Raw genomic sequence first — 57,671 nt, forward strand, 5'->3', positions numbered from 1 at the left:
GCGGCAAGGTCCGCAGTGGCATTTTTCAGGGCGGTGAAGCCGGTGGTGGAGCCGTGGGCCGCGACTTCCACCTCGACCCGGCGGCCCTGCGTGGTTTCGCCGACGACGCGCAGCTCGTTGGCGGTGTCCGGGGCTTCGCTGTGGACTTTGAGCAAGCCTTGCTCGCGCATCAAACCCTCGACCAGCGCCGGGCCCAATGCCGCGCCAATGGTGTTGGAACCCTGGATGCGCAAAACCGGGCCCTGTTTGGGCGTCGGCAAGTCAGCGGCCGACGCGGTGACTGGCAGCCCGGCGCACAGCATTGACAGGAATAGAACGCGCAGCGTCATGCCGGTACCTTTAAAGAACAAAGAAAGTGCCGGGAGATTAAGTCAGTAAGGTTTCCGAAAGATGACAGTTACTAAGTAAGGGAGCGAGCCTTTGTGGCGAGGGAGCTTGCTCCCGCTGGGTTGCGAAGCGACCCTGAAAAATGGGCCTGCTGCGCAGTCCAGCGGGAGCAAGCTCCCTCGCCACAAAGGGCGCGCTCCCACAGTAGTTTGTCGCTAATGCTCGGCGGATCAGCTCAACTCAAGCCAGATCGGCGCATGATCCGAAGGCTTTTCCATGCCGCGCAGTTCGTAATCCACGCCGGCATCCTTCACCCGCGGCAACAACCCGTGGGACGCCATGATCACGTCAATCCGCAGCCCGCGCTTGGGTTCATCTTCAAAGCCGCGGCTGCGGTAGTCGAACCAGCTGAAACGGTCGGACACGTCCGGGTTCAGGTGACGGAAGCTGTCCACCAGGCCCCAGTTCTTCAGTCGGGCCATCCACTCGCGCTCTTCCGGCAGGAAGCTGCATTTACCGGTTTTCAGCCAGCGTTTCATGTTGTCCGGGCCGATGCCGATGTCGCAATCTTCCGGGGAAATGTTCACATCGCCCATCACCACCAGCGGCTGTTCGTTGTGGAACTGGCTTTCCAGCAAGTGCTGCAGATCGTTGTAGAAACGCTCCTTGGCCGGGAATTTGGTCGGATGGTCGCGGCTTTCGCCCTGTGGGAAATAGCCGTTCATGATGGTCACCGGCACGCCATTGGCATCGGCGAAAGTGCCCCAGATAAAGCGGCGCTGAGCGTCTTCTTCATCGGTGACGAAACCTTTGTGCAGCGCCAGCGGTTCCTGGCGCGAGAGCAGGGCGACGCCGTAGTGACCCTTTTGCCCATGGAAATACACGTGATAGCCCAGCGCCTGAACCTCGGCCAGCGGGAACTGGTCGTCATGGACTTTGGTTTCCTGCAGGCCGATCACGTCGGGTTGATGCTTTTCGATCAGCGCCGCCAGCTGATGGGGGCGAGCGCGCAGCCCGTTGATGTTGAAGGAGACGATCTTCATGGTCGGCAGTCCTGGCAAAAGGGCGATGCTAGCTGACCTGTGGGATTGGGGCTAGGGTGGGGTGGGGCGAATTACTGTGTTCTGTCAGATCTTTATTGGCAGTACTGGCCTCTTCGCGAGCAAGTCGAATCGTCGCAGCGCTGCTCTCACATAGATCGGTGTCACCTCCCGATTATCGAGACTGGTCTATACCTTGTGGGAGCGAGCCTGCTCGCGATGACGACTTATGCACCCGCACTGATTCCAGATCAGCAAGGAACTGTATGGGCGCAGACAAACTCGTACCAATAAGAGCGCAGCCACCCGAGCTGTGCCGGGGAGATCTACCGCTATGCCCGAAACCTCGACCGCCATCGCCGATATCCACATGCTCGACAGCGGCTACTCCCGCGAAGCCCGCTCCCTGCTCTATCAGGCCTACCGGCACGAACCGACCTACGGCTACCTCTTCGAAGCCGAGCGCCCCGGTTATGAACAGCGGGTCCGCGCCACCGTGCGCGAACTGGTCAAACAGCACTTTCTTCAGGATTTGCCGGCCATCGGCCTGCTGGTCAACGATCGCTTGATCGGCATCGCCCTGATCGCGCCGCCGCAACGTCGCCTGGGCATTACCGAAAGCTGGGCGTGGCGCCTGCGGATGGTGCTCAGCACCGGGTTTCGCTGCACGCGCCGCTACCTCGAGTACCACGATGCAGTGATGGCGTGCGTGCCGTCCGACTCGGTGCACTTGCTGCCGTTGCTGGGGATTCATCCGCAATTCCAGGGCAAGCACTTCGGCGAGCAGCTGTTGCAGGCGGTGCACAACTGGTGCGCGGTCGATGAACACTCCGAAGGTGTGGTGCTCGATACCGGGAATCCGCGTTATCTGGAGTTCTACAAGCGTCAGGGTTATGAAGAAATCGGCGAGGTCGCCGTAGGACCGGTCCGCGAACATGTGTTTTTCCATGCCAATCCGCAAGTGTTGCAAACCGCTTCGGCATAAACGGTAGAACTTTCGCGGGACGCGAGGCTCTATCACGCTCCCAAGCTCGTGATAGCATCCGCGCCTATGAAGTTTCCAGGAAGAATTACCAGTGGCGTGCTGATGCTGATCACCAGCTGCGCGGCGCTGGCGCAAAGTGAATTGGATGTGCGGATCAAACCGTCCAACGACGAACTGAAGGCCAATATAGAAGGCTATATCGGCAGCCTCGGCGATCGTGACGAAGAAGCCTTGTTGCGCTTCAGTCGTGGCGCCGAAGAGCAGGCGCGCAAGGCTGCCCAGGCCCTGGGTTATTACCAGCCGCAAATCGACACGGACGTGAAGGGCGGCAACACGCCGCGCCTGGTCATGAATGTCGATCCGGGCGAGCCGGTGCATTTGCGCAATGTCACTATTCGCATCGACGGCCCTGCCGCTTCCCTCAAATCCTTTCGTGTACCGAAAAGCGACGCGCTGAAAACCGGTGCGGTGCTCAATCATGGCCGCTACGAAGACGCCAAGCGGCTGATCCAGAACCAGGCTTCGCGTTTCGGTTTTTTCAGTGGCTACTTCACTCGGCAGAAGCTGTCGGTCGACCCGCGAGCGGGCGTTGCCGACATCGAACTGATCTACGAAAGCGGCCCACGTTATGCCCTCGGCAAAGTCAGTTTCGAGGGGGATACGCCATTCGACGAAGAACTGCTGCAACGCATGGTGCCGTTCAAGGCGGGAGCGCCGTATGACTCCGAACTGATCGCCGAACTGAACCAGAATCTGCAATCGAGCGGCTATTTCGAAGGCGTGCGCGTCGATGCCGCGCCCACGGCGTCCAGGAACGACGTGATCCCGGTGGACGTCAAACTCGAAACCCGCAAGCCACGAACAATGGGCCTCGGCCTGGGTTTTTCCACCGACGTCGGCCCACGGGTCAAGGCCAACTGGACCCGACACTGGGTCAACCCGCAAGGGCACAGCTATGGCTGGGAAACCGAAGTCTCGGCGCCACGCCAAAACGTCGGGCTGTTCTACGACATTCCACTCGACCCGCCGCTGACCGACAAACTGCGCTTCGCCGGTGGTTATCAAAGTGAAGAAATTGCCGACAAGGACAGCCTGAGCAAGTTGCTGACCCTCGGTCCCGAGTGGCACAGCAAGTTGCCCAGCGGCTGGCAGCGGGTGGTGTCGCTGAAATGGCAGCGCGAAGAGTATCGGCTCGGCGACGACTCGGGGCTGAGCACCTTGTTGATGCCCGGCGTCAGCTATTCGTACCTGAAAAGCGACAACCGCATCGATCCGCACAACGGCTATCGCCTGCAATTTGAAACCAAAGTGGCCAAGGAAGGATTGGCTTCCGACACCAACCTGCTGTACGGCACGGCGCTGGTGAAAGGCTTGACCACGGTGTTCGATAAACACCGTTTTCTCGGTCGGGTGCAGGTGGGCGGCAGCGCCACCAACGGCTACAAATCGGTGCCGCCGTCGCTGCGCTTCTTTGCCGGTGGCGATCAGAGCGTGCGCGGGTACGACTACCAGAGCCTGTCCCCGGAAAACTCCGACGGCGACCGCATCGGTGGCCGCTACATGATTGCCGGCAGCGTCGAGTATCAATATTCCATCGCCGAAAAATGGCGGGTTGCGACCTTCATTGATCAGGGCAACTCCTTCAACAAACTCGAACTGCCCGACCTCAAGACCGGCGTCGGTATCGGCGTGCGCTGGGTATCACCGGTGGGGCCGATTCGCCTCGACCTGGCCCACGCGATGGACGACGACGGCGGTATTCGACTGCACTTTTCCATGGGGCCTGAGCTGTGAAGCGTGGTTTGAAAGTAACGCTGCTGGCGATTCTGGCACTGCTGATGCTGGTACTGCTGACCGTGACCACCGTGCTGGGCACGGCGACCGGCAGCCGCTGGGCACTCGGGTTTGTGCCGGGTCTGACCGTCGAGAATTTCCAGGGTCGACTGGGCGGGCAGTGGAGCGCCGACCATCTGGTCTGGCAGCAGGACACCAGTCGGGTTGAGCTGGATAAAGTGATTTTCGCCTGGTCGCCGTTGTGCCTGACGCGCATGACCCTGTGCATCGAGCAACTGAAGGCTGATCAGGTCAGCCTGCAATTCCCGCCGGGCCCCGACGAAGAAAACAGCGGACCGATCACGCTGCCGGACCTGAAATTGCCATTGGCCATTCAACTGGGCGATGTGCAGATCGGCAGCCTGCGGTTCAATGGCAGCGAAGAACTCAAAGGCCTGCAACTGGCGGCGCACTGGACCGAACAGGGGTTACAGATCGACTCCGTGCAACTGCAACGTGACGAGTTGAGCCTGAACCTGTCCGGTCTGCTGCAGCCCACCGGCAACTGGCCAATCAAGGCCGAAGGCAAACTGACCCTGCCAGCCCCTGAACCCTGGGCGCTGGCCCTGAAGGTTGACGGCGACCTGCTGAAAACCCTGAACCTGAAAGCCGACAGCAGCGGTTACCTGAACGGCCAACTGACCGGCGAGTTGCAGCCGCTGGTGGACAATCTGCCGGCTACGGTGCGGATCACCGCCGACGGCTTTAAACCCAGCGCCGATCTGCCGGACACGCTGCAACTCAATCAAGTGGAGCTCACCGGCGACGGTGACCTGAAAAACGGCTACCAGTTGCGCGGTAACGCGTCGCTGCCCGCCGAGCAGGGCCCGGTCGCGTTGTCGCTGCAAGGCAAGGTCGACGCCAACGGCGCGCAGATCGCCGCACTGGACCTGACCGCCAACGACAAGCAAAGCCTCAAGCTCACTGGCGTTGTGGACTGGAGCAAAGGCCTGAACGCCACGGCGAAAATCGACTGGCTGGATTTCCCCTGGCACCGGCTTTATCCGCTGATCGATGAGCCGGAAGTGGCCCTGCGCAGCTTCAACGGTGAGGTCTCTTACACCGACGGCAACTACCTCGGCAACTTCAAAGCGGCGCTGGATGGCCCGGCCGGAGCGTTCAGCCTGAGCAGCCCGTTCGCCGGTGACCTGACGAAAATCTACCTGCAACAAATCCAGCTCGAAGCCGGGCAGGGCAAGGCCGAAGGGCACCTGAACCTGCAATTTGCCGATGGCATTGCCTGGGACACCGCGCTCGACCTCTCGGCGATCAACCCGGCGTATTGGGTTGCGGAGTTGCCGGGCACCCTGGCCGGACCGTTGCGCAGCAAAGGCGAGATGAAGAATGAAAAGCTCAGCCTGAATGCAGACCTCGATCTGAAGGGCAAACTGCGTGGCCAACCGGCCGTTCTGCAAGCCAAGGCCGATGGCGCCGGTGAGCTATGGAACCTCAGCGCGCTGCAAATCCGTCTGGGTGATAACAGCATCACCGGCAAGGGCAGCCTGCAACAGAAGCTCGCCGGACAGATCGACATCAAGCTGTCGCGCCTGGCCCAGCTCTGGCCGCAATTGCGTGGTCAGCTCAATGGCCGCGTCGATGTCGCCGGCACGCTCAAGGCGCCGCAAGGCAAGCTCGGGCTGCAAGGCACGCAGCTGGCGTTCCAGGACAATCGCCTGCAAAGCCTGAACCTTGACGCCACCCTCGACAGCGCGCAACGGGCGAAAATCGACCTCAAGGGCAGCGGCATCCAGGCGGGCGACACCTCGCTGGGCACGCTGACCGCCAGCGGTCAGGGCGATATCAAGAATCAGAAACTGGCGCTCGATCTGCAAGGCCCGCAGCTGAAGTTGGCCCTTGGCTTCGACGGCAATCTGGACAAAGGAAACTGGCGCGGACGTCTGGCCAGTGGCGATATACAGGCCGGCGGTCAGGACTGGAAACTGCAAGGTCCGGCGAAACTTGAACGGCTGGCGGACGGCAAAATCAACTTCGGTGCCCATTGCTGGATGTCCGGGCCGGCCAGTCTGTGCGGTGAAGATCAGCGCCTGATGCCTGAGCCGAAGCTGCGATATCACCTCAAGCAATTCCCGATCGACAGCCTGGCGCAGTGGTTGCCGAAGGATTTCGCCTGGAAGGGCCGGCTCAACGCCGACCTGCAACTGGACCTGCCCGCCAGCGGCCCGGACGGCCAGATCAGCCTCGACGCCAGCGGTGGCACCTTGCGCATCAAGGACAAGGATCAGTGGCTGGATTTCCCGTACCAGACCCTGAGACTCACCAGCAAACTCACGCCCAAACGCATCGACACCGACCTCAGCTTCGTCGGCGGCAAGCTTGGCGAATTGAGTGTGCAGGCGCAGATCAATCCGCTGCCGAAGAACAAGCCGCTGAGTGGCTCTTTCCGTCTCAATGGCCTCGATTTGTCCGTGGCGCGACCGTTTGTGCCGATGGTCGAGAAACTGACCGGACGGCTGAATGGCAGCGGCACGATCGCAGGCACGCTGATGGCGCCTCTGGTAAACGGCAATCTGTTACTGAGCGACGGTGAAATCTCCGGGCCTGAGCTGCCGATGGACCTTGAAGCCTTGCAGCTTCAAGCGCTGATCGCCGGTGAAACGGTGCAATTGAACGGCGGCTGGAAAAGCGGCAAGAGCGGGCAGGGCAGCTTGACCGGCAGTATCGCCTGGGGTCAGGCGCTGGTGGTCGATCTGGCGCTCAAAGGCTCGCAGTTGCCGGTCACGGTCGAACCGTACGCCAAGCTCGAAGTCGCACCGGACCTGAAGATCTCGATGAAGGGCGACGAGCTGGCCATTGCCGGCAAAGTGTTGGTGCCGCGGGGTGAAATCACCGTGCGCGAGCTACCGCCATCGACGGTCAAGGTCTCCGATGACACGGTGATCATCGGTCAGCAAACCGAAGAGGGCACACCGCCACTGGCGATGAAAATGGACATCGATGTGGCAGTTGGCGAGGACAAACTGAGCTTCGCCGGATTTGGCCTCACCGCCAACCTGCAAGGGCACGTGCACATCGGCGACAACATGGACACCCGCGGCGAGCTGTGGCTCAACGACGGGCGCTATCGCGCCTATGGCCAGCGGCTGACGGTGCGTAGGGCGCGCTTGCTGTTTGCCGGCCCGATCGATCAGCCGTATCTGGACATCGAGGCGATTCGCCAGACCGACGACGTCATCGCCGGCATTCGCCTGAGCGGCAGCGCCGAGCAGCCGACCACGCAGATTTTCTCCGAACCGGCGATGAGTCAGGAACAGGCCTTGTCGTATCTGGTGCTGGGGCGTCCGCTGAGTACGACCGGTGAAGACAACAACATGCTGGCGCAGGCCGCACTCGGCCTGGGTTTGATGGGCAGTTCCGGGGTCACCGGCAAACTGGCCAGCGACCTGGGAATTCAGGATTTCCAGCTCGATACCGAAGGCAGCGGCAATACGACGAGCGTGGTGGCCAGCGGCAATATTTCCGAGAAACTCAGCCTGCGTTATGGCGTTGGTGTGTTCGAACCGGCCAACACCATTGCCTTGCGTTACAAGCTGAGCAAGAAGGTTTACCTCGAAGCGGCGGGTGGCGTGGCCAGTTCGCTGGATATCTTCTACAAGCGGGATTTCTAGACCCCTCAAAATCAAGAGATCGCAGCCATCGGCAACTCCTACAGGGTTTTGTGTACACCTGTAGGCGCTGTCGAAGGCTGCGATCTTTTTGTTTTTCCAATCCGCCATTTATCCGCTAAATACAAAGCAACCTAACTATTACGTTGACATTCGCTGCCTAGGCAGTAACATCTCGACATACATTCTCTGCCTAGGCAGCTAATTGGTGGTCAGATGAAGCATTTCACCCCGGACGAATTCCACACGTGTCATCTCGGCCTCTTGCTCGGGCGCGCTGCGCTGCTCAAAGACCGGATCATCGACACGCACATGGAGCCCCACGGCATCACCGCCGCGCAGTTCAAAGTGCTGATCATCATGGCGCAGTTCGGCGTCGACACCCCGGCCGAGCTGTGCCGTCACCTGTCGCTGGACAGCGGTTCGATGACCCGCATGCTCGATCGTCTGGAACAGAAAGGTTTCCTCGCCCGCCAGCGTTCCGAGGCGGATCGCCGTCAGGTGCAGCTTGTGTTAACTGAGCAAGGCCAACGCTTGACCGACCGTCTGCCGGAAATCGGTGCCGACGCCATGAACGAACTGGCCGGCGCGATCACTCCGGACGAGCTGAAAACCCTGGAACAGATCCTGAAGAAAATTCTGGTGGCAGCCGGTGACTCGATCACGCTGCTGCGGGTAGGTGACCAATGAGCGGCAAAACCTTGCGTGCCGGCCTGAGCCTGGTGCTGGCGGCCATGACCCTGGCCGGTTGCGCCAGCTACAGCGGCCTGACCACCGAAGGCAAAAGCCTCGATGCGAAAACCCTCAAGGCCGGGCAATCCCTCAGCGGCGTGACCCTGTCGCCCGCGGCCTGGCCGAAAAGCGACTGGTGGAAAAGCCTCGGCGACCCGCAGCTCGACGGTCTGATCCGCGAAGCGCTGCACGACAGCCCGGACATGCAGATCGCCGACGCCCGCGCCCATCAGGCCAGCGCTGCTGCGTACGCTGCCGACGCGGCGCGGATGCCAACCCTCGATGCCAGCGCCGGCGTCAGCCGTTCGCGTCTGGCGCGGGATCAAGACCCGCGAGGCGAGGGCGATGCGTACTCCACCGTGCGTAATATCGGCGCCAGTTTCAATTACAACTTCGACCTTTGGGGCGGTCAGCGTGACGCCTGGGAAGCGGCGTTGGGCCAGGCCCGCGCTGCCGAAGTCGATCAGCAAGCGGCGCAACTGACGTTGTCCGCCGACGTTGCCCGCGCCTATAGCGATCTGGGGCAGGCGCATATCGTTCACGACCTGGCCCAGGAAGACCTCAAGCGCACCAGACAAATGCTCGACCTGAGCCAGCGTCGCCTGAGTTCCGGGATCGACAGTCAGTACCAGTTCCAGCAAACCGAAAGTCTCGAGGCCACGTCCGAAGCCAGTCTGATCGACGCTGAGAAACGCCTGCAAAGCGCGAAAATCGCCCTGGCGGTGTTGCTCGGCAAAGGCCCGGACCGCGGCAACGACATCGCCCGGCCGAAGATCCTTCAGGCCAGCGCCGTCGCGTTGCCATCGGTCCTGCCCGCCGAGTTGCTCGGTCGTCGTCCGGATCTGGTCGCCGCACGTTGGCGCGTCGAGGCGGCGAGCAAGAACATCGATGCCGGAAAAACCCGGTTCTATCCCAATCTCAACCTGAGCGCCGCGGCCGGTGCCGAATCGTTGTTGGGTGATGCGATGTTTGGTTCGGCCAGTCGTTTCTTCAACATCGCGCCGACGATCTCGGTGCCGATTTTCGACGGTGGCCGCTTGCGCGCCGACCTCGATGCCCGGGACGCCGATTACGACCTCGCGGTGGCGCAGTACAACAAAAGCCTGGTGCGAGCGCTGGGTGATGTCAGCGACACCATCAATAAGTTGCGCGATATCGGCCGGCAAATCGGTGCTCAGCAGCACGCCACCGACATTGCCCAGGATTCTTACAACACCGTGGTCCAGCGTTACGGTTCCGGCATCGGAAACTACCTGGACGTGCTCAGCATCGAGCAGCAGTTGCTCCAGGCCCAGCGTCAGCTGGCCAACCTGAATGCGGAGCGGATCGACCTGTCGATCCAACTGATGCAAGCGCTGGGCGGCGGTTTTCAGGGCGACACCCTGACCGCGGCCAACGCAACCCCAGCCACGCAGCACAACTAATTCAAGGTGATGGTCATGGCCACTGCAGAAAACACCCCAACCCCTGACAACGCGCAAGACTCCAGCAACCCGCGCAAACGCAAGGTCATGCTGGTCGTTCTCGCCATCGTGGTGATCCTCGCCGGTGTCGGCGTCTGGGGTTATCACGAATTCTACGGGCGCTGGAACGAGAGCACTGACGACGCCTATGTGAACGGCAACGTGGTGGAAATCACCCCGCTGGTCACCGGCACCGTGGTCAGCATTGGTGCCGACGATGGCGACCTGGTCCATGAAGGCCAGGTGCTGATCAACTTCGACCCGAACGACGCACAGGTCGGTCTGCAAAGTGCCCAGGCCAATCTGGCTCGCACCGTGCGTCAGGTTCGTGGTTTGTACAGCAACGTCGACGGCATGAAAGCCCAGGTCAATGCTCAGCAGGCGGAAGTGCAAAAGGCCCAGGACAACTTCAACCGGCGGAAAAATCTCGCGGCAGGCGGGGCGATTTCCCAGGAAGAACTGTCCCACGCTCGTGACGACCTGATCTCGGCACAAAACGCCCTGGCCAATGCGAAGCAGCAACTGAAAACCACCAGCGCCCTGGTGGATGACACCGTGGTGTCGTCGCACCCTGACGTGATGTCGGCCGCCGCGCAATTGCGCCAGGCGTACCTGAACAATTCCCGCAGCACCTTGATTGCACCGGTGACCGGTTATGTCGCCAAGCGCTCTGTGCAACTCGGTCAACGGGTCCAGCCGGGCACCGCGTTGATGGCGGTGATTCCGCTGGATCAGCTGTGGATCGACGCCAACTTCAAGGAAACCCAGCTGCGCGACATGCGCATCGGCCAGCCGGTCGATATCCAGGCCGACCTCTACGGCAGCGACGTGAAGTTCAGCGGCACCATCGACAGCCTCGGCGCCGGCACCGGCAGCGCGTTTGCCCTGCTGCCGGCACAGAACGCCACCGGTAACTGGATCAAGATCGTGCAGCGTGTGCCGGTGCGGATTCACATCAACGCCGAAGAATTGGCCAAACACCCTTTGCGCGTTGGCCTGTCGACTCAGGTCGATGTGAACCTGCGCGACCAGAGCGGTCCGGTGCTGGCGCAACAGACGCCGCAAAAGGCTTCGTTCAGCACCAACGTCTATGACCGACAGTTGGCAGAGGCCGACGCCATGATCACGCAGTTGATCCACGACAACAGCGCGGCGGTCAGCAAAACCGCTCAGCGCTGACACTGAACCTGTGTGGGTGAAGCTTGCTCCCGCTCGGCTGCGAAGCAGTCGCACAGCTTTTGGGGCCGCTTCGCAACCCGGCGGGAGCAAGCTCCCTCGCCACAAAAAGCTGGCTTGCCACAAAAGCTGTTCCACCAAAGCTCTCTCACCACAGAGGCTCCCGTGCCACAAAAGCTCGCTCCCACACGGTCAGCTGTGTCTGTAACAGGCGCAGCGCCCATCAGGTTTCAAAGGACTCGCGATGAGCAATAACGCGTCTTTCACGCCGCCCAGCCTGCTGCTCAGCACCATTGGCCTGTCGCTGGCGACCTTCATGCAAGTGCTCGACACCACCATCGCCAACGTGGCGTTGCCAACCATTTCCGGCAACCTGGGCGTGAGTTCGGAGCAGGGCACGTGGGTGATCACCTCGTTTGCGGTGAGCAACGCCATCGCTCTGCCGCTGACTGGTTGGCTGAGCCGGCGATTTGGTGAGGTGAAGCTGTTTCTCTGGGCGACCATTCTGTTTGTGCTGGCCTCGTTTCTCTGCGGCATTTCCACCTCGATGCCGGAGCTGATCGGTTTTCGGGTGCTGCAAGGCCTGGTGGCCGGGCCGTTGTACCCGATGACCCAGACGCTGCTGATCGCGGTCTACCCGCCTGCCAGGCGTGGCATGGCCCTGGCGTTGCTGGCGATGGTTACGGTGGTCGCGCCGATTGCCGGGCCGATTCTTGGCGGCTGGATCACCGACAGCTACAGCTGGCCGTGGATCTTCTTTATCAACGTACCGATCGGGGTTTTCGCGGTCATGGTCGTGCGTTCGCAGCTCAAGGCGCGGCCGGTGGTGACCAGTTATCAGCCGATGGATTACGTCGGTCTGATCACGCTGATCATCGGTGTCGGCGCGTTGCAGGTGATCCTCGACAAGGGTAACGACCTCGACTGGTTCGAGTCGAATTTCATCCTCATCGGCGCGGCCATTTCCGCGATTGCGCTGGCGGTGTTCGTGATCTGGGAAATGACCGACCAGCACCCGGTGGTCAACCTGCGGTTGTTTGCGTATCGCAACTTCCGTATCGGCACGATTGTGCTGGTGTTGGGTTACGCCGGGTTCTTCGGGATCAACCTGATCCTGCCGCAATGGCTGCAAACCCAGATGGGCTACACGGCAACGTGGGCCGGGCTGGCGGTGGCGCCGATCGGGATTTTGCCGGTGTTGATGTCGCCATTTGTCGGCAAGTACGCGCACAAGTTCGACCTGCGGTTATTGGCAGGCCTGGCGTTCCTGGCCATTGGCCTGAGCTGTTTCATGCGCGCCGGGTTCACCAACGAAGTGGATTTCCAGCACATCGCCCTGGTGCAACTGTTCATGGGCATTGGCGTGGCGCTGTTCTTCATGCCGACCTTGAGCATTTTGATGTCGGACCTGCCACCGAGCCAGATCGCCGACGGCGCGGGCCTCGCGACCTTCCTGCGGACCCTGGGCGGCAGTTTTGCGGCGTCATTGACGACCTGGATCTGGATTCGCCGGGCGGATCAGCATCATGCCTACATGAGCGAAAGCATCAGCACTTATGAGCCCGCAACTCGGGAGGCGTTGAACAGCCTGGGCGGTGCGAGCAACCCGGCGTACGCGCAGCTCGATCATGTACTGACGAGTCAGGCGTATATGCTTTCCACCGTGGATTACTTCACGTTGCTGGGGTGGGCGTTCATGGGGTTGATCGTGATCGTGTGGCTGGCGAAACCGCCGTTTGCGGCGAAGGCCGGGCCTGCGGCGACAGGGCATTGATTTAGCTGCGATCTTTTGATCTTAAGGGGTAGCGAAATCAAATGGCGCCAGTGCAAACCCGTGCTCATCCACCTGTAACGCCCAGCCCTGACGATCCCAGTCCCCCAACACAATGCGTTTGGCCGCTTGCTCGCCAATCTGCAACTTGTGGATGGCGGGGCGATGGGTATGGCCATGAATCAATGTCTTCACGCCATATTCCTGCATGATCCGCGGCACTTCTTCCGGCGTGACATCCACGATGTCATTGGCCTTCATCCGCGTCTGCGTCCGGCTTTCGCTGCGCAGTTTGCGCGCCAGTTTATGGCGAGTGCGCAGGGGCAGGTGGCGCAGGATGAACAGGGTAATCGGGTTGCGCAGGTAGCGACGCAGCTTCATATAAGCCTCGTCGCGGGTACAGAGGCTGTCGCCGTGCATCAACAGCACCGGCTCGCCGTTGAACTGCACGACACTCGGGTCCTTCAGCAACGTACAGCCGGCCTGTTTGCAGAAGGCCTGGCCCAGCATGAAGTCGCGATTGCCGTGCATCAGAAAAATGGCCGTGCCGCTGTCGCTGAGGTCGCGCAGGGCCTGGCAGATGGAACGCTGAAAGGGCGTCATGGCATCGTCGCCAATCCACGCCTCGAAAAAGTCGCCCAGGATGTACAACGCACTCGCCGAACGGGCGCGTCCGGCGAGCAAATCCAGAAACGCCCGGGTGATGTCCGGGCGCTCCTCTTCCAGATGCAAGTCTGAAATCAGCAGTATCACGCTTCGATGATCTCGGCTTTCTCGATGATCACGTCGTCTGCTGGCACGTCCTGGTGGCCGGCCTTGGAGGTGGTGGAAACACCTTTGATCTTGTCGACAACATCGGTGCCGGCAACGACTTTGGCGAACACCGCGTAGCCCCAGCCCTGGGTGGTCTTGGCGCTGTGGTTCAGGAAGCTGTTGTCAGCGACGTTGATGAAAAACTGGGCGGACGCCGAATGCGGCTCCATGGTACGAGCCATGGCCACGCTGTACTTCTCGTTCGGCAGACCGTTGTCGGCTTCGTTCTGGATGCTTGGGCGCTTGTCTTTCTTTTCTTTCATGCCTGGCTCGAAACCGCCGCCCTGGATCATGAAGTTACCGATGACGCGGTGGAAAACGGTGTTTTCGTAGTGACCGGCTTTGACGTACTCGATGAAGTTGGCCACGGTGATCGGGGCTTTCTCGGCATTCAGTTCCAGGACGATGTCGCCATGGTTGGTGGTCAGTTTGACTTGGGTCATGATCGGGGACTCTTTTTAGGTAATGCGTTTTCTGGGAATTCGTGGGTTTCGGGGCTATTGAGCCCTCAACCGGTCCGGCCGGTGTCGGCCAAGGTGCGCAGTTTAGCGTGCCGGGCGCGAATTTCGAGGCTGTTTTTCATTTGCATCCGATTAAATGCAGCCGTTTTCGGGCCTGTACTGTCAGCGACTTGACGGCATCGGCTATGATAAGCCCCTTTGTTTTAACCGCCGCTTTGATTTGGCCAACTGGCCGCGCACTTGTACGTTCAAGGATCCTATGAGCAAGCCCACTGTCGACCCTACCTCGAATTCCAAGACCGGCCCTGCCGTGCCGGTCAATTTCCTGCGCCCGATCATCCAGGCGGACCTGGACTCGGGTAAGCACACGCAGATCGTCACCCGTTTCCCGCCTGAACCCAACGGTTACCTGCACATCGGTCACGCCAAGTCGATCTGTGTGAACTTCGGTCTGGCCCAGGAGTTTGGCGGCGTCACCCACCTGCGTTTCGACGACACCAACCCGGCCAAGGAAGACCAGGAGTACATCGACGCGATCGAAAGCGACGTCAAATGGCTGGGCTTCGAATGGTCCGGCGAAGTGCGCTACGCCTCGCAGTATTTCGATCAGCTGCACGATTGGGCCGTTGAACTGATCAAGGCCGGCAAAGCCTACGTCGACGACCTGAGCCCGGAGCAAGCCAAGGAATACCGTGGCAGCCTGACCGAGCCGGGCAAGAACAGCCCGTTCCGTGATCGCAGCGTCGAAGAGAACCTCGACTGGTTCGCCCGCATGCGCGCCGGCGAATTCCCGGACGGCGCACGCGTACTGCGGGCCAAGATCGACATGGCCTCGCCGAACATGAACCTGCGCGACCCGATCATGTACCGCATCCGTCACGCGCATCACCACCAGACCGGCGACAAGTGGTGCATCTACCCGAACTACGACTTCACCCACGGTCAGTCGGACGCCATCGAAGGCATCACCCACTCGATCTGCACCCTGGAGTTCGAAAGCCACCGTCCGCTGTACGAATGGTTCCTCGAGAACCTGCCCGTGCCGGCGAAACCGCGTCAGTACGAGTTCAGCCGCCTGAACCTGAACTACACCATCACCAGCAAGCGCAAGCTCAAGCAACTGGTCGATGAAAAGCACGTTTTCGGTTGGGACGATCCGCGCATGTCCACGTTGTCCGGTTTCCGCCGCCGTGGCTACACGCCGGCGTCGATCCGCAACTTCTGCGACATGGTCGGCACCAACCGTTCCGACGGCGTGGTCGACTTCGGCATGCTTGAATTCAGCATTCGTCAGGATCTGGACCAGAACGCTCCGCGCGCCATGTGCGTGCTGCGTCCGCTGAAGGTCGTGATTACCAACTACCCGGAAGACAAGGTCGATCACCTCGAACTGCCGCGTCATCCGCAAAAAGAAGAACTGGGTGTACGCAAGCTTCCGTTCTCCCGTGAAATCTACATCGACCGCGATGACTTCATGGAAGAGCCACCAAAGGGCTACAAGCGCCTGGAGCCGAACGGCGAAGTGCGTCTGCGCGGCAGCTACGTGATCCGTGCCGACGAAGCGATCAAGGACGCCGACGGCAACATCGTTGAGCTGCGTTGCTCCTACGACCCGGAAACATTGGGCAAGAACCCTGAAGGCCGCAAGGTCAAAGGCGTGGTTCACTGGGTACCGGCCGCGGCCAGCGTCGAGTGCGAAGTGCGTCTGTACGATCGCCTGTTCCGCTCGCCGAACCCTGAGAAGGCCGAAGACAGCGCCAGTTTCCTGGACAACATCAACCCTGACTCGCTGCAAGTGCTGACCGGTTGTCGTGCTGAGCCTTCGCTGGGCAATGCACAGCCGGAAGACCGTTTCCAGTTCGAGCGCGAAGGTTACTTCTGCGCGGATATCAAGGACTCGAAACCCGGTCATCCGGTGTTCAACCGTACCGTGACCTTGCGTGATTCGTGGGGCCAGTGATTCAAGGAACCTCTAACGTGCTTTCGATCTACAACACGCTCACCAAGAGCAAAGAAGTCTTCAAGCCGCTGGATGGCAACAATGTGCGCATGTACGTCTGCGGGATGACCGTGTACGACTACTGCCACATTGGCCATGGCCGCAGCATGGTCGCGTTCGACCTGGTGACCCGCTGGTTGCGGTTCAGCGGGTATAACCTGACGTATGTGCGCAACATCACCGACATTGAAGACAAGATCATCAACCGGGCCAGGGAGAACGGCGAACCGTTCGACGTGCTGACCGAACGCATGATCACCGCGATGCATGAGGACGAGGCGCGCCTCAATATCCTCAAGCCGGACATGGAGCCGCGGGCCACCGATCACATCGCTGGCATGCAGACCATGATCCAGACCCTGATCGACAAGGGTTACGCCTACGCACCGGGCAATGGCGACGTGTACTACCGCGTCGCCAAGTTCATGGGCTACGGCAAGCTGTCGCGCAAGAAAATCGAAGACCTGCGCATCGGCGCGCGGATCGAAGTCGACGAGTCGAAGCAGGACCCGCTGGACTTCGTGCTGTGGAAAGGCGCCAAGCCGGGCGAGCCGAGCTGGCCGTCACCGTGGGGCGACGGGCGTCCGGGCTGGCACATCGAATGCTCGGTGATGTCGACCTGCTGCCTGGGCGAGACCTTCGACATTCATGGCGGCGGCAGCGACCTCGAATTCCCGCACCACGAAAACGAAATCGCCCAGAGCGAAGCGGCGACCGGCAAGACCTACGCCAACACGTGGATGCATTGCGGCATGATTCGCATCAATGGCGAGAAGATGTCCAAGTCCTTGAACAACTTCTTCACCATCCGCGATGTGCTGGAAAAGTACCACCCGGAAGTCGTGCGTTACCTGCTGGTGTCGAGCCACTACCGCAGTGCTATCAACTATTCGGAAGACAACCTCAAGGACGCCAAAGGCGCACTCGAGCGTTTCTACCATGCGTTGAAAGGCCTGCCGAGCGTGGCGCCGGCTGGCGGCGAAGCCTTTGTCGAGCGCTTCACCCAGGTGATGAACGACGACTTCGGCACGCCGGAAGCCTGCGCGGTGCTGTTCGAGATGGTTCGCGAGATCAACCGTTTGCGCGAGAGCGATCTCGACGCGGCGGCGGGCCTGGCGGCGCGCTTGAAGGAACTGGCCAGTGTGTTGGGTGTGTTGCAGCTGGAGGCGGATGACTTCCTGCAGGCCGGTGCTGAAGGGCGGGTCGATGCGGCTGAGGTTGATGCGCTGATTGCGGCGCGCCTGGCGGCTCGTGCGGCTAAAGACTGGGCTGAATCCGACCGGATCCGCGACCAGCTCACCGCCATGGGCGTGGTGCTGGAAGATGGCAAGGGCGGCACGACCTGGCGTCTGGCTGACTGATTGCTGTGATTGCTGCAAAACAAAACCCGCCTTGTGCGGGTTTTTGTTTTTGGGTCGGAGCAAGTGCAGCGGTGCCCAGGCTGGCGTCATCGCGAGCAGGCTCGCTCCCACATTGGATCTTAGCTATGTTTGAGTGCTGTGCGCGGCACAGATTCCCTGTGGGAGCGAGCCTGCTCGCGATGGTCTCCAGTCGAACACAAACAGTGTGGGCGGCTGGTCATTCAGCCTGGCGCAACCGCTTGTATAAGGTGTTGCGGCTGACTCCGAGACGTCGCGCCAAATGCGAAATATTCCCCCCAGCCGCCTGCAACTGCCGATTCAAATCCTCGGCATCATTCAAATCCACCGCCAGGGTTTCCGGCGAATCCACCGGCTCCATCTCCAGATCGACAAAAAAATCATCCGGCAAATGCTCCGGCCGCACCGGTTGTTCTTCGGCCATGGCCAGCGCCACCTGCATCACGCTGCTGACCTGACGTAGATTTCCCGGCCACGGATGACGGCCGAACAGTTCGAGCACTTCTCGACTCAACCCGGCCCATTGCGACGGCTCGCGGTGTTGCTCCCACAAGCGCTTGAACAGTGCCTGCTTGTCACTGCGTTCCCGTAGCGGTGGCAATTCGAGGGTCAAACCGCCGATCCGGTAATAAAGATCTTCCCGAAAACGGCCCAACTGAACCTGCTCGCGCAATGAGCGGTTGGTGGCCGAAATGATGCGGATATCCACCGGGTACAACTCGCTGCTGCCCACCGGTTGAACACAGCGTTCCTGCAAAACCCTTAACAGTCGCGCCTGCGTCGGCAGCGGCATGTCGCCAATCTCATCGAGGAACAGCGTGCCTTTGTCAGCCTTGCGGATCAGCCCGATGCTGCCTTTCTGATTTGCGCCGGTGAACGCACCTTTCTCGTAGCCGAACAGCTCGGATTCCACCAGTTCGGCGGGGATCGCTGCACAGTTAACGGCAATGAACGGCTGTTTGCTGCGAGAGCTGGCCTGATGCAGTGCCTTGACGAACACTTCCTTGCCGACGCCGGTTTCGCCGTGAATCAGCAGCGGAATGTCTTTTTCCAGCAAGCGCTCGGCCTGGCGCACGGCTTTTTCCACGCGACTGTCGCCAAAGTGCAGCGTATTGAGGCTGATCGCGGCGGGCGCGTTTGCGGCAGGTTCGGCGCTCTTTGTTTCAGAAAATAGCCGCGCCTGAATCGGTGCCTGTTTCGGGCGTTTCAACAGGCACTGGAAGCGGTTACGCCCGGAGGCCTGGAGGGAGAAGGGCAAGCCGTCCGGCTGATTCAGCAGTTCCAGCAGCGACACCTTGAACAGGCTCTCGATACTGACCCGCGACAGACTGATACCGAGCAAATTGTCGGCCCGGCGGTTGGCGGACAGTACTTGGCCGCTCTCATCGAAAATAAGCAAACCCGCCCATTGGCTGTCGAGGTTGTTCAACCCGGTGTTGAATGTCAGTTGAAAATGCTGGCCATGGAACAGGTTGAGGATCAGCCGGTTTTCCACGGTCTGGCTCATCATCTTGACCATGCCGAGGGTGTGGGACGGCGGCAGGTAGCTGTCGCTGGACACGTCCAGCACCGCGATCACCTTGCGTTCGGCATCGAAAATCGGCGCGGCGGAACCGGTCATGAAGCGGTTGGCCTTGAGGAAATGTTCATCGTGCTCGATGTGCACTGCCTGCTCGCAGGCCAGCGCGGTGCCGATCGCATTGGTGCCGCTACAACGCTCCATCCAACTGGCGCCGGCGCTGAAGCCACGGGTCAGGCTCGGCTCGATGAAGCGCTGAGTGCCCCAAGAGGTCAGCACCTGGCCCTGGTTGTCGGCGAGCATGATCAGGCAATTGGAATTGCTCAGGATGTTCTCGTAGTAGGGCAGGACTTCCTGGTGGGTGGTCTGCACCAGTGAATGCTGGCTTTCCAGCAACTGCGCGATGCCCTCGGCCGGCAATTGGTCGAATGCCGGAGCGCTTTGGTGATCGAGACCGAACGCGCGGCAACGGGACCAGGAGTCCTGGATGATGGCGTCGTGGGAGAGCGGCGAGGCGGGTGCGGCCATGGCAGTCGATCTCTGAGCAAGCTTTTATTGTTTTTATGGTTTTTTTGCACATCACGTTGAATGTCGCACGTGATGGTTCTGGCACACCACGACTTTGTGGGGCCGTAAACAGTCCGTAGAGTGTTGTTCACTATTGTTCATTGTCAACCGTTGAACTGTTCAATTGTTCAGTCGCGGTTGTTCATTTCTGTTCAGCAACGAACCCTGTTTTTTCGCTTGTTGAAGGATTTTCAAGCCAGATCAACAGCTTGCAATTTCTGGCACGAAAGTCGCTCTGTAGCTCCGGTCGCTTGACTCCAATAATAAAAAGGCCGAGCCATGTCACTCACTCTGGAGCACGTCAGCCGCACCGTCGAGGGCCAGACCTGGATCGACGATGCGTGCCTTAGTTTCGAACCCGGTTCCTTCAACGTTTTGCTCGGCCGCACGCTGTCCGGCAAAACCAGCCTCATGCGCCTGATGGCCGGTCTGGACAAGCCCGACAGCGGCCGCATCCTGATGAACGGCGTCGACGTCACCCAACGCCCGGTGCGCTTGCGCAACGTGTCGATGGTCTATCAGCAGTTCATCAATTACCCGACCATGACGGTGTTCGAGAACATCGCATCGCCGTTGCGCCAGGGCGGCGTTTCCAACGAGCTGATCCAGAGCAAGGTGCTGGAAACGGCGAAGATGCTGCGCATCGAGAAGTTTCTCCAGCGCTATCCGCTGGAACTCTCCGGTGGCCAGCAACAGCGCACGGCCATGGCCCGGGCGCTGGTGAAGGACGCCGAACTGATCCTGTTCGATGAGCCGCTGGTCAACCTCGACTACAAACTGCGCGAAGAGCTGCGTCAGGAAATGCGCGAGTTGTTCAAGGCGCGCCACACCATCGCCATCTACGCCACCACCGAACCCAACGAAGCGCTGGCGCTCGGTGGCACCACGACCATTCTTCACGAAGGCCGGGTGATCCAGAGCGGCAAGGCGGCGGAGGTCTATCACCAGCCGCAAACCGTGCTGGCGGCAGAATTGTTCTCCGAGCCGCCAATCAACCTGATGCCCGGACGGATTGCCGGTAATGAAGTCAGCTTCGCCAACTTCGTGCACTTCCCGTTGAACGTGGATTTGCGCCCGGTGGGCGAGGGCGAGTTCCGCTTCGGCGTGCGCCCCAGCCATATCTCGCTGGTGCCGAGCAACGACGATGACCTCGAACTGGCGGTGACCGTCGAGGTCGCCGAGATCAGCGGTTCGGAAACCTTCCTGCACGTGCGCAACGAGCATTTCCTGCTGGTGCTGCATTTGCCCGGGGTTCACGAATACGACGTCGATGCGCCGATCCGCATCTATATTCCGACCCATAAACTGTTTGTGTTCGATGCGCAGGGACGACTGGTCCAGGCGCCCGGCCGCCGTATCGCGAGGGTTGCCTGATGGCCGAAATCCGTTTGCAGAACCTCGCCCACAGTTACACCCGTACGCCGAGCGGTCCCGAGGATTACGCGATCCGCGAGATGGACCACGTCTGGGAGCAGGGCGGTGCCTATGCCTTGCTCGGGCCTTCGGGCTGCGGCAAGTCGACCTTGCTCAATATCATTTCCGGGTTGCTCAGTCCGTCCCAGGGCCATGTCCTGTTCGACGGTAAAGCGGTCAACGACCTGACCCCGGAGAAGCGCAACATTGCCCAGGTTTTTCAGTTTCCCGTGGTTTACGACACCATGACGGTGTTCGACAACCTGGCCTTCCCACTGCGCAATCAGGGCATGGCCGAAGCGAAAATTCACAGCAAGGTGCAGGAAATTGCCGAGGTCCTCGACCTCCAGGCGCTGCTGAGCAAGAAGGCGCGCAACCTCACCGCCGACGAAAAACAGAAAGTTTCCATGGGCCGCGGATTGGTGCGTGATGACGTCTCGGCGATTCTGTTCGATGAACCGCTGACGGTGATCGACCCGCACCTGAAGTGGAAGCTGCGGCGCAAGCTCAAGCAGATCCACGAGCAGTTCAACATCACCATGGTCTACGTCACCCACGATCAGCTCGAAGCCTCGACCTTCGCGGACAAGATTGCGGTGATGTACGGCGGGCAGATTGTGCAATTCGGTACGCCGCGAGAATTGTTCGAACGGCCGAGCCACACCTTTGTCGGCTACTTCATCGGCAGCCCGGGGATGAACCTGATCGAAGTGCAGCCACAACCCGGTGGCGTCGGATTCGCCTCGACGCACTTGCCCTTGTCTGACGCGCAATTGCAACGCATCGCCGAGTCCGAGTGGAAAACCCTGAAAGTCGGCATCCGTCCGGAGTTCGTGCATGTGTGGGACGAGCCGTTTGATGACGCGATGCAGGCACAGGTCGTACACGTTGAAGACCTGGGCACCTACAAGATCATGACCCTGAACCTCGACGGCGCGCCGTTGAAAGTGCGCCTGGCCGAAGACAAACCGGTGCCGGAAGGCACGGCGTACATCAGCTTCCCGGCGCAGTGGTTGATGGTCTATGCCGACGATTACCTGCTGGAGGTGCAGCCATGAACAAGGTGCAGAACAACAAGGCCTGGTGGCTGGTCCTGCCGGTGTTTTTGCTGGTGGCGTTCAGTGCGGTGATCCCGATGATGACCGTGGTCAACTATTCGGTGCAGGACATCTTCGACCAGTCCAGCCGCTACTTCGTCGGTGCCGACTGGTACAAGCAGGTGCTGCTCGATCCACGGCTGCACGACTCGCTGCTCCGTCAGTTCATCTATTCCGGCTGCGTATTGCTGATCGAAATCCCGCTGGGCATCGCCATCGCCCTGACCATGCCGACCAAGGGCCGCTGGTCGTCGCTGGTGCTGATCATCCTGGCGATTCCACTGCTGATTCCGTGGAACGTGGTCGGAACGATCTGGCAGATTTTCGGCCGGGCCGACATTGGTTTGCTTGGTTCGAGCCTCAATGCGATGGGCATCAACTATAACTATGCGGCCAACACCATGGACGCTTGGGTCACAGTGCTGGTGATGGACGTCTGGCACTGGACGTCGTTGGTGGCGCTGTTGTGTTTCTCAGGCCTGCGGGCGATTCCGGACGTGTACTACCAGGCGGCGCGGATTGATCGGGCATCGGCCTGGGCGGTGTTCCGACACATCCAGTTGCCCAAGCTCAAGAGCGTGCTGTTGATCGCGGTGATGCTGCGGTTCATGGACAGTTTCATGATCTACACCGAGCCGTTCGTGCTCACCGGCGGCGGGCCGGGGAATGCCACGACCTTCCTCAGCCAGACCCTGACGCAGATGGCCATCGGACAGTTCGACCTCGGCCCGGCGGCAGCTTTCTCGCTGGTGTACTTCCTGATCATCCTGTTGGTGTCCTGGCTGTTCTACACCGCCATGACTCACTCTGACGCCAACCGCTGAGGTCTGCCATGAGTAAAAGAAAGCTCATTCCGCTGCTGATCTACATCCTGTTCCTGCTGGTGCCGATCTACTGGCTGCTGAACATGTCGTTCAAGAGCAACACCGAAATCCTCAGCGGCCTGACCCTGTTTCCGCAGGATTTCACCTTCGCCAACTACAAGGTGATCTTCACTGATCCTGCCTGGTACACCGGTTACCTCAACTCGCTGTATTACGTGAGCCTGAACACGGTGATCTCTCTGAGCGTGGCGCTGCCGGCAGCGTACGCGTTCTCGCGGTATCGCTTCCTGGGCGACAAGCACCTGTTCTTCTGGCTGCTGACCAACCGCATGGCGCCGCCGGCGGTGTTTCTGTTGCCGTTCTTCCAGCTGTATTCCTCGATCGGTCTGTTCGACACGCACATCGCGGTAGCACTGGCGCATTGCCTGTTCAACGTGCCGTTGGCGGTGTGGATTCTCGAGGGCTTCATGTCTGGCGTTCCGAAAGAAATCGACGAAACCGCCTACATTGATGGCTACAGTTTTCCCAAGTTCTTCGTGAAGATTTTTGTGCCGCTGATTGGCTCGGGGATCGGTGTGACGGCGTTTTTCTGCTTCATGTTTTCCTGGGTCGAGTTGCTGCTGGCGCGGACGCTGACGTCGGTGAATGCCAAGCCGATTGCGGCGGTCATGACGCGCACCGTCTCGGCATCCGGTATCGATTGGGGTGTGCTGGCGGCGGCAGGGGTGTTGACCATCCTGCCGGGCATGCTGGTGATCTGGTTTGTCCGTAACCACGTGGCCAAGGGCTTTGCCCTGGGCCGGGTATGAGGAACTGATGATGGAATGGATGAGCTGGACCGTCCCGACGGCAACGTTTTTCTGTGTCATTGCCTTGATCCTGGTCGGCATGACGACCTGGGAATTGCGTTCGCCGAGCATTCTTCGGCGTGGTTTCTTGCCGATTGCCACCACCCGTGGCGATCGGCTGTTTATCGGTCTTCTCGGCAGCGCCTACCTGCATTTGCTGGTAATCGGCGTCACCGACTGGAGCATCTGGGTAGCGTCCGCGTTGTCCCTGGTGTGGCTGTTGGCTGTGATGCGTTGGGGCTAGTCGAATCGCTCGGCAATGTTGCTCCGAAACCCAATAAGGAGGTCTCTATGTTCGACAAAAACAATAAGCTGCGACATAGCATTTCATTGGCAGCCATGCTGGCACTCAGCGGTTTGAGCGCTTCGGCCTGGGCCGATGCCTATGAAGACGCCGCGAAGAAATGGATAGGCAGTGAGTTCAAGCCGTCCACCCTGACGGCAGATCAGCAGCTCGCGGAACTGAAGTGGTTCATCAAGGCCGCCGAGCCGTTTCGCGGGATGGACATCAAGGTTGTCTCGGAAACCCTGACCACTCACGAATATGAGTCCAAGGTGCTGGCCAAGGCCTTTACCGAGATCACCGGGATCAAGGTGACCCACGACCTGCTGCAAGAAGGCGACGTGGTGGAAAAGCTGCAGACCGTGATGCAGTCAGACAAGAGCATCTATGACGGCTGGGTCAATGACTCGGACCTGATCGGTACGCACTTCCGCTACGGCAAGACGGAATCGATCACCGACCTGATGGCCAATGAAGGCAAGAACTTCACTTCGCCGACCCTGGACCTCAAGGATTTCATCGGCCTTTCCTTCACCACCGCTCCCGACGGCAAGCTCTATCAACTGCCCGACCAACAGTTCGCCAACCTCTATTGGTTCCGCGCCGACTGGTTCGAGCGTGCGGACCTTAAAGCCAAATTCAAGGAAAAGTACGGTTACGAACTGGGCGTGCCGGTGAACTGGTCAGCCTATGAAGACATCGCCAAGTTCTTCAGCGAAGACGTCAAGGAAATCGACGGCAAGCGGGTCTACGGGCACATGGACTACGGCAAGAAAGACCCGTCACTGGGCTGGCGTTTCACCGATGCCTGGTTCTCCATGGCGGGTGGCGGCGACAAGGGATTGCCTAACGGTTTGCCGGTGGACGAATGGGGTATCCGCGTCGAGGATTGCCACCCGGTCGGTTCCAGCGTGACGCGCGGTGGCGACACCAATGGCCCGGCGGCGGTCTTTGCAACCACCAAATACGTCGACTGGCTCAAGGCCTACGCGCCACCGGAAGCGGCTGGCATGACCTTCTCCGAGTCCGGCCCGGTGCCGTCCCAAGGCAACATTGCCCAGCAGATCTTCTGGTACACCGCATTCACGGCTGACATGACCAAACCGGGTCTGCCGGTGGTGAACGCCGATGGCACACCGAAATGGCGCATGGCACCTTCGCCACGGGGTCCGTATTGGGAGGAGGGCATGAAGCTGGGGTATCAGGACGTGGGTTCCTGGACGTTCATGAAATCCACGCCTGAGAAGCAGAAACTGGCGGCCTGGCTCTATGCGCAGTTCGTGACGTCGAAAACCGTGTCGCTGAAGAAAACCATTGTCGGCCTGACACCGATTCGCGAGTCGGACATCAACTCCCAAGCGATGACCGATCTGGCGCCGAAACTTGGTGGCCTGGTCGAGTTCTACCGCAGCCCGGCCCGCGTGCAATGGACCCCGACCGGGACCAACGTGCCGGACTATCCGCGTTTGGCGCAATTGTGGTGGAGCCACATCGCCGAAGCCGCCAGCGGCGACAAAACCCCGCAACAGGCGCTCGACGGTCTGGCCAAGGACCAGGACGCAATCATGTCCCGTCTGGAACGCTCCAAGGCCCAAGCCACCTGCGCCCCGAAAATGAACCCCGAGCGCGATGCGCAATACTGGTTCGATCAACCGGGTGCACCGAAACCGAAACTGGCGAACGAGAAGCCGAAGGGCGAAACCGTGAGCTACAACGAACTGCTGAAGTCGTGGGCGGACGCACGTAAGTAAACCGCAGAACCGAGAAAGGCGAACGGCACCGAAAGGTGCCGTTTTTATTAGTGCCTGTTCCGCCGCTGTCGCGAGCAGCCTGCTCGCGATGAGGGCATTAGAGGCAGCGCATTAATTAGAGTGGAGCGATCAGACCAAAACAGCCATATCCGTGTACTGAGCAACAACTGAGTCAGCGGTAAGGAGTTTCATGGGTTCAGTAAGGGCCGTTGCAACAATCAGGCGATCGAATGGATCTCGATGGTGATGTTCCAGGTCTTTTACTGCAATGGCATGCTCCGAAGTTACCGGTAACTCGATGAACCCGCTTTCGAGACAGTATTGGCGGATTTCATCCAGATCAACGTTAAGTTTCCCAAGCCCGACCTTGATCGCCATTTCCCAGAAGGTCGCCGCACTGATGTAAATGTCGGCGGCGCTTTCGATGAGCTTTCTGGCTTTACCAGATAGCTTGGGATCATCGCTAAGGGTCCAGAGCAGAACATGGGTATCAAGCAGAACCCTCATTCGTGAGTTCCTTCAAAGGCATCCAGCATTTCGTCGGGCAGTGGAGCATCAAAGTCTTGAGGAAGTATAAGTTTGCCCTTCATAGCTCCAATGCGCTGTCCGTAGGTTTTCCCGACGGGAACCAGTCGAGCAAGGGCGCGACCATGTTTGGAAATCGTGATGGTCTGGCCGGCTGCCGCGTCGTCGACAAGTTTGGACAAGTTATTTTTTGCTTCGGCTAACGGAACGACGATCATGGTTCCTTCCTCCTCAGATTCTGGACAAATATAGCCAGAATTTTTGCAGGCGGTAAAGATGCGTCGTTCCAACTGCTCAATGTTGGATGTAGGAAGAGGCCGGTAATACGGCGAGAGCTTTCGGGGATTGTCGGGAGAGGGCAGGGCAACGGAAACAAATCCCACAAACGCAAAAACGGCACCCGAAGGTGCCGTTTCTGTTTTCTACCGGGTATCGCTAGGCGATCAACCCGCCAACCCCGATTGTTGCACCAGGACCAGCAACGGCTGCGGATACAGACCAAGGAAGAACGCCAGTGCGGCGATGGCCAGCAGCATCACGCCGCCTGCACGTTGTTCCCAGTGCAGCTGCGCATCGTGGCGACGCAGGTTTGGCTCGATCAGGTACAGGGTGACCATCACGCGCAAGTAGTAGAACACGCCGATGGCGCTGCCCAGTACCAGGGAACCGACCAGCCACCACTGGTGCGACTCGACACCGGTGGCGATGATGTAGAACTTGCCGATGAAGCCCGCGGTCAGCGGGATACCGGCCAGGGACAGCATCATCACGGTGAGGACGGCGGTCAGGTACGGACGGCGCCAGAACAGGCCGCGGTATTCGTACAGGGCATCGGCGTCACGGCCGTTGTAGGGCGAGGACATCAGAGTGATCACGCCGAACGCACCGAGGCTGGTGATCACGTAGGTGACCAGGTACACGCCGATGGCTTCCACGGCCAGACCCTTGCTCGCCACCAGGGCGATCAGCAGGTAACCGAAGTGGGCGATGGACGAGTAACCCAGCAGACGCTTGAGGTTGCTCTGGGTCAGGGCCAGCAGGTTACCGAACAGGATCGAGGCAATGGCGATGATGGTCAGCACGTCGCTGAGTACACCGCTGCTCGCCGCTGGCGAGATCTGGAACAGACGCACCATCACCGCGAACACCGCGACTTTGGACGCGGTAGCCAGGAACGCCGCCACCGGTGCCGGAGCACCTTCGTAAACGTCCGGGGTCCAGAGGTGGAACGGTACCAGCGACAGTTTGAACGCCAGGCCGATCAGCATCATGCCCAGGCCCAGTTGCGCCAGCGAGCTTGGCAGGCCGGTGGCCGCGAGGGCCTGGCCGATACCGACGAAGCTCAGGCTGCCGGAATCGGCGTAGAGCAGGGCCATACCGAACAACAGGAACGCGGAGCCGGCGGCCGACAACACCATGTACTTGATACCGGCTTCCAGCGAACGCTTGTTGAAGAAGGCATAAGCCACCAGACCGTAGACCGGCACCGACAACAGTTCCAGACCGATGAACAACCCGGCCAGGTGTTGCGCGCTGACCAGAACCAGGCCACCGGCGGCGGCCATCAGGATCAGCAGGTACAGTTCTTCGCGGTTGCCCGGGTAACCCGAACCGCCATCGCCGAGGTAGGCGTGGGCGAGGGTCACACAGGCGAGGGTGGCGACCAGGATCAGCGCCATGTACAGGCAGGCGAAGTTATCGATCTGCAGCAGTGGAGTCACAGCCAGTGGCGCGACTTTCAGGGCTGGCAGGATCGACAGCAGCGCCAGGTTCAGACCCGCCACGGAAATCAGGAAGGTCTGCGAGTGGTTGCGGCGCCAGGCGATCGCCAGCATCACCACGATGATCGTGGCGCTGGTGATCAACAACGGCGCTAGCGCGATAAAGTGTTGAGTCGTGAATTCCATAGCGCTCTTACCGGGCCGAAGCGAGTTGAGTGAAGGCGGTGCCGAGCCATTGCTGCACGCCATGCATCGTCGCAGCAGAGGTATCGAGGAACGGTTGCGGGTACACGCCGATGTAGATCAGCAGCGCCGCAAGCCCGACCACCATGATCATTTCGCGACCGTCCATGCCATGCAGTACCGCGTCCGATTTGGCCGGACCGAAGTACGCACGGTGGATCATGATCAGCGAGTAGACCGAACCGAACACCAGGCCCGACGTCGCGATGATGGTGACCACAGGCGCAGCCGGGAAGGTGCCGATCAGGATCAGGAACTCGCCGACGAAGTTACCGGTACCCGGCAAGCCCAGCGACGCCGCTGCAAAGAACAGGCTGAGGGCCGGCAGGTAAGCGATCTTCGACCACAGGCCACCCATTTCACGCATGTCGCGGGTGTGGGTGCGTTCGTACAGCTGACCACTCAGGATAAACAGTGCCGCGGCCGACAGACCGTGCGCCAGCATCTGCATCACCGCGCCCTGCAACGCCAGTTGGCTGCCGGAGTAGATGCCGATCAGTACGAAGCCCATGTGGGAAACGGATGAGAAGGCGATCAGACGCTTGATGTCGGTTTGTGCGAAAGCCAGGAACGCGCCGTAGAAGATCCCGATCAGACCGAGGGTCATGGCGATCGGCGCGAACTCGGCCGAGGCATTCGGGAACAGCGGCAGGGCGAAACGCAGCAGACCGTAGGCAGCGGTTTTCAGCAAGATACCGGCGAGGTCAACCGAACCCGCGGTTGGCGCCTGGGCGTGAGCGTCAGGCAACCAGGAGTGGAACGGCACCACAGGCAGCTTCACCGCGAAGGCGATGAAGAAGCCGAGCATCAGGATGTACTCGGTGGTCAGCGACATCTTGGTTTTCAACAGGTCGGCGTAGTTGAACGTAATCACGCCGGTGTCGTTGAAGTTGACCAGAACCAGACCGAGGATCGCCACCAGCATGATCAGGCCGGAAGCCTGAGTGAAGATGAAGAACTTGGTCGCCGCGTAGATCCGGGTTTTCTTGCCGTCCGAAGAACTGTGACCCCAGAGCGCGATGAGGAAGTACATCGGCACCAGCATCATTTCCCAGAAGAAGAAGAACATGAACAGGTCGAGGGCGAGGAACACGCCAACGACACCGCCCAGGATCCACATCAGGTTCAGGTGGAAGAAGCCAACGTGACGTTGGATTTCTTTCCACGAGCAGAGGACCGAGAGTACGCCCAGCAGACCGGTCAGCATGATCATCAGCAGCGACAGGCCGTCGAGGGCCAGGTGCACGCTGATGCCGAAGCGTTCGATCCAGATGTGCTTGAACTCAAGCGCCCAGGTCGGATCGGCGCCGGGCTTTGGTGCAAATGAATAGTCACCGGTGGCCCACAGCCAGAGGCCGAGGGAGAGCAACAGGGACATGGTGATCAGCGCAATCCAGCGGGGGAGGGTAGCGCCGAAGCGCTCACCCATCCAGCACAGCAGGCCGCCGATAAAGGGGATCAGGATTAGCCAAGGCAGAATCATGACGGGCTCAATTCCTTTCGCAAGTTCGCAAGGTTCATATTCAGACCGCTACCAGCACGATGGCGCCGATGACCAGCACGGAGCCGGCTGCCATCGAGGCCGCGTACCAACGCAGTTGACCGGTTTCGGTACGGCTCAGGGCGGTGTGACCGCCTTTGGCCATACGCGGGATCAGACCGATGGTCTGGTCGAGCGGGTCTTTGCGCAGTACGTGGCTGATCGCAAGGTATGGCTTGACGAACAGTTTGTCGTAGATCCAGTCGAAGCCCCAGGCAGCGAACCACCAGGCCGAAAGGAAGCGGCCGATGCCGCTGTTGGCGATTGCAGTAACGAAACGACGCTTGCCGAGGAACAGCAGCGCGGCCAGCAGGATACCGGCCAGGGCAATGGCGCCCGAAGCGATTTCCAGACTGTGCTTGGCTTCGCCGCCGGCGTGGCCGACGCTTTGCGGCAGTACACCGTGCAGCGGCGGAACGATCATCGCGCCAATGGCGGTGGACAATACGATCAGCACCGACAGTGGCAGCCAGTGAGCAATGCCGTGGCCGGCGTGCGCTTCGGTCTTCGCTTCACCGTGGAACGCGATGAAGATCAGGCGGAAGGTGTACAGCGACGTCATGAACGCACCGACCAGACCGGCGTACAGCAGACCGTTGTTGCCGCTGGCGAACGCTTCCCAAAGGATTTCGTCCTTGGAATAGAAACCTGCGGTCACCAGTGGCAACGCCGCGAGGGCCGCGCCGCCGACGATGAAGCTGGCGTAGGCCAGTGGCAGTTTCTTCCACAGGCCGCCCATCTTGAAGATGTTCTGCTCGTGGTGGCAGGCAACGATCACCGCACCGGAGGCAAGGAACAGCAGGGCCTTGAAGAACGCGTGGGTCATCAGGTGGAAGATCGCGCCATCCCAGGCACCGACGCCCAGCGCCAGGAACATGTAGCCGATCTGGCTCATGGTCGAGTAGGCGAGGATACGTTTGATGTCGGTCTGGACCAGTGCGGCAAAACCGGCGAGGACCAGGGTCACGCCGCCGACGATGCCGACCAGGTGCAGGATCTCCGGCGCCAGGGTGAACAGACCGTGGGTACGGGCGATCAGGTAGACACCGGCGGTCACCATGGTCGCGGCGTGGATCAGTGCCGAAACCGGGGTAGGACCGGCCATCGCATCCGCCAGCCAGGTTTGCAGCGGCAGTTGCGCGGATTTACCGACAGCGCCGCCCAGCAGCATCAGGGTGGCCATGACCATCCAGAAGTCGCCGGCCTGGAATTTCTGCGGTGCCAGCACCAGCAGTTCCTGGACGTTCAGCGTGCCCAGTTGCGCGAACAGGATGAACAGGCCGATGGCCATGAACACGTCGCCGATGCGGGTCACGATAAAGGCTTTGAGTGCGGCGTTACCGTTGTTGCGGTTGCTGTAGTAGAAACCGATCAACAGGTACGAGCACAAGCCCACGCCTTCCCAGCCGAAGTACAGGAACAACAGGTTATCGCCCAGCACCAGGAACAGCATGCTGGCGATAAACAGGTTGGTGTAGGCGAAGAAGCGCGAGTAACCGGCTTCACCGCGCATGTACCAGGACGCGAACAGGTGGATCAGGAAGCCGACGCCGACGACCACACCGAGCATGGTCACGGACAGGCCGTCCAGGTACAGCGCGAAGTTCGGCGTGAAGCCTTCCACCGCCATCCACTGCCACAACACCAGGGTGTAGTGACCGCCTTCAGGTGGCGCGACATTGAATTGCCAGATCACGTAGGCCGTGACGATGGCGGACAAGCCGATGGAACCGACGCCGATCAGGGCAGACAGGTTTTCCGAGAGGCGTCCACGGGAGAACGACAGCAGCAGGAAACCTATGAGAGGGAATACGAAAGTCAGATAGAGAAGATTCATCCGCGCATCTCGCTGGCAGCGTCGATATCGAGAGTGTGGAAGCGGCGATACAGCTGCAGCAGAATCGCCAGGCCAATACTGGCCTCGGCGGCTGCCAGGCTGATCACCAGGATGAACATGATCTGTCCATCCGGCTGCGCCCAGCGGCTACCGGCAACGATGAAGGCCAGTGCAGAGGCATTCATCATCACTTCAAGACTCATCAACACAAACAAAATGTTGCGGCGGACCATCAGGCCAACCAGACCGAGGCAGAACAGGATGCCGGCGACCGCCAGACCATGCTCCATAGGGATAGCAGGCATCGTCATTGCTCCTTGGCTTCGTTGCGGCCCAAGTGGAACGCCGTGACGGCTGCGGCGAGCAGCAGCATCGAGGCGAGTTCGACCACCAGCAGATAAGGACCGAACAGGCTGATGCCCACGGCCTTGGCGTCTACGGTGGTGTGGCCGATGGCCTGGCCGCTCTGATGGGAGAACAGCACGTACAGCAGTTCAACCAGCAGCAGGGTGCCGAGAATCACCGGGCCGAGCCAGATGCCGGGCTTGAGCCAGACGCGCTCTTGCTGAACCGAGGCCGGGCCCAGGTTCAGCATCATCACCACGAACACGAACAGCACCATGATGGCGCCAGCGTAGGCAATCACTTCCAGAACACCGGCAAACGGTGCGCCGAGGGCGAAAAACGTCATGGCCACGGCGATCAGCGAAATGATCAGGTAGAGCAGGGCGTGCACAGGGTTGGTGTGGGTGATCACGCGAAGCGTGGACACCACAGCGATACCCGATGCGAAATAGAAAGCGAATTCCATCTTTCTTCCTTAAGGCAGCAAGCTCTTCACGTTGATCGGCTGGGCTTCATTCTGCGCGGAGCCTTTCGGCTTCCCGGCAATCGCCATACCTGCAACACGATAGAAGTTGTAATCAGGGTTTTTGCCGGGGCCGGAGATCAGCAGATCTTCTTTCTCGTAAACCAGGTCCTGACGTTTGAACTCGGCCATCTCGAAATCCGGTGTCAGCTGGATCGCGGTGGTCGGGCAGGCTTCCTCGCAGAGGCCGCAGAAAATGCAGCGCGAGAAGTTGATGCGGAAGAAGTCCGGGTACCAGCGACCGTCTTCGGTTTCAGCTTTCTGCAGCGAGATGCAGCCGACCGGGCACGCCACGGCGCACAGGTTGCAGGCTACACAACGCTCTTCACCATCGGGGTCGCGGGTCAGGACGATACGGCCACGGTAGCGCGGCGGCAGGTACACGGCTTCTTCCGGGTACTGCAGCGTGTCGCGCTTGCGGAAGGCATGGCCGAAGATCATCACCAGGCTGCGAAGCTGGGTGAAGAAGCCATGCACGATGTCAAATATGTACTTCATGATTCTCTATCCTCACTGAGCCGCGACGGCGGGCGTGTTGAGCAACACGATCGCAGCGGTCACCAGCATGTTGACGAGGGTCAGCGGCAGGCAGAACTTCCAGCTGAAATCCATCACTTGGTCATACCGTGGGCGCGGAATCGAGGCGCGCAGCAGGATGAAGATCATGATGAAGAACGCGGTTTTCAGCGCGAACCAGATGAACGGGATCTGCGGCAGAATGCCGAACGGACCGTGCCAGCCACCGAAGAACAAGGTCACCAGCAGCGCCGAAATCAGCACGATACCGATGTACTCGCCGACGAAGAACATGCCCCATTTCATCCCGGCGTATTCAATGTGGTAACCGTCGGCCAGTTCCTGCTCCGCTTCCGGCTGGTCGAACGGGTGACGGTGAGTCACGGCGACGCCGGCGATGAAGAAGGTCAGGAAACCGAAGATCTGCGGAATGATGAACCACAGGTTCTGGGCTTGATAATCAACGATGTCGCGCATGTTGAACGAGCCGACCTGGATCACGATGCCCATCAGCGACAGGCCCATGAACACTTCGTACGACACGGTTTGCGCCGAAGCCCGCAAGCTGCCCAGCAGGGCGAACTTGTTGTTGCTCGACCAGCCGGCGAACAGCACCGCGTAGACCGACAGACCGGCCATGGCGAAGAAGAACAGGATGCCGATGTTCAGGTCCGCCACACCCCAGGTCGGGGTGATCGGGATGATCGCGAAGGCAATCAGCAGGGCGCTCATGGCCACGACCGGTGCCAGGGTGAAGATCATCTTGTCGGCGAACGGTGGCGTCCAGTCTTCCTTGAAGAACATCTTGATCATGTCCGCTGCGATCTGGAACGCGCCGAACGGGCCGACGCGGTTCGGACCGTAACGGTCCTGCCAGAGGGCGAGCAAACGACGCTCGACCCAGCTCAACAGCGCGCCGCAGACCACTACGGCGAGCAGAATCACGATGGCCTGGATGACCGAGATGATCACACCGATCACTTCAGGAGTGAACCAAGTCATAGCGCTGCCTCCTGCAGACCATCAACGGATTTGCCAAAGATCGCGGGCGGAATGCCGGCGATACCGGCCGGCAATGCAACCAGACCGGCACCCAGCTCTTCGTTGATGCGCAGTGGCAGACACAAGGTCTGGCCAGCGACGTTCAAGCTCAGCATGGCACCGTCGTTGACACCCAGACGGTCGGCTTCGGACTTGGCCAGTGCCACGTAGGCAGCCGGAATGCGTTCCTGAACCGGTGCGGCTTTCGAAGAGTTCTCTTCGCTGCCGAGCAGGTGGAAGAACGGCACGACCTGCCAGGTGCCCGGCGCCGGGTTGAATGCGCGCGGGACAGCGGCAAACCAGTTCAGCGAGTCACCGCTGCTTTCGATCAGGCGGGTGCCCGGGTCGCCAGCGCGGATGTGGCCACCGACTTCGTCCTGGAACTTGTTCCAGGCTTGCGGCGAGTTCCAGCCCGGAGACCAGGCAAATGGCACTTGCTGACGCGGTTCGGCCGAGCCCGAGTAACCTTCCATCGAGAAGTTGAACGCGGTGTCGTTGTCTTGCGGGGTACGCGGTTCGTGCACGCTGATGTCTGCGCGCATGGCCGTACGACCCGAGTAACGCAGCGGTTCGCGGGCCAGTTTCATGCCCTTGATGCGGAACGCGGCGGACGGTGCGGCATCAACGATACGCGCCAGTTGCGGCGTGCTCGAAGCGACGGCAGCGGTGACGTGGTCCAGCTGGGTCCAGTCGATCGGCTGGTTCAGCAGGGTGGCGCGCAGGGCATGCAGCCAGCGCCAGCCTTCGTGAACCAGGATGCTCGCGTCCATGTATTTCGGGTCGAAGACCTGGAAGAAGCGCTGGGCGCGACCTTCCTGGCTGACCAGCGTACCGTCGCCTTCAGCGAAGCTGGCGGCTGGCAGCACCAGGTGCGCGCGATCGCTGGTGGCGGTCTTCTGATGGTCCGCGACGATTACCACTTTCGCAGCGGTCAGTGCGGCATCAACCTTGGCTTTGTCGGTACGGGTGTACAGATCGTTTTCCAGCACGACGATGGCGTCGGCCTTGCCATCGATCACTGCCTGCAGCGCGTCGTCGACCGAGTCGCCACCGAGCATGGCCAGGCCGAGGCTGTTGGCCTCAGGCACGATCAGGCTGATGGAGCCGTTCTTCTCGCGCAGCTTCAAGGCTTTGGCGATGTTCGCGGCGGCTTCGATCAGCGCCTTGGAACCCAGCGAGGTGCCGGCGATGATCAGCGGACGCTTGGCCGCGAGCAGGGCGTCGGCAATGCGCTTGGCCAGGTCGAGGGCTTCAGAGTCCAGGCCTTCAACCGCCGGAGCGCTGGCATCGAGGGCGTGAGCCACGGCGAAACCGATGCGGGCCAGGTCGTCCGGAGCGGCGTGAACGCATTCTTCGGCGATGTCGTCGAGCTTGGTTTCAGCCAGGCTGGCGATGAATAGCGGGTTCAGTTCGTGCTGACCGATGTTCTTCACCGCAGCGTCGAGCCAAGGCTGAACGCGCATGGCGTCGGCCATGTCTTCGGCCTTGCCCTTGACCGATTGACGCAGGGACAGCGCCATACGGGCTGCGGTCTGGGTCAGGTCTTCACCGAGGACGAAAATCGCATCGTGGTCTTCGATGTCGCGCATGTTCGGGATCGGCAGCGGGCTGTCTTTCAGCACCTGCATGACCAGGCGAATGCGTTCCAGCTCGGAGGCTTCGATACCGGAGTAGAAGTGCTCGGCGCCGACCAGCTCGCGCAACGCGTGGTTGCTTTCGAGGCTGGCGCGGGGCGAACCGATACCGACGATGTTGCGACCGCGCAGCAGGTCAGCGGCTTTATCCAGCGCTTCGTCGAGGCTCAGCTTGGTGCCGTTGGCCAGCAGAGGCTGACGCGGGCGGTCTTCGCGGTTGACGTAGCCATAGCCGAAACGGCCACGGTCGCACAGGAAGTACTGGTTGACCGAACCGTTGAAGCGGTTTTCGATACGACGCAGTTCACCGTAACGCTCGCCCGGGGAAATGTTGCAACCGCTGGAGCAGCCATGGCAGATGCTCGGCGAGAACTGCATGTCCCACTTGCGGTTGTAGCGCTCGGAGTGAGTCTTGTCGGTGAACACACCGGTCGGGCAGACCTCGGTGAGGTTGCCGGAGAACTCGCTTTCCAGGGTGCCGTCTTCAACGCGACCGAAGTACACGTTGTCGTGGGCGCCGAACACACCGAGGTCGGTGCCGCCGGCGTAGTCCTTGTAGAAGCGCACGCAGCGGTAGCAAGCGATGCAGCGGTTCATCTCGTGGGAAATGAACGGGCCCAGTTGCTGGTTCTGGTGAGTACGCTTGGTGAAGCGATAACGGCGCTCGTTGTGGCCGGTCATCACCGTCATGTCTTGCAGGTGGCAGTGGCCGCCTTCCTCACAGACCGGGCAGTCGTGAGGGTGGTTGGTCATCAGCCATTCAACGACGCTGGCGCGGAATACTTTCGCTTCTTCGTCGTCAATGGAGATCCAGCTGCCGTCGGTGGCGGGCGTCATGCAGGACATGACGATCCGACCACGCTTGTCGTTCTCGTCGGTGTACTGCTTGACCGCACACTGGCGGCAAGCGCCAACGCTGCCTAGGGCTGGGTGCCAGCAGAAATAAGGGATATCGAGGCCTAGCGACAGACACGCCTGTAACAGGTTGTCTGCCCCATCGACTTCGAGCTCTTTGCCGTCTACGTGGATAGTGGCCATGGTTCAAAGTTCTTCGTTGGCCCGGTGTCAGCGGGCGTGGCTAATGGAATCTTGTTATTCGCATGAATCAACTCAGCCGCTTGCGGCGTCATCACACGACAAAGCGAAGGGCACGGACCCTTCGCTTTTTTAAGCGTTTACGCGCCGACTACGATCGGCCTGGCCAGAGGCGGGACGACGGCGCTGGTAGGCGCGATGCCGGCTTCGAACTCATGGCGGAAGTATTTGATTGCGCTGCCCAACGGCTCCACGGCGCCCGGTGCGTGAGCACAGAAGGTCTTGCCCGGGCCGAGGAAGCCGACCAGACCCAACAGGGTCTCGATATCGCCGGCTTGCCCTTCGCCGTTCTCGATCGCACGCAGCAGCTTGACGCTCCACGGCAAACCGTCACGGCACGGGGTGCAGAAACCGCACGACTCACGGGAGAAGAACTCTTCCATGTTGCGCAGCAGGGAAACCATGTTGACGCTGTCGTCCACCGCCATGGCCAGGCCGGTACCCATGCGGGTGCCCACCTTGGCGATGCCGCCGGCGTACATTTGTGCGTCAAGGTGTTCCGGCAACAGGAAACCGGTACCGGCGCCGCCTGGCTGCCAGCACTTGAGCTTGTAACCGTCGCGCATGCCGCCGGCGTAGTCTTCAAACAACTCACGACCGGTGACGCCGAACGGCAATTCCCACAGGCCAGGGTTCTTGACCTTGCCGGAGAAGCCCATGAGCTTGGTGCCCATGTCTTCACTGCCTTCGCGGGCCAACGATTTGTACCAGTCCACGCCGTCGGCAATGATCGCCGGGACGTTGCACAGGGTTTCAACGTTGTTCACGCACGTCGGCTTGCCCCACACGCCAACGGCGGCAGGGAAGGGCGGCTTGGAGCGCGGGTTGGCGCGGCGGCCTTCAAGGGAGTTGATCAGTGCGGTTTCTTCACCGCAGATGTAACGCCCGGCGCCGGTGTGGACGAACAGCTCGAAATCGAAGCCGCTGCCCAGGATGTTCTTGCCCAGCAGGCCGGCTGCCTTGGCTTCTTCCACGGCACGGTTGAGGTGCTTGGCGGCGGTGGTGTATTCGCCACGCAGGAAGATGTAGCCACGGTAGGTTTTCAGCGCGCGGGCACTGATCAGCATGCCTTCGATCAGCAGATGGGGCAGTTGCTCCATCAGCATGCGGTCTTTCCAGGTGTTCGGCTCCATTTCATCCGCGTTGCACAGCAGGTAGCGGATGTTGATGGATTCGTCTTTTGGCATCAGGCCCCACTTAACGCCCGTGGGGAAGCCTGCACCGCCGCGACCCTTGAGGCCGGCGTCTTTCACGGTCTGGACGATGTCGTCCTGAGCCATGTCGGCGAAGGCCTTGCGTGCAGCGGCGTAACCGTTCTTGGCCTGGTACTCGTCGAGCCATACGGCTTCGCCGTCGTCACGCAGACGCCAGGTCAGCGGGTGAGTCTCGGCCGAACGCTTGATGCGGTTGGCAGGACCGAAGGAAGTCAGGGTCATACGTAGCCCTCGAGCAATTTGGCAACGCCGGCAGGCTGCACATCACCGAAAGTGTCGTCGTCGATCATCAACGCCGGGGCCTTGTCGCAGTTGCCGAGGCAGCAGACCGGCAGCAAGGTGAAGCGACCGTCGGCGGTGGTCTGACCCAGGCCGATACCCAGATTGCTCTGGATTTCGCTGACCACGGACTCGTGGCCGCCGATGTAGCAGACCATGCTGTCGCAGACGCGAATGATGTGACGGCCAACCGGCTGACGGAAGATCTGGCTATAGAAAGTGGCCACGCCTTCAACGTCGCTCGCCGGGATGCCGAGGATCTCGCCAATGGCGTAGAGCGCGCCATCAGGCACCCAGCCACGTTCCTTCTGGACGATCTTCAGGGCTTCGATCGACGCCGCGCGCGGGTCTTCGTAGTGATGCAACTCGTGCTCGATGGCCGAGCGCTCGGTTTCACTCAAGGTGAAACGGTCTGTCTGGATAAGCGTGCTGTTCATGCTTAGCGGTCCACGTCGGCCATAACGAAATCGATACTACCCAGGTACGCGATCAAGTCCGCGACCATGCTGCCTTTGATCACCGAAGGGATCTGCTGCAGATGCGGGAAGCTTGGGGTGCGAATCCGGGTGCGGTAGCTCATGGTGCCGCCATCGCTCGTCAGGTAATAACTGTTGATGCCCTTGGTCGCTTCGATCATCTGGAAGGATTCGTTGGCCGGCATGACCGGGCCCCACGAAACTTGCAGGAAGTGCGTGATCAGGGTCTCGATGTGTTGCAGCGTGCGTTCTTTCGGCGGCGGGGTAGTCAGCGGGTGATCCGCCTTGTACGGGCCTTCCGGCATGTTGCGCATGCACTGCTCGATGATCTTGATGCTCTGGCGCATTTCTTCGACACGCACGATGCAACGATCGTAGGCATCGCCATTGGCGGCCAGCGGCACTTCGAATTCGAAGTTCTCGTACCCGGAGTACGGGCGGGCTTTACGCAGGTCGAAGTCGCAACCGGTCGAACGCAGGCCTGCACCGGTGACGCCCCATTCGAAGGCCTCTTTGGTGTTGTAGGCGGCGACGCCGATGGTCCGGCCTTTGAGGATGCTGTTGTCCAGCGCGGCTTTCTGGTATTCGTCCAGACGCTTTGGCATCCACTCGACGAAATCCTTCACCAGTTTTTCCCAGCCGCGCGGTAGGTCGTGGGCGACGCCGCCGATGCGATACCAGGCCGGGTGCAGACGGAAACCGGTGATGGCTTCGATCACCGTGTACGCCTTCTGACGGTCGGTGAAGGTGAAGAATACCGGGGTCATGGCGCCGACGTCCTGGATGTAAGTCCCCAGGAACAGCAGGTGGCTGGTGATCCGGAAGAACTCGGCCATCATGATGCGGATGACGTCGACCTTCTCGGGCACCTTGATACCGGCGAGCTTCTCGACCGAGAGCACATACGGCAGGTTGTTCATCACGCCGCCGAGGTAGTCGATACGGTCGGTGTACGGGATGAAGCTGTGCCAGGACTGGCGCTCGGCCATCTTCTCGGCGCCACGGTGGTGGTAACCGACGTCCGGCACGCAGTCGACGATCTCTTCGCCGTCCAGCTGCAGGATGATGCGGAACGCACCGTGGGCAGAAGGGTGGTTCGGGCCGAGGTTGAGGAACATGTAGTCCTCGTTCGCACCGGAACGCTTCATGCCCCAGTCTTCAGGCTTGAAGCGCGCGGCCTCTTCCTCAAGCTGTTGCTTGGCCAGGGTCAGGCTGAACGGGTCGAACTCGGTGGCACGGGCCGGGAAGTCCTTGCGCAGCGGGTGACCTTCCCAGGTCGGCGGCATCATGATGCGGGTCAGGTGCGGGTGACCTTTGAAGTCGATGCCGTACATGTCCCAGACTTCACGTTCGTACCAGTTGGCGTTCGGCCAGATGCCGGTGACGGTCGGTACGCTGAGGTCGCTCTCGGACAAGGCGACCTTGATCATCACGTCACTGTTACGTTCGATCGACATCAGGTGATAGAACACAGTGAAGTCGGCGCCGCTTGGCAGCCCTTGACGCTTGGTACGCAGACGCTCGTCCACGCCGTGCAGGTCATAGAGCATGACGTACGGCTTGGGCAGGTTGCGCAGGAAGGTCAGGACTTCGACGAGTCTGGCGCGGGCAACCCAAAGCACCGGCATGCCGGTGCGGGTAGGCTGGGCGGTGAATGCCTCGGGGCCAAAACGGTTGTTCAGTTCGACGACCACATCCTGGTCGTCTGCCTTGTAAGGCGGGATGTACAGAGCACTGCCTGTAGTCATGGTTATTTATCGCTTTCGGTCAACGTAAAGAATGAAGCCAGTGTCTCGTTCTATTAAAGAAGCAGATCTGGATCAGACTTCGTCGGGGCTGCGCAGGTTGGTGACTGCGATTCGCTGTTCGCGGCGCTTTTCCTTCTCGGAAGGCATCTCGGCGCGGTAAACGCCTTGATCACCAACGACCCAGGAAAGCGGACGACGCTCCTGTCCAATCGACTCCTGCAAGAGCATCAAGCCTTGCAGAAAAGCTTCAGGACGGGGCGGGCAGCCAGGCACGTAGACGTCCACGGGCAGGAACTTGTCCACCCCTTGAACGACAGAGTAGATGTCGTACATGCCACCGGAGTTGGCGCACGAACCCATGGAAATTACCCATTTAGGTTCGAGCATTTGCTCGTAGAGACGCTGGATGATCGGCGCCATCTTGATGAAGCAGGTACCGGCGATAACCATGAAATCCGCCTGGCGCGGCGATGCCCGGATAACCTCGGCGCCAAAGCGCGCGATGTCGTGGGGCGCCGTGAAGGCGGTGGTCATTTCCACGTAGCAGCACGAAAGACCGAAGTTATACGGCCACAGGGAGTTCTTGCGCCCCCAGTTGATCGTGCCGTTAAGCACGTCTTCGAGCTTGCCCATGAAGATGTTTTTGTGGACTTGATCTTCTAACGGATCGGAAACGGTTTCCCGTTCGCCAATCGGATACTGCTCGTTAGGAGCATCGGGGTCGATCCTGGTGAGATTGTATTGCATTGCCAAAGCCTCATTGTTTCAGCTTCGCCTGCCGCTTGCGACGAGCTTCCGGAGCCCAGTCAAGGGCGCCCACTCGGAACAGGTAGACAAGACCTGCCAACAGAATTGCTATGAAAACGAGAGCTTCGACGAATCCGGTCCAGCCGCTTTCGCGGACGGACACAGACCAGGCAAAGAGAAAGAGGGCTTCGATATCGAAGATCACGAAGAGCATCGCGACCAGATAGAATTTGGCTGAGAGCCGCAAGCGGGCGCCACCTGTAGGTAGCATGCCGGACTCGAACGGTTCGTTTTTGCTGCGGCCCCAGGCTTTTGACCCGAGGAGGCTGGAGACGCCGAGCATGAAGGCGCACAGGCCGACAACGCCCAGAAGGAAAATGGCAAAGCCCCAGTTGTGGGCCATGAGTCCTGTCGCTTCGGGCATGCTGGTAATCCTTAACAGAGAGCAAAGGTCTCTGAGCTTGAAAAGAAACAAAGCAGTGACGATATGTCGCAGCAATCAATCCCGCTGATTTTATGGCACAACACCGTGCAAGTAAAATTCAGATAGCGAAATTATTTAGCGGAATAAGGACATAGCAAGCCTCCTAACCCACGCAGCCCATGCGTTGCGGGCATTAGCAGGGTTTTCATCAATATTGTTTTGTAGGGAATGTAACGAACATAGTTGCAGATAAATGATAATCAATATTGTTTGGCTTGATTTTTAAAGTGTTTAACGGGTGGGTGGCCGGAAAGTTGTCTTATATGCGCGTTACTGCAAGTAGCGGGCAGGGTCGTTTTACCGTGTTTTCCTGATCGTGAGAATGCTCTGGATCAAGGTTTTTTGTCCGGACTCCTGCAGGGTTTTGCAGGGCCGGTGAAAAATCACAGGCAAAAAAACGCCCCGAACCAGTCGGGGCGTCAGATGTGCGGCGTTGCGGTTAGCTTTTATTCGGTCCGCAACGGCCGTTTGTTTCGGTGAGTCAGATCAGTGGAACTGTTCTTCTTCAGTCGAACCGGTCAGCGCGGTAACCGAAGACGAGCCACCCTGGATCACGGTGGTCATGTCGTCGAAGTAGCCGGTGCCCACTTCCTGCTGGTGAGCCACGAAGGTGTAACCCTTGGCGGCGTCAGCGAATTCCTGCTCTTGCAGTTTCACGTAGGCAGTCATGTCGTTGCGGGCGTAGTCGTGCGCCAGGTTGAACATGCTGTGCCACATGTTGTGAATGCCGGCCAGGGTGATGAACTGGTGCTTGTAACCCATGGCGGACAATTCGCGCTGGAACTTGGCGATGGTCGCGTCGTCCAGGTTTTTCTTCCAGTTGAAGGAAGGCGAGCAGTTGTACGACAGCAGTTGGTCCGGGTATTCCTTTTTGATCGCTTCAGCGAAGCGACGAGCCTCGTCCAGATCCGGCTTGGCGGTTTCACACCAGATCAGGTCGGCGTACGGCGCGTAAGCCAGGCCGCGAGCGATCGCCTGGTCGAGACCGGCGCGCACTTTGTAGAAACCTTCCTGAGTACGTTCGCCAGTCACGAATGGCTGGTCGTACGGGTCGCAATCGGACGTCAGCAGGTCAGCCGCGTTGGCGTCGGTACGAGCCAGGATGATGGTCGGCGTGCCGGCAACGTCAGCTGCCAGACGAGCGGCGGTCAGCTTCTGCACAGCTTCCTGGGTAGGAACCAGTACCTTGCCACCCATGTGGCCGCATTTTTTCACGGAAGCCAGTTGGTCTTCGAAGTGAACGCCGGCGGCGCCTGCTTCGATCATGCTCTTCATCAGCTCGTAAGCGTTCAGTACGCCGCCGAAACCGGCTTCAGCGTCTGCCACGATTGGAGCGAAGTAGTCGATGTAGCCTTCGTCGCCCGGGCCTTTACCGGCTTTCCACTGGATCTGGTCAGCACGACGGAACGAGTTGTTGATGCGCTTGACCACGGTTGGAACCGAATCCACCGGGTACAGCGACTGGTCCGGGTACATCGATTCGGCGGAGTTGTTGTCCGCCGCGACTTGCCAGCCCGACAGGTAGATCGCCTGGATACCGGCTTTGACTTGTTGTACAGCCTGGCCGCCGGTCAGGGCGCCCATGCAGTTGACGAAATCTTTCTCAGGACGGAAGGACGGCTTGGCGCCCTGGGTAACCAGGTTCCAAAGCTTCTCGGCGCCCAATTTTGCAAAGGTGTGCTCAGGTTGAACCGAGCCACGCAGGCGGACGACGTCAGCAGCGGAGTAAGCGCGTGTCACGCCTTTCCAGCGTGGGTTTTCAGCCCAGTCTTTTTCGAGGGCTGCAATTTGCTGTTCGCGTGTCAGTGCCATGGAGATAAACCTCGTCGCATAGGTCTTGGGTGGAAAATTCCTGCTCCAGCCGAACACGCAATTTCAAAGGGGCGCATGAGGCAGCTCGCTGACCAGAAGCTTAGGCGGTCAAGGGGTATTTGGCGGGATTGGCGACAGGATGAACGATGGGCTCGAGGGGAAGTGAGCAGGTAAGGGCGGACTGGCGGGCGCATTCGGGCGTCGTGGGCCTCTATACGAACTTCAGTGTGATGCCGGGTTTACCTAAATACGCTTCCGTCCCTCGGGACAACTTCGTTCCAGTCGGCAACCTCGTCAAACACACCTTGTGGGCGGTACAGACACGAAACGGCTCGCGGGGTAGATGCGAGCATCGCTTCGAAGGCCCTTGCCAGGGCCCCTGATTAGCGGGAGCGAGGCCATCATGCCTTTGCTTTTTTGGCTCGTCAAACGTTTTGTAGTGCTTTTTTTCAAGCACTACATCTTTGGTCTAATACGACTAATCAGTCAGTTTTCGGTGGTTTAGTCCAAAGTATCGACTTTCACCCGCAGGGTCATGTCATCCCGGCCCTGGGTCGAGTAGCTGCGGGTCAGGCCTTGTTTGTCGGCCTGAGTCTGGCGGTTCACGCCGGCCAGGGTGATCCATTCGCCCAGGCGTCCGGTGACGGTTGTGTCGGTGCTTTGCACATTCACTACATCGGGACGTTCCTGGCTCATGCGGTCACGGTTGGTACTGATCGACAGGTGAACGATGTCGCCGGTGACGCTCGCGGTAACGTAGAAACCCTGGGTGACGTTGCGGTATTCGGTCTGGCTGCGCGGGTCGCCGTAGGAATCGATCTGCGTGCTGGTCAGCGGTACGCTTTGTCCGACCTGGATCAGTGCCGGTGAGCCTTCGCTGGCCTGAACTTGCTGAATGCCGCCGTCACGGCTTTCGGTGCTGCGATTGATGATTCGGGTCTGGCTCGGTTTGGCGCCATTGACTGAATAACCCTGGTCGCCCTGGAAGTTGTTTTCGTTGGTGTCGACGGTAATCAGCAGGCGCTTTGGCTGAGTATCGAGTTGGGCAACAAGGGCTTTAAGTTCGTCGATCTTGCGCTGATCGGCATTGACGATCAGCTGGTTGCCATAGGCGCTGACCTGGCCATCCTTGCCGATGAAATCCTGGGCCATCGGCAGCATGTCGGCGCTGGTGTGGTAGTTCAACGGCACGATCTCGGTGGCGGCCATGACCGAAAAACTGCAGGTCAACAGCAGCGTGGTGAGCAGGGTGCGTAGGGACATATCCGTTATCTCCGACTTCTTGATGTCTTGAGTTTGCCAGTTTGTCGGCCCGCCGTGGGGCAAGTTGAATCGTAGACAGCAAAACGCCCCGACATCGTGTGATGACAGGGCGTTTTGTGCAGTGCTTTGAAGCTTTTGTGGCGAGGGAGCTTGCTCCCGCTGGGCTGCTTAGCCGTCCAACGTTTTTGGGGCCGCTTCGCGCCCCAGCGGGAGCAAGCTCCCTCGCCACAGGGGCTCAGGCGGAATGTCGCACCATGTCCACATGCGGAATCCCGGCTTCCAGGAATTCCTCACTGACCAGGCTGAAGCCCAGGCGCTCATAGAACGCCGTCGCCTGAACCTGCGCGCTCAGCATCTGCTGCTTCAAACCGCGCTTCTCGGCTTCACCGATCACCGCTTGCATCAGCGCATCGCCCACTTTCAAGCCGCGCCAGTCTTTCAGCACCGACACCCGGCCAACATGCCCGTCGGGCAGCAGGCGGGCGGTGCCAATCGGAAAGTCGCCTTCGAAGGCCAGAAAATGCACCGCTGTTGCATCATCTGCATCCCATTCCAGTTCAGGCGGAACGGATTGCTCGGCGATGAACACCGTCTCACGAATGCGCCGGATCTCGGCGTTATCCTTTTGCCAGTCTGCGACACGTACGTGAATTTTATTCATCAGCAAACCCCAGGCTTCCTTGCTTGATCAGTTCGCACAGCAAGCCGCGGCTGTCTTCGTCGGTCAGCCACTCGCCCAGATTGTCGGCGTGCAGGGAGTCGGCAGCGCAGATCATTTTCAACAGCTCACGCAGCTTGCCTGGCAGGTAACGGCTCTGGCCGCTGGCGAACAGCAACAGGTCGTCATCGACTTCGGACCAGGCCAGGCGTGCGCTCGGGTTGCGGATCAGTATTGCGCCTTGCTCCAGGCTGGCAAGCAGGTCGTCTTCTTCGATCTCTTCCGGGCCTACCACGAGTTCCGGGTAGCGCGGCTCGGTCATGTACTGGCCAAACCAGGTCAGCAGCAGGCGCTCGTCGCTCATGTGCTCGGCCAGCAAGGCTTTCAGGCGATCAAGGGCGTCGTGCTGAATCTGGTGCGGATCGACCGCCGGCAGGGCGTCGGCATCGGTGTAGCGCTCTTCATCGGTCAGGAACTGGCTGAGGAAGTCAGTGAAGTGAGTCAGCACTTCAGAAGCGCTCGGGGCGCGGAAGCCGACCGAGTAGGTCATGCAGTCATCAATCGCAACACCGCAGTGGGCCAGGCGCGGCGGCAGGTAGAGCATGTCGCCAGGTTCCAGGACCCACTCATCGGTGGCTTCGAAATCAGCGAGGATGCGCAGGTCCGCGTGTTGCAGCAACTTGCTCTCGGAATCGCACATCTGGCCGATTTTCCAGTTGCGCTTGCCGTGACCCTGCAGCAGGAACACATCGTAGTTATCGAAGTGCGGACCGACGCTGCCACCCGGGGCGGCGAAGCTGATCATCACGTCGTCGACGCGCCAGCTCGGCAGGAAGCGGAAGTTTTCCAGCAGCTCAGAAACTTCCGGAACGAACTGGTCAACCGCTTGAACCAGCAGGGTCCAGTCACGTTCCGGCAGTTTGCTGAATTCGTCTTCGGCGAACGGACCGCGACGCAATTCCCAAGGGCGCTCGCCGTTTTCGATTACCAGGCGCGATTCAACTTCTTCTTCCAGCGCCAGGCCGGCCAATTCGTCGGCGTCGATCGGGCTTTCGAAATCAGGAATTGCCTGACGGATCAGCAGCGGTTTTTTCTGCCAGTAGTCACGCAGGAATTCGCGCGCCGTGATGCCACCCAGAAGTTGAAGAGGAATATCAGGATTCATGTGTAACCTATTGAAAAAAAGCACTTTTCAGACGGGAATAAAAACGCCCGGCGCTGCCGGGCGTCTCAAACGGTTAAAACGGTCGATCAGATGCGCTTGGCTTGCTCTACAGCGTTACCGATGTAGTTCGCCGGGGTGAGCAGTTTCAGCTCGGCCTTGGCGGCGGCTGGCATGTCCAGGCCGTCGATGAAAGTTTGCAGCGCTTCAGGGCTGATGCCCTTGCCGCGGGTCAACTCTTTCAGCTTCTCGTACGGGTTTTCGATGTTGTAGCGACGCATCACGGTCTGGATCGGCTCGGCCAATACTTCCCAGCAAGCGTCGAGGTCGGCAGCGATTTTCTGAGCGTTGAGCTCCAGTTTGCTGATGCCTTTGAGGCTGGCTTCGTACGCGATCACGCTGTGGGCGAAGCCGACACCGAGGTTACGCAGAACGGTGGAGTCGGTCAGGTCGCGCTGCCAGCGGGAGATCGGCAGCTTGCTGGCCAGGTGCTGGAACAGTGCGTTGGCGATACCCAGGTTGCCTTCGGAGTTTTCGAAGTCGATCGGGTTGACCTTGTGCGGCATGGTCGACGAACCGATTTCGCCAGCGATGGTGCGCTGTTTGAAATAACCCAGGGAGATGTAGCCCCAGATGTCGCGGTCGAAGTCGATCAGGATCGTGTTGAAACGGGCGATCGCGTCGAACAGCTCGGCGATGTAGTCGTGCGGTTCGATCTGCGTGGTGTACGGGTTGAAGCCCAGGCCCAGCTCGTCTTCGATGAAGGCGCGGGCGTTTTCTTCCCAATCGATCTCAGGGTAGGCCGACAGGTGAGCGTTGTAGTTGCCGACAGCGCCGTTGATCTTGCCCAGCAGCGGAACGGCAGCGACTTGAGCGATCTGACGCTCCAGGCGGTAAACCACGTTCGCCAGCTCTTTGCCCAGGGTGGTCGGCGAGGCCGGTTGACCGTGGGTGCGCGACAGCATTGGCACGTCGGCGAAACGGATGGCCAGTTCGCGGATGGCTTCGGCGGTCTGGCGCATCAGCGGCAGCATCACGTCATCACGGCCTTCGCGCAGCATCAGGGCGTGGGACAGGTTGTTGATGTCCTCGCTGGTGCAGGCAAAATGGATGAATTCGCTGACGGCAGCCAGTTCCGGCAGCTTGGCCGCTTGCTCTTTGAGCAGGTATTCGATGGCTTTGACGTCGTGGTTGGTGGTGCGCTCGATCTCTTTGACACGCTCGGCGTGCTCAAGGGAGAAGTTTTCCGCCAGGGTGTTCAGCACGGCGTTGGCTTCGGCGGAGAACGCCGGCACTTCGCTGATGGCGGGGTGAGCGGCCAGACGCTGGAGCCAGCGCACTTCAACCAGAACGCGAGCACGGATCAGACCGTATTCGCTGAAAATTGGGCGCAGGGCCTGGGTTTTGCCGGCGTAGCGGCCGTCAACAGGGGAAACCGCAGTGAGCGAAGAAAGCTGCATGGGGTGTTCTCGGACAGTCGGGCAACGAAATGGGGCGCGTATCATACATGAAAAAATCCGCCGGTCCGTCGCCAACTGACCAGCGTATTACGCGTTACTGACTACAAAACGGTGTCGCGGGCGCGGTTCAGCTGCTGCGCATCAGCGGGTAAAGTTCTTTGAGCAACTTGCGACGGCTGACCACCAACTGCCAGCGATGACCACCCAACTGTCGCCACAGGCGCGCCGAACGAATCCCCGCCAGCAACAGCGCGCGGATCTTCGAGGCGTTGCTCGGTTGCTGCAGGTTGCGCATATCACCGTGGACCTGAATCCGTTGGCGCAAGGTGCTCAGCGTATCCTGATACAGCGCACCACACGCCGCGATCACGTTTTCATGCGCCGGGCCGAAGTGCTCGACCTGAGACTGGATCTGCGGCAGACGCTTGCCGATCACGTCCAGCATGTCGCCACGCTTGGCCAGTTGACGCTCCAGCCCCAGCATCGCCAGGGCGTAGCGCAACGGTTCGCGCTGCAGGGTGCTCGGGTCGCGCTCGAGGGCGCCGATCAGCGCGCGATAGCCTTCGCGCAAGTTGATGTCGTCACCGCCGTAGACTTCCAGCGTGTCCTTGGGGTCGCGAATCAGCAGGCTGCCGAGCATGCACGTCAGGCCGGCTTCGGTGGTCTGGCCGGTTTTGGCGATCTTGTCCACCAGAACGGCGGCCAGAAACACGCCGCCCAGCGCCGTCAGTTGCTCCTGAGTCGGACTCATTGCTGTGCGCCTTGAAGAGAGCCTTTGCTGGTCCACGGTTCCGCCACTTCGATTACGCCGCCGCCAAGGCAGATTTCACCGTCGTAGAACACCACGGACTGACCCGGGGTGACCGCGCGTTGCGGGTCATCGAAGACCGCGCGGTAGCCGGTGGCGGTCTTTTCCAGCGTGCAAGGCTGGTCGCTCTGGCGATAACGGACTTTGGCGGTCAGCTTGCGCGGCTCGCTCAGGTCGATCGGGTTGACCCAATAGATGTCCGAGGCAAGCAGGGCGCGGGAAAACAGGTAAGGGTGGTCATTGCCCTGGCCAACGATCAGTTCGTTGTGCTCCAGGTCTTTGATCAGCACGTACCACGGCTCGTCGCTGGCGTCTTTCAGCCCGCCGATGCCGAGGCCCTGACGCTGACCGATGGTGTGGTACATCAAGCCGTGGTGACGGCCGATGACTTCACCTTCGGTGGTCTTGATTTCGCCGGGCTGGGCCGGAAGGTATTGCTTGAGGAAATCACTGAAACGGCGCTCGCCGATAAAGCAGATCCCGGTGGAATCCTTTTTCTTTGCGGTCGCCAGTTCGTATTTCTCGGCAATCGCACGGACCTGTGGTTTTTCCAGTTCGCCGACCGGGAACAGCGTCTTGGCGATCTGTTCGCCGCCGACGGCGTGCAGGAAGTAGCTCTGATCCTTGTTCGGGTCCAGGCCCTTGAGCAGTTCGGTACGACCATCGATGTCGCGACGGCGTACGTAGTGACCGGTGGCGATCAGGTCGGCACCGAGCACCATGGCGTAGTCGAGGAACGCCTTGAACTTGATCTCGCGGTTGCACAGGATGTCCGGGTTCGGCGTGCGGCCGGCCTTGTATTCGGCCAGGAAGTGCTCGAACACGTTGTCCCAGTACTCGGCGGCGAAGTTGGCGGTGTGCAGCTTGATGCCAATCTTGTCGCACACGGCCTGGGCATCCGCCAGGTCGTCCATGGCGGTGCAGTATTCCGTTCCATCGTCTTCTTCCCAGTTCTTCATGAACAGGCCTTCCACCTCATAACCCTGCTCGATCAGCAGGAGAGCGGAAACGGAAGAGTCCACGCCGCCGGACATGCCGACAATGACGCGCTTCTTTTGTGTGTCAGAAGGGGCTGGATCACGCATAGGGATTCAATGAGTGTCTTGAAAAAGGACGCGATTCTAACAGGCCGAAGCCCGCAAGGCTAAAGAGAAGGGCGGATCAGTTCGAGACTGTAGTGTTGGCCGTCCAGATAATCATCGATACAGCGGATGATCAGCTCACTGCGCCAGTTTGCGCGCTGCGCCAGCAATTCGTCACGCGTCAGCCATTCTGCGCCGACAATGCCGTCGTCCAGCTGATAGTCCGGATGGTGCTTGAGCGGTTTTGCACTGAAACAGACCCGCTGGTAGGTCACGCCGTTGCTGGGGGCGGTGTAGAGGTAAATGCCCACAACGCCGGTCGGTTCGACGTCCCAGCCGGTTTCTTCCAGGGTTTCGCGCACGGCGGCTTCGATCAGGGTTTCGTCCGGGTCGAGGTGACCGGCGGGCTGATTGAGCACCGTTCGTCCGTGCTTGGTTTCTTCGACCATCAGGAAACGACCGTTGTCTTCGACAATGGTGGCGACGGTGATGTGGGGTTTCCAGTCCATGAAGCTTCCTCGGTTTCTAATATTGGAATAAAGAACAGTGTGGGAGCGAGCCTGCTCGCGATGACGGTGGGGCAGTCGACATCAATGTTGAATGATATATCGCTATCGCGAGCAGGCTCGCTCCCACATTGGTGCGTATTTCATAGATGAAAAGTGTGGGGCACAAACAGAAACCCCGGCACAGGGCCGGGGCTTCTTTGCATCCTTACAACCTTAAACCAGCGCAGCGATCGCGGCGTTGAAAGTGTTGCTCGGGCGCATGGCCTTGCTGATCAGCTCGGCATTGGCGTGGTAGTAACCGCCGATGTCCACTGGTTTGCCCTGAACGGCGTTGAGCTCGGCAACGATGGTTGCTTCGTTCTCGGTCAGGGTCTTGGCCAGTTCGCCGAACTGCGCTTGCAGTGCAGCGTCTTCGGTCTGGGCGGCCAGGGCCTGAGCCCAGTACAGCGCCAGGTAGAAGTGGCTGCCGCGGTTGTCGATGTTGCCGACTTTGCGCGATGGCGACTTGTTGTTGTCCAGGAACTGGCCGGTGGCCTGGTCCAGGGTCTTGGCCAGAACCAGCGCCTTGGGGTTGTTGTACGTCACACCCAGGTGTTCAAGGGACGCGGCCAGGGCCAGGAACTCGCCCAGGGAATCCCAACGCAGGAAGTTCTCTTCCAGCAGCTGTTGAACGTGCTTCGGTGCCGAACCGCCAGCGCCGGTTTCGAACAGACCGCCGCCATTCATCAGCGGAACGATCGACAGCATCTTGGCGCTGGTGCCCAGTTCCATGATCGGGAACAGGTCAGTCAGGTAGTCGCGCAATACGTTGCCGGTCACCGAGATGGTGTCCTTGCCTGCGCGGGTACGCTCCAGGGTGAACTTCATCGCGTCGACTGGCGCCATGATCTGGATGTCCAGGCCGGCAGTGTCGTGATCCTTCAGGTAAGCCTGAACTTTCTCGATCACCACGCCGTCGTGGGCGCGCATCGGGTCCAGCCAGAAAATCGCTGGCGTGCCGCTGGCGCGAGCGCGGTTGACGGCCAGTTTGACCCAGTCCTGGATCGGCGCGTCTTTGGTCTGGCACATGCGGAAGGTGTCGCCGGCTTCAACCGATTGCTCCAGCAGAGCGCGACCAGCGCCGTCGGAAACCCGAACCACGCCGTTTGCCTTGATCTGGAAAGTCTTGTCGTGCGAGCCGTACTCTTCGGCTTTTTTCGCCATCAGGCCAACGTTTGGCACGCTGCCCATGGTGGTTGGATCGAAAGCGCCGTGCAGCTTGCAGTCTTCGATCACCGCCTGGTAGATGGTCGCGTAGCAGCGATCCGGGATCACGGCCTTGGTGTCGTGCAGCTGACCGTCAGTGCCCCACATCTTGCCGGAGTCACGGATCATCGCCGGCATCGAGGCGTCGACGATCACGTCGCTTGGCACGTGCAGGTTGGTGATGCCTTTATCGGAGTTGACCATGGCCAGCGACGGACGAACGGCGTAGACCGCCTGGATGTCCGCTTCGATCTGCGCTTGCTGCTCGGCAGGCAACGCCTTGATGCGAGCGTACAGGTCGCCGATGCCGTTGTTCAGGTTGAAGCCGATCTGTGCCAGCACATCGGCGTGCTTGGCCAGTGCGTCTTTATAGAACTCGGCAACGATCTGGCCGAACATGATCGGGTCGGAGACCTTCATCATGGTGGCTTTCAGGTGAACCGACAGCAGCACGCCCTTGGCTTTGGCGTCTTCGATCTCGGCAGCGATGAAGCTGCGCAGAGCGTTTTTGCTCATGACCGCGCAATCGAGGATCTCACCGGCTTGCACGGTGGTCTTCTCTTTCAGGACGGTGGTGGTGCCGTCTTGAGCGATCAGTTCGATTTTGACGGCGTCAGCGGCGTCGATCAGGGCAGCTTTTTCGCTGCCGTAGAAATCACCGGTGCTCATGTGCGCGACGTGGGACTTGGAGTCCGCAGCCCAGGCGCCCATTTTGTGCGGGTGCTTGCGTGCGTAGTTCTTGACCGACAGCGGGGCGCGACGATCGGAGTTGCCTTCGCGCAGAACCGGGTTCACGGCGCTGCCCTTGATCTTGTCGTAACGCGACTTGGCTTCTTTGTCGGCATCGCTGGTCACGGTTTCCGGGTAGTCCGGCAGTGCGAAGCCCTGGGCTTGCAACTCTTTGATCGCGGCTTGCAGTTGCGGGACCGAAGCGCTGATGTTCGGCAGCTTGATGATGTTGGCTTCAGGCGTAACGGCCAGGTCGCCCAGTTCGGCGAGGTGGTCGGCTACGGCTTTATCACCCAATTGCTCGGGGAAGCTGGCCAGGATGCGCCCTGCAAGAGAGATATCGCGGGTTTCAACGGCGATATCAGCCGAAGCGGTGAACGCTTCTACGATAGGCAGCAGTGAATAGGTGGCGAGGGCGGGAGCTTCGTCGGTGAAGGTATAGATGATCTTCGAGCGGGTGGGCATATTCGGATTAACTCTCTCTTCTTTGCTAAAGCGTGCGCAGAAACTCGAGGGGCGCCGGGTAAGCGCGTTCGTTCAAAGTCATCCATGAGCCGAATGTCGAGGTTTGTGCGCGGTGATGTTGGGTGCATCAGTCGAGCGGCAAGCGGGTGGACTGCGATAACAATCCTGCTTTTTCAGGTCCAAAGTCTCGTGCTAGAGAGGTCGGCCGTCGTGACTCTGTGGTCAGCGGGCGGCATTATACATAGGTAGCTGGCAATCTGCCGATGGTTCATATGCAACGATTCTCGTCCATTGGTCTAAAGGTCGCAGGGGAGCGTGGGGCGTAGAGTCTTGCGCCGTGCTTGAGTTTGGCGCTTTTCCCTTTGCTTTCAGGCTTGTACGCCGCGAACTATGCAGCTTTGCGGCAGATGGATGGAACATAGGGTTTGCGTGCCGATTTAACTGGGGTACGCTCGAACGAAGCCAGATGTTCAATCCAAACAATGGAGTTCAGCATGGGATACAAGAAGATTCAGGTTCCAGCAGTCGGCGACAAAATCACCGTCAACGCGGACCATTCTCTCAATGTTCCTAACAACCCGATCATCCCCTTCATCGAAGGCGATGGTATTGGGGTTGATATCAGCCCGGTCATGATCAAGGTTGTCGATGCTGCTGTTAAGAAGGCTTACGGCGGCGAGCGCAAAATTTCCTGGATGGAAGTCTACGCCGGGGAGAAAGCGACTCAGGTTTACGATCAGGACACCTGGCTGCCTCAGGAAACCCTGGACGCAGTCAAGGATTACGTTGTTTCCATCAAGGGGCCTCTGACCACGCCGGTCGGTGGTGGCATCCGTTCCCTGAACGTGGCCCTGCGTCAGCAACTCGACCTTTATGTCTGCCTGCGCCCCGTGCGTTGGTTCGAAGGCGTGCCTAGCCCGGTCAAGAAGCCAGGTGACGTCGACATGACGATCTTCCGTGAGAACTCGGAAGACATCTACGCCGGTATCGAGTGGAAAGCCGGCTCGCCGGAAGCGACCAAAGTCATCAAGTTCCTGAAAGATGAAATGGGCGTCACCAAGATCCGTTTCGACGAAAACTGCGGTATCGGCATCAAGCCGGTTTCGCTGCAAGGCACCAAGCGTCTGGCGCGAAAAGCTCTGCAGTATGTGGTCGACAACGACCGCGATTCGCTGACCATCGTGCACAAAGGCAACATCATGAAGTTCACCGAGGGTGCCTTCAAGGAGTGGGCCTACGAAGTGGCGGCTGAAGAGTTCGGCGCGACCCTGCTCGACGGCGGTCCGTGGATGCAGTTCAAGAACCCGAAAACCGGCAAGAACGTCATCGTCAAGGATGCCATCGCCGATGCCATGCTCCAGCAGATCCTGCTGCGCCCGGCCGAATACGATGTGATTGCGACGCTGAACCTGAACGGCGACTACCTCTCCGACGCCCTGGCGGCAGAAGTGGGCGGTATCGGTATCGCACCGGGTGCCAACCTGTCTGACACCATCGCGATGTTCGAAGCGACCCACGGTACTGCGCCGAAGTACGCTGGCAAGGACCAGGTCAACCCGGGTTCGCTGATCCTGTCCGCAGAGATGATGCTGCGTCACATGGGTTGGACCGAAGCCGCAGACCTGATCATCAAGGGCACCAACGGCGCGATCTCCGCGAAGACCGTGACCTATGACTTCGAACGTCTGATGGAGGGCGCGAAACTGGTGTCTTCTTCCGGCTTTGGTGATGCACTGATTTCGCATATGTAAGCGAGTCGGCACAAAAAAACCGCCTTCGGGCGGTTTTTTTATGACTGGATGACCGGTCGCGTCAGTTCGATACCTTTTCATGGTGGCCATGATGGGAGGGCTTGGCGTGATCATTCTCAGTCGGCGCTGCCGTGATCTTGACGGCGTGCAATCCTTTGGGGCCCTGGATGATCTCGAAGTTTACAGTTTGCCCGGCCTTGAGGGTCTTGTAGCCGTCCATTTCAATGGCCGAATAATGGGCAAAGAAATCGATATCTTTACCATCCTCGTCACGACCTTCTCTGGCGTCGGTGTTAATGAAACCGAATCCCTTGGCATTGTTGAACCATTTCACCTTACCGACTGCCATGTTCATATCCCTCTGCAACAGACTCCATCACTGGAGTATCATCCCGTACATCCGCAGTCAGATCCTGTAAATAAGATTGACTCCGCGGACCTTTATTACCCACTGTGGGCTCTATTGGTTGTAACACCGTTTTGCCGATAGTCAAGGTGACCAGGCAGTCGGTGTTGAAATCGTTCATGACCGTCCCCACTACTGTATTCGCACAACTGACGAACCTTTCTTTCCATGCATGCAATCAGCCAGATTCGACTAACATTCAATCAGGATCGCCCTGATTTACACGACGACGATTCCGCAGGCATTGCTGTTCAGGAGGCCAAGCCTGCTTTACAGGCGCCGCCGATGTACAAGGTGGTTTTGTTCAATGATGACTACACACCGATGGATTTCGTCGTCGAAGTGCTCGAGGTGTTTTTTAACCTGAATCGCGAGCTGGCGACCAAGGTCATGCTGGCCGTCCACACAGAAGGGCGGGCAGTATGTGGAGTGTTTACCCGCGACATTGCCGAGACCAAGGCCATGCAGGTCAACCAGTACGCCAGGGAAAGCCAGCATCCGCTACTCTGTGAAATCGAGAAGGACGGTTAATCGCCGACCACTTGGGTATGAGGTGAAGCTATGTTAAACCGCGAGCTCGAAGTCACCCTCAATCTTGCCTTCAAGGAAGCCCGTTCGAAGCGTCATGAGTTCATGACCGTCGAACATCTCCTGCTGGCCCTATTGGATAATGAGGCTGCCGCCACCGTTTTGCGTGCCTGCGGCGCAAACCTCGACAAACTCAAGCATGATCTGCAGGAGTTCATCGACTCCACTACGCCGTTGATCCCCGTTCATGACGAGGATCGCGAGACCCAGCCAACCCTGGGCTTTCAACGTGTCCTGCAGCGTGCTGTTTTCCACGTACAGAGCTCGGGCAAACGCGAAGTGACTGGCGCCAACGTGCTGGTTGCGATCTTCAGTGAGCAAGAGAGTCAGGCAGTGTTCCTGCTGAAACAGCAGAGCGTTGCGCGCATCGATGTCGTCAACTACATCGCTCACGGCATTTCCAAAGTGCCGGGGCATGGCGATCACTCTGAAGGTGAGCAAGATATGCAGGACGACGAGGGCGGTGAGTCTTCTTCCTCAGGCAATCCTCTGGATGCTTATGCCAGCAACCTCAACGAACTCGCGCGCCAGGGCCGTATCGATCCGCTGGTCGGTCGTGAGCTCGAAGTCGAGCGTGTCGCGCAGATCCTCGCGCGTCGGCGCAAAAACAACCCGCTGCTGGTGGGCGAGGCGGGCGTGGGTAAAACCGCGATTGCCGAAGGCCTGGCCAAGCGCATTGTCGACAACCAGGTGCCGGATCTGCTGGCCAACAGCGTGGTGTATTCCCTCGATCTGGGGGCCTTGCTGGCCGGGACCAAATACCGTGGCGATTTCGAGAAACGCTTCAAGGCGTTGCTCAACGAGCTGAAAAAACGTCCGCAGGCGATCCTGTTCATCGACGAGATCCACACCATCATCGGTGCGGGTGCCGCGTCCGGTGGCGTCATGGATGCCTCGAACCTGCTCAAGCCGCTGCTGTCGTCCGGTGATATCCGGTGCATCGGTTCGACCACCTTCCAGGAATTCCGCGGGATCTTCGAGAAGGACCGTGCTCTGGCACGACGCTTCCAGAAGGTCGATGTGTCGGAGCCTTCGGTGGAGGACACCATTGGCATCCTGCGCGGCCTGAAAGGGCGTTTCGAGCTCCATCACAATATCGAATACAGTGATGAAGCCCTGCGCGCCGCTGCCGAACTGGCCTCGCGTTACATCAATGACCGGCACATGCCGGACAAGGCGATCGACGTCATCGACGAGGCGGGTGCCTACCAGCGTCTGCAGCCGATCGAGAAACGCGTGAAACGCATCGAAGTGCCTCAGGTCGAGGACATCGTCGCGAAAATCGCGCGAATTCCGCCTAAGCACGTCACCAGTTCCGATAAAGAACTGCTGCGTAACCTCGAGCGTGACCTGAAGCTGACGGTGTTTGGTCAGGATGCCGCAATCGACTCGCTGTCGACTGCGATCAAACTGTCACGTGCCGGCCTCAAGTCGCCAGACAAGCCTGTCGGTTCGTTCCTGTTCGCAGGCCCGACCGGTGTCGGTAAAACCGAAGCGGCGCGTCAGTTGGCCAAGGCGTTGGGTATCGAACTGGTTCGTTTCGACATGTCCGAGTACATGGAGCGCCACACCGTATCGCGTCTGATCGGTGCGCCTCCTGGCTATGTCGGGTTTGATCAGGGCGGTCTGCTGACCGAAGCCATCACCAAGCAGCCTCACTGCGTGCTGTTGCTCGATGAGATCGAGAAGGCGCATCCGGAAGTCTTCAACCTGCTGCTGCAGGTCATGGACCACGGTACGCTGACCGATAACAACGGGCGCAAGGCGGACTTCCGTAACGTGATCGTCATCATGACGACCAACGCCGGTGCCGAAACCGCAGCGCGTGCTTCGATCGGTTTCACCCATCAGGACCACTCGT

General features: G+C 59.8%; 48 protein-coding genes (2 of these 48 running past the window's edge). 18 read left to right on the forward strand and 30 right to left on the reverse strand.

Translation table 11 applies throughout. From position 1 onward, the window contains the following. Together ACM6I5_RS17615 and xthA are read right to left on the reverse strand one after the other, a co-directional pair. Positions 1-329, reverse strand: the 5' end (the start) of a protein-coding gene (locus ACM6I5_RS17615) for a substrate-binding domain-containing protein (protein WP_414884297.1). Its footprint begins 1,012 nt before the window's first position; only the first 329 of its 1,341 coding nucleotides appear in the window; its start codon is at positions 327-329; the stop codon falls past the left edge of the window. 228 nt (positions 330-557) lie between these two features. Continuing rightward, entirely contained in the window at positions 558-1,370 is an 813-nt protein-coding gene (gene xthA, locus ACM6I5_RS17620; RefSeq protein WP_017339630.1) for an exodeoxyribonuclease III, read from the reverse strand. Between the two features lie 331 nt (positions 1,371-1,701). Between xthA and ACM6I5_RS17625 the strand changes: the two genes are divergently transcribed. The 7 genes from ACM6I5_RS17625 to ACM6I5_RS17655 all read left to right on the forward strand — a co-directional run bounded on the left by ACM6I5_RS17625 (position 1,702) and on the right by ACM6I5_RS17655 (position 12,953). Then, positions 1,702-2,352, forward strand: coding sequence for a GNAT family N-acetyltransferase (locus tag ACM6I5_RS17625; protein ID WP_017339629.1), 651 nt, complete (start codon positions 1,702-1,704; stop codon positions 2,350-2,352). 66 nt (positions 2,353-2,418) lie between these two features. Further along, positions 2,419-4,146 carry an autotransporter assembly complex protein TamA gene (locus ACM6I5_RS17630; RefSeq protein ID WP_414880079.1) on the forward strand — a complete coding sequence of 576 codons (1,728 nt, stop codon included), beginning with the start codon at positions 2,419-2,421 and terminating at the stop codon, positions 4,144-4,146. Next, positions 4,143-7,811, forward strand: a complete 3,669-nt coding sequence (locus ACM6I5_RS17635; protein ID WP_414884298.1) for a translocation/assembly module TamB domain-containing protein — start codon at positions 4,143-4,145, stop codon at positions 7,809-7,811. The genes ACM6I5_RS17630 and ACM6I5_RS17635 overlap by 4 nt, the downstream gene beginning before the upstream one ends. Before the next feature lie 213 nt (positions 7,812-8,024). Further along, positions 8,025-8,498, forward strand: a complete 474-nt coding sequence (locus tag ACM6I5_RS17640) for a MarR family winged helix-turn-helix transcriptional regulator (RefSeq protein WP_017339626.1) — start codon at positions 8,025-8,027, stop codon at positions 8,496-8,498. Continuing rightward, positions 8,495-9,964, forward strand: a complete 1,470-nt coding sequence (locus ACM6I5_RS17645; protein WP_414884299.1) for an efflux transporter outer membrane subunit — start codon at positions 8,495-8,497, stop codon at positions 9,962-9,964. Before ACM6I5_RS17640 ends, ACM6I5_RS17645 begins: the two co-directional genes overlap by 4 nt. A gap of 15 nt (positions 9,965-9,979) precedes the next feature. Then, a complete protein-coding gene (locus ACM6I5_RS17650; RefSeq protein WP_414884300.1) occupies positions 9,980-11,182 on the forward strand; it encodes an efflux RND transporter periplasmic adaptor subunit in 1,203 nt (400 codons plus the stop codon). A gap of 241 nt (positions 11,183-11,423) precedes the next feature. After that, a complete protein-coding gene (locus ACM6I5_RS17655) occupies positions 11,424-12,953 on the forward strand; it encodes a DHA2 family efflux MFS transporter permease subunit (protein ID WP_414884301.1) in 1,530 nt (509 codons plus the stop codon). A 21-nt stretch (positions 12,954-12,974) separates the two neighbouring features. On the opposite strand, the gene lpxH is transcribed toward ACM6I5_RS17655, so the two are convergent. Together lpxH and ACM6I5_RS17665 are read right to left on the reverse strand one after the other, a co-directional pair. Then, on the reverse strand, positions 12,975-13,703 hold the full coding sequence (gene lpxH, locus ACM6I5_RS17660) for a UDP-2,3-diacylglucosamine diphosphatase (RefSeq protein ID WP_017339622.1): 729 nt from the start codon (positions 13,701-13,703) through the stop codon (positions 12,975-12,977). Then, complete coding sequence (locus ACM6I5_RS17665) at positions 13,700-14,206, reverse strand: peptidylprolyl isomerase (protein WP_017339621.1); 507 nt, start codon at positions 14,204-14,206, stop codon at positions 13,700-13,702. Before ACM6I5_RS17665 ends, lpxH begins: the two co-directional genes overlap by 4 nt. Positions 14,207-14,483: 277 nt before the next feature. Between ACM6I5_RS17665 and ACM6I5_RS17670 the strand changes: the two genes are divergently transcribed. Both ACM6I5_RS17670 and cysS read left to right on the forward strand, forming a co-directional pair. Then, positions 14,484-16,184 carry a glutamine--tRNA ligase/YqeY domain fusion protein gene (locus tag ACM6I5_RS17670; RefSeq protein ID WP_017339620.1) on the forward strand — a complete coding sequence of 567 codons (1,701 nt, stop codon included), beginning with the start codon at positions 14,484-14,486 and terminating at the stop codon, positions 16,182-16,184. A gap of 17 nt (positions 16,185-16,201) precedes the next feature. After that, positions 16,202-17,584, forward strand: coding sequence for a cysteine--tRNA ligase (cysS, locus tag ACM6I5_RS17675; RefSeq protein WP_414880075.1), 1,383 nt, complete (start codon positions 16,202-16,204; stop codon positions 17,582-17,584). Positions 17,585-17,801: 217 nt separating this feature from the next. On the opposite strand, the gene ACM6I5_RS17680 is transcribed toward cysS, so the two are convergent. Next, positions 17,802-19,649 (reverse strand): sigma-54-dependent Fis family transcriptional regulator, encoded by a 1,848-nt coding sequence (locus ACM6I5_RS17680; RefSeq protein WP_414884302.1) that lies wholly within the window; start codon positions 19,647-19,649, stop codon positions 17,802-17,804. Positions 19,650-19,967: 318 nt separating this feature from the next. Here ACM6I5_RS17680 and ACM6I5_RS17685 point away from each other — a divergent pair, with 318 nt between their 5' ends. The 6 genes from ACM6I5_RS17685 to ACM6I5_RS17710 are packed head-to-tail and all read left to right on the forward strand — an operon-like array spanning position 19,968 to position 25,904. Further along, entirely contained in the window at positions 19,968-21,062 is a 1,095-nt protein-coding gene (locus tag ACM6I5_RS17685) for an ABC transporter ATP-binding protein (RefSeq protein ID WP_017339617.1), read from the forward strand. Continuing rightward, positions 21,062-22,159, forward strand: coding sequence for an ABC transporter ATP-binding protein (locus tag ACM6I5_RS17690; protein ID WP_017339616.1), 1,098 nt, complete (start codon positions 21,062-21,064; stop codon positions 22,157-22,159). The genes ACM6I5_RS17685 and ACM6I5_RS17690 overlap by 1 nt, the downstream gene beginning before the upstream one ends. Then, complete coding sequence (locus tag ACM6I5_RS17695) at positions 22,156-23,022, forward strand: carbohydrate ABC transporter permease (protein ID WP_008032762.1); 867 nt, start codon at positions 22,156-22,158, stop codon at positions 23,020-23,022. The genes ACM6I5_RS17690 and ACM6I5_RS17695 overlap by 4 nt, the downstream gene beginning before the upstream one ends. Before the next feature lie 8 nt (positions 23,023-23,030). Then, positions 23,031-23,831 (forward strand): carbohydrate ABC transporter permease, encoded by an 801-nt coding sequence (locus tag ACM6I5_RS17700; RefSeq protein ID WP_017339615.1) that lies wholly within the window; start codon positions 23,031-23,033, stop codon positions 23,829-23,831. Between the two features lie 10 nt (positions 23,832-23,841). Beyond that, positions 23,842-24,114, forward strand: coding sequence for a DUF2160 domain-containing protein (locus ACM6I5_RS17705; protein ID WP_031319023.1), 273 nt, complete (start codon positions 23,842-23,844; stop codon positions 24,112-24,114). Between the two features lie 47 nt (positions 24,115-24,161). After that, complete coding sequence (locus tag ACM6I5_RS17710) at positions 24,162-25,904, forward strand: extracellular solute-binding protein (RefSeq protein WP_017339613.1); 1,743 nt, start codon at positions 24,162-24,164, stop codon at positions 25,902-25,904. Positions 25,905-26,033: 129 nt separating this feature from the next. On the opposite strand, the gene ACM6I5_RS17715 is transcribed toward ACM6I5_RS17710, so the two are convergent. From ACM6I5_RS17715 to ACM6I5_RS17830, 24 genes are all read right to left on the reverse strand, one after another. Next, positions 26,034-26,411, reverse strand: coding sequence for a type II toxin-antitoxin system VapC family toxin (locus tag ACM6I5_RS17715; RefSeq protein WP_414884303.1), 378 nt, complete (start codon positions 26,409-26,411; stop codon positions 26,034-26,036). Next, the gene (locus tag ACM6I5_RS17720) at positions 26,408-26,728 is read right to left on the reverse strand and encodes a type II toxin-antitoxin system Phd/YefM family antitoxin (protein WP_238588351.1); all 321 of its coding nucleotides are present in this window, start codon (positions 26,726-26,728) and stop codon (positions 26,408-26,410) included. Before ACM6I5_RS17720 ends, ACM6I5_RS17715 begins: the two co-directional genes overlap by 4 nt. 144 nt (positions 26,729-26,872) lie before the next feature. Further along, positions 26,873-28,336, reverse strand: a complete 1,464-nt coding sequence (nuoN, locus tag ACM6I5_RS17725) for an NADH-quinone oxidoreductase subunit NuoN (RefSeq protein ID WP_017339610.1) — start codon at positions 28,334-28,336, stop codon at positions 26,873-26,875. 7 nt (positions 28,337-28,343) lie between these two features. Next, a complete protein-coding gene (gene nuoM, locus ACM6I5_RS17730; protein ID WP_017339609.1) occupies positions 28,344-29,876 on the reverse strand; it encodes an NADH-quinone oxidoreductase subunit M in 1,533 nt (510 codons plus the stop codon). A 40-nt stretch (positions 29,877-29,916) separates the two neighbouring features. Further along, on the reverse strand, positions 29,917-31,770 hold the full coding sequence (nuoL, locus tag ACM6I5_RS17735; RefSeq protein ID WP_414884304.1) for an NADH-quinone oxidoreductase subunit L: 1,854 nt from the start codon (positions 31,768-31,770) through the stop codon (positions 29,917-29,919). Next, the gene (gene nuoK / locus ACM6I5_RS17740) at positions 31,767-32,075 is read right to left on the reverse strand and encodes an NADH-quinone oxidoreductase subunit NuoK (protein ID WP_007946416.1); all 309 of its coding nucleotides are present in this window, start codon (positions 32,073-32,075) and stop codon (positions 31,767-31,769) included. The genes nuoL and nuoK overlap by 4 nt, the downstream gene beginning before the upstream one ends. A 2-nt stretch (positions 32,076-32,077) precedes the next feature. Continuing rightward, positions 32,078-32,581 carry an NADH-quinone oxidoreductase subunit J gene (gene nuoJ / locus ACM6I5_RS17745; RefSeq protein ID WP_084321326.1) on the reverse strand — a complete coding sequence of 168 codons (504 nt, stop codon included), beginning with the start codon at positions 32,579-32,581 and terminating at the stop codon, positions 32,078-32,080. A gap of 9 nt (positions 32,582-32,590) precedes the next feature. Next, positions 32,591-33,136 (reverse strand): NADH-quinone oxidoreductase subunit NuoI, encoded by a 546-nt coding sequence (gene nuoI / locus ACM6I5_RS17750; protein WP_007946418.1) that lies wholly within the window; start codon positions 33,134-33,136, stop codon positions 32,591-32,593. 12 nt (positions 33,137-33,148) lie between these two features. Beyond that, positions 33,149-34,156: an NADH-quinone oxidoreductase subunit NuoH gene (gene nuoH, locus ACM6I5_RS17755; protein WP_017339606.1), complete on the reverse strand. Its 1,008-nt coding sequence runs from the start codon at positions 34,154-34,156 to the stop codon at positions 33,149-33,151. Next, positions 34,153-36,867, reverse strand: coding sequence for an NADH-quinone oxidoreductase subunit NuoG (gene nuoG, locus ACM6I5_RS17760; RefSeq protein ID WP_414884305.1), 2,715 nt, complete (start codon positions 36,865-36,867; stop codon positions 34,153-34,155). Before nuoG ends, nuoH begins: the two co-directional genes overlap by 4 nt. Positions 36,868-37,004: 137 nt before the next feature. After that, on the reverse strand, positions 37,005-38,360 hold the full coding sequence (nuoF, locus tag ACM6I5_RS17765; protein ID WP_017339604.1) for an NADH-quinone oxidoreductase subunit NuoF: 1,356 nt from the start codon (positions 38,358-38,360) through the stop codon (positions 37,005-37,007). Further along, entirely contained in the window at positions 38,357-38,854 is a 498-nt protein-coding gene (gene nuoE / locus ACM6I5_RS17770) for an NADH-quinone oxidoreductase subunit NuoE (protein WP_007946422.1), read from the reverse strand. Before nuoE ends, nuoF begins: the two co-directional genes overlap by 4 nt. 2 nt (positions 38,855-38,856) lie before the next feature. After that, a complete protein-coding gene (gene nuoC, locus ACM6I5_RS17775) occupies positions 38,857-40,641 on the reverse strand; it encodes an NADH-quinone oxidoreductase subunit C/D (RefSeq protein WP_017339603.1) in 1,785 nt (594 codons plus the stop codon). A gap of 72 nt (positions 40,642-40,713) precedes the next feature. Beyond that, a complete protein-coding gene (locus ACM6I5_RS17780) occupies positions 40,714-41,388 on the reverse strand; it encodes a NuoB/complex I 20 kDa subunit family protein (protein WP_007946424.1) in 675 nt (224 codons plus the stop codon). 10 nt (positions 41,389-41,398) lie between these two features. Further along, on the reverse strand, positions 41,399-41,812 hold the full coding sequence (locus tag ACM6I5_RS17785; protein WP_003223812.1) for an NADH-quinone oxidoreductase subunit A: 414 nt from the start codon (positions 41,810-41,812) through the stop codon (positions 41,399-41,401). A gap of 546 nt (positions 41,813-42,358) precedes the next feature. After that, positions 42,359-43,684 carry an isocitrate lyase gene (gene aceA, locus ACM6I5_RS17790; RefSeq protein ID WP_008032724.1) on the reverse strand — a complete coding sequence of 442 codons (1,326 nt, stop codon included), beginning with the start codon at positions 43,682-43,684 and terminating at the stop codon, positions 42,359-42,361. A 501-nt stretch (positions 43,685-44,185) separates the two neighbouring features. Then, positions 44,186-44,947 carry a secretin N-terminal domain-containing protein gene (locus ACM6I5_RS17795; RefSeq protein WP_414880072.1) on the reverse strand — a complete coding sequence of 254 codons (762 nt, stop codon included), beginning with the start codon at positions 44,945-44,947 and terminating at the stop codon, positions 44,186-44,188. A 235-nt stretch (positions 44,948-45,182) separates the two neighbouring features. After that, positions 45,183-45,608, reverse strand: coding sequence for a GNAT family N-acetyltransferase (locus tag ACM6I5_RS17800; protein WP_017339601.1), 426 nt, complete (start codon positions 45,606-45,608; stop codon positions 45,183-45,185). Next, positions 45,601-46,770 carry a cupin domain-containing protein gene (locus ACM6I5_RS17805; RefSeq protein WP_017339600.1) on the reverse strand — a complete coding sequence of 390 codons (1,170 nt, stop codon included), beginning with the start codon at positions 46,768-46,770 and terminating at the stop codon, positions 45,601-45,603. The genes ACM6I5_RS17800 and ACM6I5_RS17805 overlap by 8 nt, the downstream gene beginning before the upstream one ends. 86 nt (positions 46,771-46,856) lie before the next feature. After that, positions 46,857-48,227 (reverse strand): adenylosuccinate lyase, encoded by a 1,371-nt coding sequence (purB, locus tag ACM6I5_RS17810; protein ID WP_017339599.1) that lies wholly within the window; start codon positions 48,225-48,227, stop codon positions 46,857-46,859. Positions 48,228-48,354: 127 nt separating this feature from the next. After that, positions 48,355-48,978: a high frequency lysogenization protein HflD gene (gene hflD, locus ACM6I5_RS17815; RefSeq protein WP_017339598.1), complete on the reverse strand. Its 624-nt coding sequence runs from the start codon at positions 48,976-48,978 to the stop codon at positions 48,355-48,357. Beyond that, positions 48,975-50,120: a tRNA 2-thiouridine(34) synthase MnmA gene (gene mnmA, locus ACM6I5_RS17820; protein ID WP_017339597.1), complete on the reverse strand. Its 1,146-nt coding sequence runs from the start codon at positions 50,118-50,120 to the stop codon at positions 48,975-48,977. Before mnmA ends, hflD begins: the two co-directional genes overlap by 4 nt. Before the next feature lie 59 nt (positions 50,121-50,179). Further along, complete coding sequence (locus ACM6I5_RS17825; RefSeq protein ID WP_414884306.1) at positions 50,180-50,626, reverse strand: NUDIX hydrolase; 447 nt, start codon at positions 50,624-50,626, stop codon at positions 50,180-50,182. Positions 50,627-50,839: 213 nt separating this feature from the next. Then, positions 50,840-53,065, reverse strand: coding sequence for an NADP-dependent isocitrate dehydrogenase (locus ACM6I5_RS17830; RefSeq protein ID WP_017339595.1), 2,226 nt, complete (start codon positions 53,063-53,065; stop codon positions 50,840-50,842). 494 nt (positions 53,066-53,559) lie between these two features. Between ACM6I5_RS17830 and icd the strand changes: the two genes are divergently transcribed. Then, positions 53,560-54,816, forward strand: a complete 1,257-nt coding sequence (icd, locus tag ACM6I5_RS17835) for an NADP-dependent isocitrate dehydrogenase (RefSeq protein WP_017339594.1) — start codon at positions 53,560-53,562, stop codon at positions 54,814-54,816. A gap of 61 nt (positions 54,817-54,877) precedes the next feature. Here the strand turns inward: icd and ACM6I5_RS17840 are convergent, their stop codons facing one another. Continuing rightward, positions 54,878-55,165 carry a cold shock domain-containing protein gene (locus ACM6I5_RS17840; RefSeq protein WP_414884307.1) on the reverse strand — a complete coding sequence of 96 codons (288 nt, stop codon included), beginning with the start codon at positions 55,163-55,165 and terminating at the stop codon, positions 54,878-54,880. Between the two features lie 225 nt (positions 55,166-55,390). Here ACM6I5_RS17840 and clpS point away from each other — a divergent pair, with 225 nt between their 5' ends. Together clpS and clpA are read left to right on the forward strand one after the other, a co-directional pair. Further along, positions 55,391-55,753: an ATP-dependent Clp protease adapter ClpS gene (gene clpS / locus ACM6I5_RS17845; RefSeq protein ID WP_015094394.1), complete on the forward strand. Its 363-nt coding sequence runs from the start codon at positions 55,391-55,393 to the stop codon at positions 55,751-55,753. A gap of 30 nt (positions 55,754-55,783) precedes the next feature. After that, positions 55,784-57,671: the 5' portion of an ATP-dependent Clp protease ATP-binding subunit ClpA gene (gene clpA / locus ACM6I5_RS17850; RefSeq protein WP_017339592.1), read on the forward strand. The gene runs 383 nt beyond the window's last position; only the first 1,888 of its 2,271 coding nucleotides appear in the window; its start codon is at positions 55,784-55,786; its stop codon lies beyond the right edge, outside the window.

It is taken from the genome of Pseudomonas sp. IT-P171 (assembly GCF_949767765.1).
Classification (GTDB): domain Bacteria; phylum Pseudomonadota; class Gammaproteobacteria; order Pseudomonadales; family Pseudomonadaceae; genus Aquipseudomonas; species Aquipseudomonas fluorescens_B.

Excerpts from the sequence above, each read along its gene's own strand:
- xthA (WP_017339630.1), bottom strand. The coding sequence starts at position 1,370 with ATGAAGATCGTCTCCTTCAACATCAACGGGCTGCGCGCTCGCCCCCAT.
- ACM6I5_RS17625 (WP_017339629.1), top strand. The coding sequence starts at position 1,702 with ATGCCCGAAACCTCGACCGCCATCGCCGATATCCACATGCTCGACAGC.
- ACM6I5_RS17630 (WP_414880079.1), top strand. The coding sequence starts at position 2,419 with ATGAAGTTTCCAGGAAGAATTACCAGTGGCGTGCTGATGCTGATCACC.
- ACM6I5_RS17640 (WP_017339626.1), top strand. The coding sequence starts at position 8,025 with ATGAAGCATTTCACCCCGGACGAATTCCACACGTGTCATCTCGGCCTC.
- ACM6I5_RS17645 (WP_414884299.1), top strand. The coding sequence starts at position 8,495 with ATGAGCGGCAAAACCTTGCGTGCCGGCCTGAGCCTGGTGCTGGCGGCC.
- ACM6I5_RS17650 (WP_414884300.1), top strand. The coding sequence starts at position 9,980 with ATGGCCACTGCAGAAAACACCCCAACCCCTGACAACGCGCAAGACTCC.
- ACM6I5_RS17655 (WP_414884301.1), top strand. The coding sequence starts at position 11,424 with ATGAGCAATAACGCGTCTTTCACGCCGCCCAGCCTGCTGCTCAGCACC.
- ACM6I5_RS17665 (WP_017339621.1), bottom strand. The coding sequence starts at position 14,206 with ATGACCCAAGTCAAACTGACCACCAACCATGGCGACATCGTCCTGGAA.
- ACM6I5_RS17670 (WP_017339620.1), top strand. The coding sequence starts at position 14,484 with ATGAGCAAGCCCACTGTCGACCCTACCTCGAATTCCAAGACCGGCCCT.
- ACM6I5_RS17680 (WP_414884302.1), bottom strand. The coding sequence starts at position 19,649 with ATGGCCGCACCCGCCTCGCCGCTCTCCCACGACGCCATCATCCAGGAC.
- ACM6I5_RS17685 (WP_017339617.1), top strand. The coding sequence starts at position 19,968 with ATGTCACTCACTCTGGAGCACGTCAGCCGCACCGTCGAGGGCCAGACC.
- ACM6I5_RS17690 (WP_017339616.1), top strand. The coding sequence starts at position 21,062 with ATGGCCGAAATCCGTTTGCAGAACCTCGCCCACAGTTACACCCGTACG.
- ACM6I5_RS17695 (WP_008032762.1), top strand. The coding sequence starts at position 22,156 with ATGAACAAGGTGCAGAACAACAAGGCCTGGTGGCTGGTCCTGCCGGTG.
- ACM6I5_RS17700 (WP_017339615.1), top strand. The coding sequence starts at position 23,031 with ATGAGTAAAAGAAAGCTCATTCCGCTGCTGATCTACATCCTGTTCCTG.
- ACM6I5_RS17705 (WP_031319023.1), top strand. The coding sequence starts at position 23,842 with ATGGAATGGATGAGCTGGACCGTCCCGACGGCAACGTTTTTCTGTGTC.
- ACM6I5_RS17710 (WP_017339613.1), top strand. The coding sequence starts at position 24,162 with ATGTTCGACAAAAACAATAAGCTGCGACATAGCATTTCATTGGCAGCC.
- ACM6I5_RS17715 (WP_414884303.1), bottom strand. The coding sequence starts at position 26,411 with ATGAGGGTTCTGCTTGATACCCATGTTCTGCTCTGGACCCTTAGCGAT.
- nuoN (WP_017339610.1), bottom strand. The coding sequence starts at position 28,336 with ATGGAATTCACGACTCAACACTTTATCGCGCTAGCGCCGTTGTTGATC.
- nuoM (WP_017339609.1), bottom strand. The coding sequence starts at position 29,876 with ATGATTCTGCCTTGGCTAATCCTGATCCCCTTTATCGGCGGCCTGCTG.
- nuoL (WP_414884304.1), bottom strand. The coding sequence starts at position 31,770 with ATGAATCTTCTCTATCTGACTTTCGTATTCCCTCTCATAGGTTTCCTG.
- nuoK (WP_007946416.1), bottom strand. The coding sequence starts at position 32,075 with ATGCCTGCTATCCCTATGGAGCATGGTCTGGCGGTCGCCGGCATCCTG.
- nuoJ (WP_084321326.1), bottom strand. The coding sequence starts at position 32,581 with ATGGAATTCGCTTTCTATTTCGCATCGGGTATCGCTGTGGTGTCCACG.
- nuoI (WP_007946418.1), bottom strand. The coding sequence starts at position 33,136 with ATGAAGTACATATTTGACATCGTGCATGGCTTCTTCACCCAGCTTCGC.
- nuoH (WP_017339606.1), bottom strand. The coding sequence starts at position 34,156 with ATGACTTGGTTCACTCCTGAAGTGATCGGTGTGATCATCTCGGTCATC.
- nuoG (WP_414884305.1), bottom strand. The coding sequence starts at position 36,867 with ATGGCCACTATCCACGTAGACGGCAAAGAGCTCGAAGTCGATGGGGCA.
- nuoF (WP_017339604.1), bottom strand. The coding sequence starts at position 38,360 with ATGACCCTGACTTCCTTCGGTCCTGCCAACCGCATCAAGCGTTCGGCC.
- nuoE (WP_007946422.1), bottom strand. The coding sequence starts at position 38,854 with ATGAACAGCACGCTTATCCAGACAGACCGTTTCACCTTGAGTGAAACC.
- nuoC (WP_017339603.1), bottom strand. The coding sequence starts at position 40,641 with ATGACTACAGGCAGTGCTCTGTACATCCCGCCTTACAAGGCAGACGAC.
- ACM6I5_RS17780 (WP_007946424.1), bottom strand. The coding sequence starts at position 41,388 with ATGCAATACAATCTCACCAGGATCGACCCCGATGCTCCTAACGAGCAG.
- ACM6I5_RS17785 (WP_003223812.1), bottom strand. The coding sequence starts at position 41,812 with ATGCCCGAAGCGACAGGACTCATGGCCCACAACTGGGGCTTTGCCATT.
- aceA (WP_008032724.1), bottom strand. The coding sequence starts at position 43,684 with ATGGCACTGACACGCGAACAGCAAATTGCAGCCCTCGAAAAAGACTGG.
- ACM6I5_RS17795 (WP_414880072.1), bottom strand. The coding sequence starts at position 44,947 with ATGTCCCTACGCACCCTGCTCACCACGCTGCTGTTGACCTGCAGTTTT.
- ACM6I5_RS17800 (WP_017339601.1), bottom strand. The coding sequence starts at position 45,608 with ATGAATAAAATTCACGTACGTGTCGCAGACTGGCAAAAGGATAACGCC.
- ACM6I5_RS17805 (WP_017339600.1), bottom strand. The coding sequence starts at position 46,770 with ATGAATCCTGATATTCCTCTTCAACTTCTGGGTGGCATCACGGCGCGC.
- purB (WP_017339599.1), bottom strand. The coding sequence starts at position 48,227 with ATGCAGCTTTCTTCGCTCACTGCGGTTTCCCCTGTTGACGGCCGCTAC.
- hflD (WP_017339598.1), bottom strand. The coding sequence starts at position 48,978 with ATGAGTCCGACTCAGGAGCAACTGACGGCGCTGGGCGGCGTGTTTCTG.
- mnmA (WP_017339597.1), bottom strand. The coding sequence starts at position 50,120 with ATGCGTGATCCAGCCCCTTCTGACACACAAAAGAAGCGCGTCATTGTC.
- ACM6I5_RS17825 (WP_414884306.1), bottom strand. The coding sequence starts at position 50,626 with ATGGACTGGAAACCCCACATCACCGTCGCCACCATTGTCGAAGACAAC.
- ACM6I5_RS17830 (WP_017339595.1), bottom strand. The coding sequence starts at position 53,065 with ATGCCCACCCGCTCGAAGATCATCTATACCTTCACCGACGAAGCTCCC.
- icd (WP_017339594.1), top strand. The coding sequence starts at position 53,560 with ATGGGATACAAGAAGATTCAGGTTCCAGCAGTCGGCGACAAAATCACC.
- ACM6I5_RS17840 (WP_414884307.1), bottom strand. The coding sequence starts at position 55,165 with ATGGCAGTCGGTAAGGTGAAATGGTTCAACAATGCCAAGGGATTCGGT.
- clpS (WP_015094394.1), top strand. The coding sequence starts at position 55,391 with ATGCATGCAATCAGCCAGATTCGACTAACATTCAATCAGGATCGCCCT.